Origin of the sequence: Bacillus sp. MZGC1 (assembly GCF_002998605.1) — a bacterium.
Classification (GTDB): Bacteria; Bacillota; Bacilli; order Bacillales; family Bacillaceae; genus Bacillus.
The window spans coordinates 171766-228125 of sequence record NZ_PVRE01000006.1 but is presented as its reverse complement, the minus strand read 5'-3'; the positions used below and the strand labels follow the sequence as shown (position 1 = coordinate 228125).

At 41.2% G+C, this 56360-nt stretch carries 63 protein-coding genes and 1 other RNA gene (2 of these 64 only partly in view); 45 read left to right on the top strand and 19 right to left on the bottom strand.

Annotated features, from left to right (window positions below):
• The 3 genes from C6Y06_RS17635 to C6Y06_RS17625 form a co-directional block, all read left to right on the top strand.
• A protein-coding gene (locus C6Y06_RS17635) for a YokU family protein (protein WP_080869528.1) crosses the window boundary here: on the top strand, nt 1-198 show its 3' portion. The gene continues 84 nt to the left of window position 1, outside the view; only the last 198 of its 282 coding nucleotides appear in the window; the start codon falls outside the window, past its left edge; it ends in the stop codon at nt 196-198.
• A gap of 79 nt (nt 199-277) precedes the next feature.
• Nucleotides 278-502 carry a YozE family protein gene (locus tag C6Y06_RS17630; RefSeq protein WP_034660951.1) on the top strand — a complete coding sequence of 75 codons (225 nt, stop codon included), beginning with the start codon at nt 278-280 and terminating at the stop codon, nt 500-502.
• Nucleotides 503-646: 144 nt separating this feature from the next.
• Nucleotides 647-1327: a hypothetical protein gene (locus C6Y06_RS17625; protein WP_012010279.1), complete on the top strand. Its 681-nt coding sequence runs from the start codon at nt 647-649 to the stop codon at nt 1325-1327.
• Here C6Y06_RS17625 and C6Y06_RS20470 read toward each other — a convergent pair.
• On the bottom strand, nt 1324-1458 hold the full coding sequence (locus C6Y06_RS20470; RefSeq protein ID WP_258182067.1) for a hypothetical protein: 135 nt from the start codon (nt 1456-1458) through the stop codon (nt 1324-1326). The two genes, C6Y06_RS17625 and C6Y06_RS20470, sit on opposite strands and share 4 nt — an antisense overlap.
• Nucleotides 1459-1577: 119 nt before the next feature.
• Here C6Y06_RS20470 and C6Y06_RS17620 point away from each other — a divergent pair, with 119 nt between their 5' ends.
• From C6Y06_RS17620 to C6Y06_RS17600, 5 genes are all read left to right on the top strand, one after another.
• Nucleotides 1578-1748, top strand: coding sequence for a YozD family protein (locus C6Y06_RS17620; RefSeq protein WP_066030762.1), 171 nt, complete (start codon nt 1578-1580; stop codon nt 1746-1748).
• Between the two features lie 50 nt (nt 1749-1798).
• Nucleotides 1799-2407: a phosphatase PAP2 family protein gene (locus C6Y06_RS17615; RefSeq protein WP_034660950.1), complete on the top strand. Its 609-nt coding sequence runs from the start codon at nt 1799-1801 to the stop codon at nt 2405-2407.
• A gap of 54 nt (nt 2408-2461) precedes the next feature.
• Complete coding sequence (locus C6Y06_RS17610) at nt 2462-2779, top strand: YodL domain-containing protein (RefSeq protein ID WP_034660949.1); 318 nt, start codon at nt 2462-2464, stop codon at nt 2777-2779.
• 112 nt (nt 2780-2891) lie between these two features.
• Nucleotides 2892-3587, top strand: a complete 696-nt coding sequence (gene deoD / locus C6Y06_RS17605) for a purine-nucleoside phosphorylase (RefSeq protein ID WP_060596559.1) — start codon at nt 2892-2894, stop codon at nt 3585-3587.
• Nucleotides 3588-3656: 69 nt separating this feature from the next.
• On the top strand, nt 3657-4487 hold the full coding sequence (locus C6Y06_RS17600; protein ID WP_060596558.1) for a M15 family metallopeptidase: 831 nt from the start codon (nt 3657-3659) through the stop codon (nt 4485-4487).
• Between the two features lie 50 nt (nt 4488-4537).
• Here C6Y06_RS17600 and C6Y06_RS17595 read toward each other — a convergent pair whose 3' ends face one another.
• Nucleotides 4538-4789 carry a hypothetical protein gene (locus C6Y06_RS17595; RefSeq protein ID WP_003216113.1) on the bottom strand — a complete coding sequence of 84 codons (252 nt, stop codon included), beginning with the start codon at nt 4787-4789 and terminating at the stop codon, nt 4538-4540.
• Between the two features lie 92 nt (nt 4790-4881).
• On the bottom strand, nt 4882-5580 hold the full coding sequence (locus C6Y06_RS17590; RefSeq protein ID WP_106037317.1) for a class I SAM-dependent methyltransferase: 699 nt from the start codon (nt 5578-5580) through the stop codon (nt 4882-4884).
• Nucleotides 5581-5731: 151 nt separating this feature from the next.
• Here C6Y06_RS17590 and C6Y06_RS17585 point away from each other — a divergent pair, with 151 nt between their 5' ends.
• Complete coding sequence (locus tag C6Y06_RS17585; RefSeq protein WP_106037316.1) at nt 5732-7117, top strand: S41 family peptidase; 1386 nt, start codon at nt 5732-5734, stop codon at nt 7115-7117.
• A 41-nt stretch (nt 7118-7158) separates the two neighbouring features.
• On the opposite strand, the gene C6Y06_RS17580 is transcribed toward C6Y06_RS17585, so the two are convergent.
• The 3 genes from C6Y06_RS17580 to C6Y06_RS17570 all read right to left on the bottom strand — a co-directional run bounded on the left by C6Y06_RS17580 (nt 7159) and on the right by C6Y06_RS17570 (nt 9709).
• The gene (locus C6Y06_RS17580) at nt 7159-8652 is read right to left on the bottom strand and encodes a sodium:solute symporter family protein (RefSeq protein ID WP_034660944.1); all 1494 of its coding nucleotides are present in this window, start codon (nt 8650-8652) and stop codon (nt 7159-7161) included.
• Nucleotides 8652-8855 (bottom strand): DUF3311 domain-containing protein, encoded by a 204-nt coding sequence (locus C6Y06_RS17575; protein WP_034660942.1) that lies wholly within the window; start codon nt 8853-8855, stop codon nt 8652-8654. The genes C6Y06_RS17580 and C6Y06_RS17575 overlap by 1 nt, the downstream gene beginning before the upstream one ends.
• Before the next feature lie 236 nt (nt 8856-9091).
• Nucleotides 9092-9709, bottom strand: coding sequence for a nitroreductase family protein (locus C6Y06_RS17570; protein WP_106037315.1), 618 nt, complete (start codon nt 9707-9709; stop codon nt 9092-9094).
• A gap of 139 nt (nt 9710-9848) precedes the next feature.
• Between C6Y06_RS17570 and C6Y06_RS17565 the strand changes: the two genes are divergently transcribed.
• Nucleotides 9849-10181: a winged helix-turn-helix transcriptional regulator gene (locus C6Y06_RS17565; protein WP_034660940.1), complete on the top strand. Its 333-nt coding sequence runs from the start codon at nt 9849-9851 to the stop codon at nt 10179-10181.
• A gap of 75 nt (nt 10182-10256) precedes the next feature.
• Nucleotides 10257-10472 carry a hypothetical protein gene (locus C6Y06_RS17560; RefSeq protein ID WP_034660939.1) on the top strand — a complete coding sequence of 72 codons (216 nt, stop codon included), beginning with the start codon at nt 10257-10259 and terminating at the stop codon, nt 10470-10472.
• A gap of 40 nt (nt 10473-10512) precedes the next feature.
• Here C6Y06_RS17560 and C6Y06_RS17555 read toward each other — a convergent pair whose 3' ends face one another.
• The gene (locus C6Y06_RS17555; protein WP_060596556.1) at nt 10513-10986 is read right to left on the bottom strand and encodes an Hsp20/alpha crystallin family protein; all 474 of its coding nucleotides are present in this window, start codon (nt 10984-10986) and stop codon (nt 10513-10515) included.
• A gap of 95 nt (nt 10987-11081) precedes the next feature.
• Between C6Y06_RS17555 and rarD the strand changes: the two genes are divergently transcribed.
• The 4 genes from rarD to bshB2 all read left to right on the top strand — a co-directional run bounded on the left by rarD (nt 11082) and on the right by bshB2 (nt 13378).
• A complete protein-coding gene (gene rarD, locus C6Y06_RS17550; RefSeq protein WP_095285293.1) occupies nt 11082-11987 on the top strand; it encodes an EamA family transporter RarD in 906 nt (301 codons plus the stop codon).
• Between the two features lie 78 nt (nt 11988-12065).
• Entirely contained in the window at nt 12066-12347 is a 282-nt protein-coding gene (locus C6Y06_RS17545) for a hypothetical protein (RefSeq protein WP_034660935.1), read from the top strand.
• Nucleotides 12344-12694, top strand: coding sequence for a YojF family protein (locus C6Y06_RS17540; RefSeq protein WP_034660934.1), 351 nt, complete (start codon nt 12344-12346; stop codon nt 12692-12694). The genes C6Y06_RS17545 and C6Y06_RS17540 overlap by 4 nt, the downstream gene beginning before the upstream one ends.
• Nucleotides 12695-12712: 18 nt before the next feature.
• A complete protein-coding gene (gene bshB2, locus C6Y06_RS17535) occupies nt 12713-13378 on the top strand; it encodes a bacillithiol biosynthesis deacetylase BshB2 (protein ID WP_034660932.1) in 666 nt (221 codons plus the stop codon).
• Nucleotides 13379-13424: 46 nt separating this feature from the next.
• Here bshB2 and C6Y06_RS17530 read toward each other — a convergent pair whose 3' ends face one another.
• Nucleotides 13425-14786: an MATE family efflux transporter gene (locus C6Y06_RS17530; protein ID WP_106037314.1), complete on the bottom strand. Its 1362-nt coding sequence runs from the start codon at nt 14784-14786 to the stop codon at nt 13425-13427.
• Nucleotides 14787-14844: 58 nt separating this feature from the next.
• On the bottom strand, nt 14845-14970 hold the full coding sequence (locus C6Y06_RS20465) for a hypothetical protein (RefSeq protein WP_003215647.1): 126 nt from the start codon (nt 14968-14970) through the stop codon (nt 14845-14847).
• A 77-nt stretch (nt 14971-15047) separates the two neighbouring features.
• Between C6Y06_RS20465 and cdaS the strand changes: the two genes are divergently transcribed.
• From cdaS to odhB, 7 genes are all read left to right on the top strand, one after another.
• Entirely contained in the window at nt 15048-15674 is a 627-nt protein-coding gene (gene cdaS / locus C6Y06_RS17525) for a sporulation-specific diadenylate cyclase CdaS (RefSeq protein ID WP_106037313.1), read from the top strand.
• A 404-nt stretch (nt 15675-16078) separates the two neighbouring features.
• Nucleotides 16079-17386, top strand: a complete 1308-nt coding sequence (locus C6Y06_RS17520) for a C40 family peptidase (protein ID WP_066030765.1) — start codon at nt 16079-16081, stop codon at nt 17384-17386.
• A gap of 76 nt (nt 17387-17462) precedes the next feature.
• The gene (locus C6Y06_RS17515) at nt 17463-18041 is read left to right on the top strand and encodes a superoxide dismutase family protein (RefSeq protein WP_060596552.1); all 579 of its coding nucleotides are present in this window, start codon (nt 17463-17465) and stop codon (nt 18039-18041) included.
• 89 nt (nt 18042-18130) lie between these two features.
• Nucleotides 18131-19009: an ATP-binding protein gene (locus C6Y06_RS17510; RefSeq protein WP_060596551.1), complete on the top strand. Its 879-nt coding sequence runs from the start codon at nt 18131-18133 to the stop codon at nt 19007-19009.
• 11 nt (nt 19010-19020) lie between these two features.
• The gene (locus C6Y06_RS17505) at nt 19021-20937 is read left to right on the top strand and encodes a vWA domain-containing protein (protein ID WP_060596550.1); all 1917 of its coding nucleotides are present in this window, start codon (nt 19021-19023) and stop codon (nt 20935-20937) included.
• Nucleotides 20938-21161: 224 nt separating this feature from the next.
• Nucleotides 21162-23996 (top strand): 2-oxoglutarate dehydrogenase E1 component, encoded by a 2835-nt coding sequence (sucA, locus tag C6Y06_RS17500; RefSeq protein ID WP_106037312.1) that lies wholly within the window; start codon nt 21162-21164, stop codon nt 23994-23996.
• A 14-nt stretch (nt 23997-24010) separates the two neighbouring features.
• A complete protein-coding gene (odhB, locus tag C6Y06_RS17495; RefSeq protein WP_034660924.1) occupies nt 24011-25267 on the top strand; it encodes a 2-oxoglutarate dehydrogenase complex dihydrolipoyllysine-residue succinyltransferase in 1257 nt (418 codons plus the stop codon).
• A 26-nt stretch (nt 25268-25293) separates the two neighbouring features.
• Here odhB and C6Y06_RS17490 read toward each other — a convergent pair whose 3' ends face one another.
• The 4 genes from C6Y06_RS17490 to C6Y06_RS17475 form a co-directional block, all read right to left on the bottom strand.
• Complete coding sequence (locus C6Y06_RS17490; protein WP_106037311.1) at nt 25294-26253, bottom strand: bile acid:sodium symporter family protein; 960 nt, start codon at nt 26251-26253, stop codon at nt 25294-25296.
• A 158-nt stretch (nt 26254-26411) separates the two neighbouring features.
• Nucleotides 26412-27233, bottom strand: coding sequence for a superoxide dismutase (locus C6Y06_RS17485; RefSeq protein WP_060596547.1), 822 nt, complete (start codon nt 27231-27233; stop codon nt 26412-26414).
• Nucleotides 27226-29100, bottom strand: coding sequence for a terpene cyclase/mutase family protein (locus C6Y06_RS17480; RefSeq protein WP_106037310.1), 1875 nt, complete (start codon nt 29098-29100; stop codon nt 27226-27228). Before C6Y06_RS17480 ends, C6Y06_RS17485 begins: the two co-directional genes overlap by 8 nt.
• Nucleotides 29101-29204: 104 nt before the next feature.
• On the bottom strand, nt 29205-30689 hold the full coding sequence (locus C6Y06_RS17475) for an aldehyde dehydrogenase family protein (protein WP_060596545.1): 1485 nt from the start codon (nt 30687-30689) through the stop codon (nt 29205-29207).
• 217 nt (nt 30690-30906) lie between these two features.
• Here C6Y06_RS17475 and C6Y06_RS17470 point away from each other — a divergent pair, with 217 nt between their 5' ends.
• The 8 genes from C6Y06_RS17470 to C6Y06_RS17435 all read left to right on the top strand — a co-directional run bounded on the left by C6Y06_RS17470 (nt 30907) and on the right by C6Y06_RS17435 (nt 36788).
• Nucleotides 30907-31119 (top strand): DUF6501 family protein, encoded by a 213-nt coding sequence (locus tag C6Y06_RS17470; RefSeq protein WP_066030769.1) that lies wholly within the window; start codon nt 30907-30909, stop codon nt 31117-31119.
• Nucleotides 31120-31168: 49 nt separating this feature from the next.
• Complete coding sequence (locus C6Y06_RS17465; RefSeq protein ID WP_223249850.1) at nt 31169-31306, top strand: DUF4025 domain-containing protein; 138 nt, start codon at nt 31169-31171, stop codon at nt 31304-31306.
• A 450-nt stretch (nt 31307-31756) separates the two neighbouring features.
• Nucleotides 31757-32095 (top strand): PH domain-containing protein, encoded by a 339-nt coding sequence (locus C6Y06_RS17460; RefSeq protein ID WP_024422682.1) that lies wholly within the window; start codon nt 31757-31759, stop codon nt 32093-32095.
• Between the two features lie 172 nt (nt 32096-32267).
• Complete coding sequence (locus tag C6Y06_RS17455; protein WP_106037309.1) at nt 32268-32915, top strand: SDR family oxidoreductase; 648 nt, start codon at nt 32268-32270, stop codon at nt 32913-32915.
• Nucleotides 32916-33006: 91 nt separating this feature from the next.
• A complete protein-coding gene (locus tag C6Y06_RS17450) occupies nt 33007-33507 on the top strand; it encodes a TraR/DksA family transcriptional regulator (protein ID WP_066030771.1) in 501 nt (166 codons plus the stop codon).
• A gap of 132 nt (nt 33508-33639) precedes the next feature.
• Nucleotides 33640-33825, top strand: a non-coding RNA gene (gene ssrS, locus C6Y06_RS17445) — 6S RNA.
• Between the two features lie 133 nt (nt 33826-33958).
• The gene (gene recQ, locus C6Y06_RS17440) at nt 33959-35740 is read left to right on the top strand and encodes a DNA helicase RecQ (protein WP_066030772.1); all 1782 of its coding nucleotides are present in this window, start codon (nt 33959-33961) and stop codon (nt 35738-35740) included.
• A gap of 256 nt (nt 35741-35996) precedes the next feature.
• A complete protein-coding gene (locus C6Y06_RS17435) occupies nt 35997-36788 on the top strand; it encodes a LysM peptidoglycan-binding and 3D domain-containing protein (RefSeq protein WP_060596542.1) in 792 nt (263 codons plus the stop codon).
• Nucleotides 36789-36941: 153 nt separating this feature from the next.
• Here C6Y06_RS17435 and C6Y06_RS17430 read toward each other — a convergent pair whose 3' ends face one another.
• Nucleotides 36942-37454, bottom strand: a complete 513-nt coding sequence (locus C6Y06_RS17430; RefSeq protein WP_060596695.1) for a GNAT family protein — start codon at nt 37452-37454, stop codon at nt 36942-36944.
• A 198-nt stretch (nt 37455-37652) separates the two neighbouring features.
• Between C6Y06_RS17430 and C6Y06_RS17425 the strand changes: the two genes are divergently transcribed.
• The 4 genes from C6Y06_RS17425 (at nt 37653) to prpB (ending at nt 41872) form a co-directional block, all read left to right on the top strand.
• Nucleotides 37653-38192 (top strand): DUF420 domain-containing protein, encoded by a 540-nt coding sequence (locus C6Y06_RS17425; protein ID WP_003215636.1) that lies wholly within the window; start codon nt 37653-37655, stop codon nt 38190-38192.
• Nucleotides 38193-38360: 168 nt separating this feature from the next.
• Entirely contained in the window at nt 38361-39503 is a 1143-nt protein-coding gene (gene mmgD / locus C6Y06_RS17420) for a citrate synthase (protein ID WP_060596541.1), read from the top strand.
• Nucleotides 39504-39505: 2 nt separating this feature from the next.
• Complete coding sequence (locus C6Y06_RS17415; protein WP_106037308.1) at nt 39506-40942, top strand: bifunctional 2-methylcitrate dehydratase/aconitate hydratase; 1437 nt, start codon at nt 39506-39508, stop codon at nt 40940-40942.
• A gap of 12 nt (nt 40943-40954) precedes the next feature.
• A complete protein-coding gene (gene prpB / locus C6Y06_RS17410) occupies nt 40955-41872 on the top strand; it encodes a methylisocitrate lyase (protein WP_060596539.1) in 918 nt (305 codons plus the stop codon).
• 33 nt (nt 41873-41905) lie between these two features.
• On the opposite strand, the gene C6Y06_RS17405 is transcribed toward prpB, so the two are convergent.
• Nucleotides 41906-42568 carry a lysozyme family protein gene (locus C6Y06_RS17405; protein ID WP_034660911.1) on the bottom strand — a complete coding sequence of 221 codons (663 nt, stop codon included), beginning with the start codon at nt 42566-42568 and terminating at the stop codon, nt 41906-41908.
• A gap of 97 nt (nt 42569-42665) precedes the next feature.
• The gene (locus C6Y06_RS17400) at nt 42666-43991 is read right to left on the bottom strand and encodes an APC family permease (RefSeq protein ID WP_060596538.1); all 1326 of its coding nucleotides are present in this window, start codon (nt 43989-43991) and stop codon (nt 42666-42668) included.
• A gap of 186 nt (nt 43992-44177) precedes the next feature.
• On the opposite strand from C6Y06_RS17400, the gene czrA reads away from it, so the two are divergent.
• Complete coding sequence (czrA, locus tag C6Y06_RS17395) at nt 44178-44507, top strand: Zn(II)-responsive metalloregulatory transcriptional repressor CzrA (protein ID WP_007500691.1); 330 nt, start codon at nt 44178-44180, stop codon at nt 44505-44507.
• Between the two features lie 32 nt (nt 44508-44539).
• Here the strand turns inward: czrA and C6Y06_RS17390 are convergent, their stop codons facing one another.
• Nucleotides 44540-45064, bottom strand: a complete 525-nt coding sequence (locus tag C6Y06_RS17390) for a CcdC protein domain-containing protein (protein ID WP_106037307.1) — start codon at nt 45062-45064, stop codon at nt 44540-44542.
• Between the two features lie 118 nt (nt 45065-45182).
• On the opposite strand from C6Y06_RS17390, the gene C6Y06_RS17385 reads away from it, so the two are divergent.
• From C6Y06_RS17385 to C6Y06_RS17355, 7 genes are all read left to right on the top strand, one after another.
• A complete protein-coding gene (locus C6Y06_RS17385) occupies nt 45183-46115 on the top strand; it encodes a helix-turn-helix transcriptional regulator (protein WP_106037306.1) in 933 nt (310 codons plus the stop codon).
• A gap of 54 nt (nt 46116-46169) precedes the next feature.
• Nucleotides 46170-46643 carry a GyrI-like domain-containing protein gene (locus C6Y06_RS17380; protein ID WP_034660907.1) on the top strand — a complete coding sequence of 158 codons (474 nt, stop codon included), beginning with the start codon at nt 46170-46172 and terminating at the stop codon, nt 46641-46643.
• Nucleotides 46644-46680: 37 nt separating this feature from the next.
• A complete protein-coding gene (locus C6Y06_RS17375) occupies nt 46681-47400 on the top strand; it encodes an MBL fold metallo-hydrolase (RefSeq protein WP_034660906.1) in 720 nt (239 codons plus the stop codon).
• A gap of 3 nt (nt 47401-47403) precedes the next feature.
• Nucleotides 47404-47976, top strand: a complete 573-nt coding sequence (locus C6Y06_RS17370; RefSeq protein ID WP_034660905.1) for a TetR/AcrR family transcriptional regulator — start codon at nt 47404-47406, stop codon at nt 47974-47976.
• A 148-nt stretch (nt 47977-48124) separates the two neighbouring features.
• Nucleotides 48125-49006 (top strand): hypothetical protein, encoded by an 882-nt coding sequence (locus C6Y06_RS17365; RefSeq protein ID WP_106037305.1) that lies wholly within the window; start codon nt 48125-48127, stop codon nt 49004-49006.
• The gene (locus tag C6Y06_RS17360; protein ID WP_060596533.1) at nt 48969-49574 is read left to right on the top strand and encodes a DUF4166 domain-containing protein; all 606 of its coding nucleotides are present in this window, start codon (nt 48969-48971) and stop codon (nt 49572-49574) included. The genes C6Y06_RS17365 and C6Y06_RS17360 overlap by 38 nt, the downstream gene beginning before the upstream one ends.
• Nucleotides 49567-51198, top strand: coding sequence for a YndJ family protein (locus tag C6Y06_RS17355; protein ID WP_106037304.1), 1632 nt, complete (start codon nt 49567-49569; stop codon nt 51196-51198). The genes C6Y06_RS17360 and C6Y06_RS17355 overlap by 8 nt, the downstream gene beginning before the upstream one ends.
• On the opposite strand, the gene C6Y06_RS17350 is transcribed toward C6Y06_RS17355, so the two are convergent.
• A complete protein-coding gene (locus C6Y06_RS17350) occupies nt 51188-51667 on the bottom strand; it encodes a site-2 protease family protein (RefSeq protein ID WP_034660901.1) in 480 nt (159 codons plus the stop codon). The genes C6Y06_RS17355 and C6Y06_RS17350 overlap by 11 nt on opposite strands.
• 231 nt (nt 51668-51898) lie before the next feature.
• On the opposite strand from C6Y06_RS17350, the gene csaA reads away from it, so the two are divergent.
• From csaA to C6Y06_RS17335, 3 genes are all read left to right on the top strand, one after another.
• Entirely contained in the window at nt 51899-52231 is a 333-nt protein-coding gene (gene csaA / locus C6Y06_RS17345) for a chaperone CsaA (protein WP_066030780.1), read from the top strand.
• A 513-nt stretch (nt 52232-52744) separates the two neighbouring features.
• Nucleotides 52745-54136 carry an MFS transporter gene (locus C6Y06_RS17340; RefSeq protein WP_106037303.1) on the top strand — a complete coding sequence of 464 codons (1392 nt, stop codon included), beginning with the start codon at nt 52745-52747 and terminating at the stop codon, nt 54134-54136.
• 22 nt (nt 54137-54158) lie between these two features.
• Nucleotides 54159-55766: a glycoside hydrolase family 43 protein gene (locus C6Y06_RS17335; protein WP_106031103.1), complete on the top strand. Its 1608-nt coding sequence runs from the start codon at nt 54159-54161 to the stop codon at nt 55764-55766.
• Nucleotides 55767-55810: 44 nt separating this feature from the next.
• Here the strand turns inward: C6Y06_RS17335 and xylR are convergent, their stop codons facing one another.
• On the bottom strand, nt 55811-56360 hold the 3' portion of the coding sequence (gene xylR, locus C6Y06_RS17330; protein ID WP_066030783.1) for a transcriptional repressor XylR. Its footprint extends 611 nt past the window's final position; 550 of the gene's 1161 nt are visible here — the last part of the coding sequence; its start codon lies off the right edge, out of view; it ends in the stop codon at nt 55811-55813.

Here is a 56360-nt window from a genome sequence, read left to right as displayed (position 1 = left end):
TCAATTGAAATCATCGAAACACCGTCCATTTCCTGCACGCACTGCGGCATGTTATATCAAAAGGATGAGACGGTCAAAGAGATAGAAGATCAATTAATTTTAGTGGATCAGACAAAACTTCCAGAAAAAATTTCATACGAAGAATTAATGAGCATGGAGCGGTTATTAAAGCGAAATTACTTTGACTTTTCATCATAAGTTGTACCTCCGCCTATACAAGTCATCAAATTGCTGTATAATATAACAACAAAATAGAGTGTCGCGGAGGGAAAAACAGGTGAAGTCGTTTTACCATTATTTAATGAAGTACAGACATCCAAAACCGAAAGATGAAATCAGCCATTTTGCAAATGCTGCTTATGAGGATCACAGCTTCCCGAAAGCGTCCATTGATTATCATGAGCTGTGTGCCTATTTAGAATTAAATGGCGATTATTTGAGCTCAATGACAACATTTGACGAAGCGTTTGAGCAATATGAAGTAGAAGTCAAAAAAAAATAACAAACAACCGCTTGTTCCAGATGGGAGGAGCGGTTTTTTTATGAGAAATAAAATGGCGTTTTGCATGGTGTGGTTGCCCATGCAGAATTCCTTGCGCCGGCATACGATACGTTAAGACCAAAAGTCGGGCAAGGGGGAGACAGAATGAAGGCGAAAGCACCAAAATATCAAGTAGGGGATATTGTCGTCGTTGTCATGTACGGCACAGTCGGAACGATTACAAAAGTCCATCAAATTGACCAGCACTATTTGTATGAGGTCAATCATAATGAGGTGCTTTATTTTGAAACATCACTTCAGCTTTACGATGAGTACGACGGGGTGATTGTGGATACAGAAAAGCTGGACATTGAATATGAGTTCCTCATTGGCGATGTTGTATATGTAAAAGATTACGGAAAAGAGCTATTTAAAATTATTGGCCATCGGACTGAAATATGGCGATACCTTGATGACGGCTGGGAAGATGTCATTTACGAACTCACGAGGCTAAAGGACGGAGAGTGGCTGGAAACAGAAGAGGAAGACTTAACGCTTGTCCTGAGGAAGTATGAGATGGACCAGTTCGTTCATCAGCTTCTTTTTGTGCATTACGTCGGTGAAACCTCAAAAGAAATGGAAGAAGATATGGTTCAAACGGCTCTATTACAACTAGAAGAGAAACAAGAAAGCGAAGCATCACTAGAATTCCTCGCTGTATCTATAGTGGATGAGCTTCTTGATATATATAATGACTATAAAATTCTCTACGAATTTTTCGAAGATCCAGAATACAAGGATATGATGGATTTTATATTGGAAAGTTTACACGAACATTTTGGTTAAAGAAAGACTTGTCCTAACACGAATAAAAAATAAGGCACGCAGAAAAAAACAATCACATAAAACCATCCCCTCAAGATACGGCCCATCACCTGATCAAACGTTTCTCCATCTAATATGCTTAACCATTTCATTGCCTCAAACCCCTTTTCTTTTTGTTTACTGCATTTATATGTATGGAATGAGCCATTATGACAAACTGTAATAAAAAACAGGCGTCGTTCATACATCATAAAAAAGGAGGCGGAATGTAATGAAAGAAGCAGATTTGGTGATTGATACAGAGGAAATTGCGGAATTCTTCTACATGGAGCTGGTCAAAAGAGGGTACATACCTGCTGAGCTGGAAACGTTTGAGCTGGCTGACATTACGTTTGAATATATGCTGAAAAAAGCAATGATAGTTGAAGAAGAGGCGTGGTAGGCACTATACTTTGAAGAGATTCTGAAGAGAGAGGGAGGAGAATCTTTCGCGTGTATATCCTATTTCTTTTGATTTTATTTGGCGCCATTGCTGCGCTCATGGTATCTGGTGCGGGTCAAGAATTGGACAACCAGATCATCTTATGGTTTGAGAGCATCAGACTCCCTTTTTTAAATGATGTCATGCTGACTTTGACGGACTTTGGCATTAGTGCGCTGCTCGTCCCAATCATGCTCATTTTTAGTGTCGTACTATTCATGTATAAGCGCTATTACTCTATCATGATGCTTTTTCTATTATATCTCACAGAAAAAACCATCAATCATGAACTAAAGGGACTGTTTGCTAGAGAGCGACCGGCCTTTGATCATCTTGTCAATGAAACGTATTACAGCTTTCCGAGCGGACATTCGATGAATGCAGCCACAATCTATCCTTTTATAGCTTATCTATTAGTTGAAATGATTCCATGGCTGAAAGAAAGACAAAAAATCGTCTACTTGATCACGGGGTTCTGTGTTCTTTTGATTGGGATCAGCCGAATGTATATCGGTGTTCATTATTTGACAGATGTTGCAGGCGGTTTTGCGATAGGACTTGCTTTATTTCTCATTTGTAAAAAGATTGACGAAAAATTGTCTGTCATTCGACAAAAATAGAAGAAGGAAATTGACAGACCCCAGCCAATTTTATATAAAAGGGGAGGGATTTGAATGCAATTGACGTTGAGATTTTTTCAAAAGAAACCTTCAGCATTTCACTTAACCATTTATCAGACACCTGAATATGGCGCTGCAAGCGGGCATCAGCCTGTGTACCGGACAAAGATTGGCGGCAGAACACACCTGGATGTTCTGGAAAAAGCATTCTCGACATTTAATGTACATGATACAGTCCCTAATGATTACAATGCACGGTTTATGACAACAGGTGATATTGTTGTGATTGATGATAAGAAGAAAGGAAAGTGCTATTATCAGCTTTTTCCGGCAGGATGGAAACGCAGTGAACGACTGATAACGATGAGTTAAATAGATGATTGACGATGCCAGCTTGAGCTTCAGCTGGTATTTTCTTTTTTAGGCTCAATCGTTTATACTAAATAGGATAAATCACATAGTAAACGTAAGTGGAGGCTAAAAAATGAGTGTACATATTGGAGCAGAAAAAGGACAAATTGCAGAAACGGTATTGCTGCCAGGCGACCCGCTTCGTGCGAAATATATTGCAGATACATATTTAGAAGATGTCGAATGCTATAACGAAGTGCGCGGAATGTATGGTTATACTGGAACCTACAAAGGAAAGCGCGTTTCTGTACAAGGTACCGGAATGGGCGTACCTTCTATTTCGATTTATGTGAATGAACTCATTCAAAGCTATGATGTTCAAAACTTAATCCGCGTCGGATCTTGCGGGGCTATCAAAAGGGATGTTAACGTGCGTGATGTCATTTTAGCTCAAACATCTTCAACAGACTCACAAATGAATCGTGTGGCGTTTGGACCGATTGATTACGCACCTTGCGCTGATTTTGGACTGCTTAAGAAAGCCTACGATACAGCAGAAGCAAAAAATGTCGCTGTACGTGTCGGTAATGTATTTACAGCAGACCAATTTTACAATGAAAAACCACTTGAACTCATGGCTCAATACGGTATCCTAGCGATTGAAATGGAGACAACAGCTCTTTATTCGCTTGCAGCAAAATTTGATCGAAAAGCGTTATCCATTCTGACAGTGAGTGATCATGTTCTCACAGGAGAAGAAACGACGGCTGAAGAGCGTCAAACGACATTTGACGAAATGATCTTAATTGCACTAGACTCTCTTTTATAATAGTATAAAGGGTGTGCTACGATGTAGCGCATCTTTATTTTTTTTAGAAGAGCAAAAGGAAGGTATGTCATGAAGAAAAGCTATAAAATACTCTCAATCGCATCGATTCTTGGTTTGACAGCCGCACTATCGGGCTGCCAGTTGCTGGATCAAAAAAGCGGTACATCTGAATCGAACAAAACAAACGAACAAAAGAGCGCAGCAAATTCATCTACCCAGCAAAACTCAAACAATACAGCAGATTCATCGGATCAAGAGCTGACATTAAAGAGTGAATATTTCAATGACATCAAGGTGGTAAGTGGGTTGAAAACCATTCAAAATCCTGCAAACGTGCTAGCTCTTGTCAACAAAGAATACGCATTACCAGGAACCTATAAACCTTCTGATCTCGTTGTACCAAAAGTAGAATTCTCTTTTTCAGAGGATATTGAAAAACGATATATTCGTAAAGAAGCAGCGGAAGCACTTGAGAAGTTATTCAAAGATGCGAAAAAGAAAAACTTCGAGCTGGCTGCAGTATCTGGCTATCGCTCCTATGACCGTCAAAAAGTCATTTTTGATAGTGAAGTCAAATTAAAAGGCAAAGACAAAGCGCAGGAAGCAGTAGCTTTACCAGGCGAAAGTGAACATCAAACAGGCCTTGCCATGGACATTTCCTCAAAAAGTGCCGGCTTTGACATCTCTGAAAAGTTTGGTGAAACACCTGATGGCAAATGGGTGGCTAAAAACGCCTATAAATATGGTTTTATCATTCGTTATCCAAAAGGAAAAGAAGATATTACAAAATATGAATATGAGCCGTGGCATCTGCGCTATGTTGGAAAAGAAGCAGCAAAAGCGATGCATGATCACGATTTAACATTTGAAGAGTACATGAACAAAGTGAAGAAAATCTAATCAAATAAAAAGGCCTCCCAGCTATTCGGGGGGCCTTCTTTATTGTTCTTTTAAAAAAAGAACAATCCTGCTAATGCGAAACCTGTAATGAAACCAAGCCCGATGCCATAAGCGGCACCCCAGCCGTAATACCCTCCGTAATAACCAAAGCCAAAGCCGCCGCGAGAACCGCCGACTGGACGAATATACACTTTACGGTTTGTCACCCGCTCAATGCGTCCGACATGCACTCTGCCATTACGATCTGTGATTCTAGCGACTTTTCCCATGTGCTGCTGACAAAGCTTTTGATAGCGCTCCATATTTTTCCTCCTTATGACAAACTCTTTTCACTCTTATCCTATGCGAGAGACCTCATAGAGTTTGGACAAAACATATAGGAGATTCGCTCATTTTATACGGTACATTCAAATAGAATGTGGCTTAGCTGCTTCCGATGCGCTTGAATCAGATCGTAGTGTGTTTGCAGCGTTTCGTAATGAGAAGGCGGGATGTGTTCAGATAATTCCATTTCTGTCGGCTCCTCCTGTACCATGTGTTCATCAAATGAGAGAATGCGAAAGTCATGGAATCCTGCTGCTTTTAGCTGTTCCTTCCATTCTTCAAGTGAAAAGAGTGAGTGAAACCCGTAAAAATCTCGTACGGTGGCGAGCTCCTCTGGTGTAAGGGGTGCTTTTAACACAGCTTCATTTGCGATCATTTGACTTCCAGGGGCAAGCACTCGTTTGATCTCAGCAAGTGCAGCAGGAAGGTTTGTGAAGCTTAAAACAGATTCACTGATGAGAAGAGTGAACGCTTCATCTGGAAATGGCAGCTGTTCAATCGATGCTTGCAATGCGCAGATCGGCAGTTCTTCTCGCTCAAATCGCAGGTTGGCCTTTTCAATCATCAAAGGGTGTGTATCAATCGCCTCTACATGATAACCAATATTTCCTAAATATGCCGCCGTTTGTCCTGTCCCGCATCCCGCATCCAGTATAGGTGCATCCGGCGTCAATTTTATATGCTGAAGCATCGTTTTTGTTAACTCAATTCCGCCAGGATGGGCACTGGATACGCCAAAATAGGCAAGCATTTCTACATAATCACTCATAAAATCCCTTCTTTCCTTATCAAGTTCCTCTTTAAAGATTATGCAATGCAAGGTCAAATGGCTTATCTTTTCAAAGAGAACTTCGATCCTTTGGTTGACGGATGAAGCATCGTCCTTGATAATAATGAAAGGAGATAAAGGTGGTGTTTTTTTGAAAAAACAATTTAAGTTCGTGATCGCCATTCTGGTGACAGCGGTCCTGTCCTCTGCGATTACATTTGTGATCACAAAACAAGGGGCTGTCAGTGTCTCAGGAGACGAGAAGTTTAGTAAACTCATGGCGGCGTATACGAAGGTAAAAGATGAGTATTACGAAAAAACGGATGATCAAAAACTAGTAGATGGTGCGATTCAAGGAATGATTGCATCACTTGATGATCCATACTCTACATATATGGATCAGGAGGAAGCCGAAGGATTTAACAACACCATTTCATCATCATTTGAAGGAATTGGTGCACAAGTAGAAGAGAAGGATGGGCAAATTTTAATTGTCGCACCGATTAAAGGCTCTCCTGCTGAAAAAGCCGGGTTGAAACCTCATGATCGTATTTTAAAGGTGGATGGGAAAAGCACAAAAGGCATGTCGGTCAATAAAGCAGTTTCTCTTATTAGAGGGAAAAAAGGAACGGATGTCAAGCTGCACCTTAACCGCCAAGGAGTGGGCAATGTTGATGTGACGATCACAAGAGACACCATTCCGCTTGAAACGGTGTATGCAAAACTCACAAAAGACAAAATAGGAGAAATCCAAATTACGTCCTTTGCTGAAACAACATCGAAAGAGCTAGATAAAGCCATTGATGACCTCGAGAAAAAAGGGGCAAAAGGCTTTGTCATCGACCTGAGAGATAATCCAGGCGGCATTATGACAGAAGCGATTGAAATGAGTAATGACTTTATCGATAAAGGGAAAGTCATCATGCAAGTTGAAGAAAAAGGGAAGAAAGAAGAGTACAAGGCTGAAAAAGAACGTAAAGTTCATCAGCCGGCAGTTGTTCTTGTAAATGGCGGCTCAGCAAGCGCTGCTGAAATCATGGCGGCGGCTCTGCACCAATCTTCAGGTATCAAAATTATTGGTGAAAAGACATTTGGTAAAGGAACTGTTCAAAATGCACAAAGCTATAATGATGGTTCTAGCGTCAAGTTAACCATTGCCAAGTGGCTGACGCCGGATGGTTCTTGGATTCACAAAAAAGGAATTGAACCACAGGTCAAAGCATCGCTCCCAAGTTATGCAAAGCTGCCATACTTAAGTCCGAAAAAATCGTATCAGCTGAATGACAATGGAGATGAAGTCAAAGCGGCTCAAAAAATGTTCCAAGCGCTTGGCTACAAAGCAAAAGCAAATGGTGAGTACGATCAAGCTTTCCAGTCTATCGTCAAACGCTTCCAAACAGACAACGATCTGAAAACAGACGGTATTCTGACAGGAGATACAACGACAGTACTGATGACAAAGATCCAAGATAAGCTAAAGAACAATGATACACAAATGAAAAAAGCCATTGAAGTTTTGAAAAAAGAAATGAAATAAAGAAAGAGCAGTCCTCATAAGGGGGACTGCTCTTTTTATGTTTACGCGTTGTTTACAGTCGCTTCTGTTTTTTCGTTATCTTTTTCAAAAAGATCATTTATGACAGAATTGTCTGTGACATGCTTTTGGAAGAATGGATTCAAGATCAAGATGACCACAACGTTTGCTAGTAAACCGAGAAAACCTTCATAAAGACCGAACGTGACTTGTGAGATATTGGCTGTAAAGGTGACGATGATGCCAACAACTAACCCCGCAATCGTTGCTTCTCTCGATTGTTTTTTCCAGAACAAGCTGATCGCAATGGCTGGGAAAATTTGAACCATTCCTGAAACGCCAATGAGCTGAAGCGTCACAAGTGCTGTTGGGAAGAGCATCCCGAATAAAAGGGCCAGTCCGATGACGATAAACACCATTGAACGTGTAATGATGGTCAATCTTTTTGGTGATACATTCGGATGAATTAAGTCACGGTATAAATTATTGGCAAATAAATTCGATGCGCCAATGGCCATGATCGAGCATGGAATGAGGGAAGCCAGTGCAATTGTTGAATAAGCGAGGCCCTGCATCACACCACCATATGACGTTTGAATTAAATGAAGAAGAGCAAATCTTGGATTTGTATCTTCAGGTAAGACTAAAAAGGCAATAAATCCAAGGAAGATGACCAAAATCAATACGATGTTATAAAGAGGCAAAAACATACTGTTTTTACGGATGGCATCTGCACTTTTGGCTGTAAAAACCCCAGTTGCCGCATGTGCCCACATAAACAAAGCAAGGGCAGAAACGCCTGAAGCGGTAATGAACCATAAAATGCCTTTAGGACCGCCGTCAGGAATTGTCAGAAGCTGTGGCGCTTCCTTAGCTAACGTATTCATCATCGGGGTCCAGCCGTTAAAATGAATGATTGGCAGTGAAACCACCATAAACAGCATGATGACCCAAACGAGAATATCCTTAATAATGGCTGTATATGTAGGACCTTTAATACCACTGAAAAATGTATAAAGTGCGACTAAAATAAATGAAATAATAACAACTGCATTCACATTAATATAACTAGTACCAGCGACAGTTAACGTATCTTGAATCCCGCTCAGCTGAAGACAAATATAAGGAATCAGCATAAGTACTCCAATAATCGCAATCAAACTGGATAACAGCTTGCTGTCAAACCGCTCACGTGCATAATCAGCGAGCGTTGTGAGGTTGTGATTTTTCGCAACCGTCCATAGCTTTGGTAAGAAGAAATAAGCAATAAAATACGCTAGAACTGAATAGGGGATAGCGAAAAAAGCGACACTTCCAGCTGTATAGGCTGTACTAGTGAGCCCTAAAAAGGTATAAGCGGTATATAAATCTGCGCCTACGAGGAACCAGACGAGCAGACCGCCAAATTTTCTCCCGCCGACAGACCATTCCTCTACTGACTGTCTCGATGATTTATCCCGGCCAGCGGCAAATCCGATGACCACGACGATGAAAATAATACTTGCAGTAATCAATAAAGCTGTTAAATTTCCTTGCATTAGTCAGTTCCTCCATTTGAATGTTGCATCCGGTAAATGATGAATGTGCAGATTGGTGTGAGAACAATCCATAGTAAGAGCCAGAAGTGGAAAAAGGGCAGCCCTATCACAAATGGATGAATACGATTTGCAAAGGGCAGCAGTGCGAGCTGTCCGATGAATGGAATCGCTATAAGTAGTGCCAGTATCAATTTTTTATTCATGATTCCCTCCTGAATTTTTTGTAATTTCATAATAATAGCAGTTGTCAGATTAGATCACAAGACCATTTTCAGAAAAAACAATCATTTTGGCGAATATCATACTAATATAACGCTTTCATTCTTAAAAAGGAGAAAGGGTGAAGGTGAAAAGGGGTAAAGTGAAAAGAAAGTATGTAGGAATAATATTTAAACCAAATAAAAAAAGCCTCAGCATGAAAGCTGAGGCCTTGCCAATTTTAAAGGAAATTAGATACTTGTTCGATGTCGAAACGATTGCTTTTATGAGCTTCTTTCGCTGCTTTACCAACTGAAATCAACATGACTGGCTCATAACGTCCGCTTACATTGAATTCTTTGATGAAGGCGTCTTTACTGAAACCACCCATTGCGCATGTATCATAGCCCATTGCTTTTGCAGCAATCATTAATTGCATAGCAGCTAATGAAGCATTTGAATACGCAGCTTCACGTGCATACTGCTCGCTTTGGTATGCGCCATTGATTTGAGTCATCAATGTTTCTTTGATGTCTTCAGTAATGAAGCCTTGTTCTGCCAGCTCACTGTAGATTTTTTCACCATTTTGATTGGCTTCAAGATCACCTAGTACAGCAATAACAGCTGATGCTTGTGAGATTTGCTTTTGGTTGTAAGCGATTGGAAGTAACTTCGCTTTAGATTCAGCACTATGGAAAACAGTGAAATGCCAATGCTGAAGGTTCCACGCAGATGGTGCTTTAGTTGTGATATCAAGAAGCTCTGTTAACTCTTCTTTTGTCATTTCATGAGTTGTATCATACTCTTTTACTGAAGCTCTTTGTTTTAAAATGTCAATTGTTTTTTGATCAGTCGCCATATGGATATTTCCTCCCGTTTTTGCAAATAGTATGGTACAATAACTAAAAAAGTGAGAAACTTACTTATTGTAACTAGAGCTATTTTAAATTGTATACCGTTAGTTTGTCAAACAATCATGAAAAGAAAGGCTGAAATTTATGGAATTTCAATTATGTCCACACATTCAGCAAGCTTTTTTACTGCTAGGCAAAAGGTGGAATGGTCTCATTATTCATGTATTGCTTGATGGTCCAAAGCGCTTTAAAGACATGACGGACATTATCCCATCTATCAGTCAAAAAATGCTCGCAGAGCGTTTAAAAGAACTTGAGCAAGAAAGGATTATAGAGCGAACTGTTCTGCCTGAGACGCCTGTTAAAGTCATTTATTGTTTAACTGAAAAAGGAAATGCGCTAAATAATGTGTTTCATGAGGTATCTAGGTGGGCAGGGGAGTATACAGAATCTCATGAAAAAAAGGAGCAAGCCTAGTTTCAGGTTTGCCCAAACGTTTTGACTCCTGATGAATATGCTGATGTTAGGCACATGACAAAGGAGGAGAAATGCATGTACCCTCATACTCCGTATTTCCGAGGCGGCGCCCCTGGCATTCCGCCATATGAATCCAGAGTCCCTTTGTTTTTTGGTTTTGGCGCTCCTTTAGTCGGCGGACTGCTTGGCGGATTTTTAGGAAGTGCGATTTTTAATTATCCCCGTCCATATTACCCGCCACCACCGCCTGCTCCACCACCTTATGGCGGCGGATATCCACCATACTATTAAGAAAAAAGAGTAAGCCTGCTTCTATATGAAAGCAGGCTTTTTATAATGGAATATCGATTTCAGAGATCCCCGGATCATCATGCTTTAAAAACATAATCTCCAAAATACCGTCCTGATACGAAGCCTTCGTTCCTTTTCTTTTTACAGCAGCAGGAAGGACAACTTTCTTCTGCGTGCCTTCCTCAGGAAAATGATCAATAAACAGCAGGTTGGCTGTATGTTTGATTTTTACTTTTTCTGTGTTCGGCCGAGCAAGCTCAATTTTAACGAACACGTGATCAGTGGTTTCGAATACTTCCACTTCGGGTTCTTTTTCTTTTTTGACGTCTGTTTCTTTCGTTTTTTGATGTTGAGAGAGTGGGTCCTGAAAAGGGAATTGAGCAGGATAATTGGAGCCGAATACACTTTCCATCACTTGATTGACGTACTGCTCAACGTCTTTAGGGTCTGAATTCTTTAAGGCTTCTTTTGAAAATTGCTTTTGAAAAGGGAATAATCGGTTCCAGTCAAACATGCAAATCATCCTTTCTAAATGCCCTGAATTAGTATATGCCCATTCACCTGAGTGCGTGCTATAATATACGATAGGTTTAGAAAGGAATGGTTAGATTGAACGATCAGCAACAATCAAAAGGTGTTCTCTATACGGCAGCATCTTTTACATTATGGGGACTATTCCCTTTATATTGGAAACTGATGGAGCATATTTCGTCAGGCGAAATTTTAGCGCACAGAATTTTATGGTCATTTGTTTTTATGTGCGGTATTCTTCTGTATTTAAAACAAGTCCGGCCGGCGATGCAGACAGTGAAGGGTCTCATGCTGGATGGTAAAGCACTTTTTTCACTACTTTTATCTGCTATTTTAATTTCGGTTAACTGGTATGTGTACATTTGGGCAGTCAATCACCATCTCATGCTAGAAGCTAGTTTAGGGTATTATATTAATCCGCTTGTCTCTGTTTTACTAGGCATCATTTTCTTGAAAGAGCGGCTCAATAAATTACAAACCATTGCGATACTAATTGCCGCCACTGGGGTGATTCTTTCCACGATTCAGTACGGTTCATTTCCTGTCGTTGCGATATTACTTGCCTTTAGCTTCGGTTTTTATGGATTGATTAAAAAAAGAATGAGCTTCACGAGTGCAATTGGATTGACAATTGAAACGCTGCTTTTAGCCCCGGCGGCCCTTGTGTACTTATTGTTCTTCTTAAAAGAACCTGTGGTGACAATGAACCCTAACAGCTTCGGATCGCTTGGTCTCTTATTCTTTGCAGGGGTCTTTACAGCGGTGCCACTTCTTTTATTCTCTGAAGGCGCAAAAAGAATTCCTCTTTATCAAGTGGGCATTTTACAATACATTGCACCGACGATTACGCTGTTTTTGGGGTTATTTGTGTATCACGAGCATTTATCTTCAGCTAAAATCGTGACGTTTCTTTGTATCTGGGTGGCGATTTTATTATTTACTACCTCTCAATTACGCATGAAAAAAACAGCGAATTCTCATTAAGTGGAACAAGCAGTTTGCTTTTTTTTGAATGCGGATCATGTCATAATAAGTTGTTACCAAAACTGTAGAGGTGATTACATGTCATCTGCCAATGAGCTTGCAGCCGCTTATCAATCTTTATGGAAAAATCGTCAGCTTGATGTCGATGATATGTCTTCTTTACTCGAGGCGATATGTGATGATTTAAGCGATGCGCGCACTCATCCGCGGGCGAGAAAATCATTCCATCAAAAATATGTGCTCGCTGTAGAGAGAATATTAGAAAGTGAGCTTGAGCATGATCATCAGCTGCAGCTGATCAGCTTACATACAAAAAAGCTGCGAGAATTAATTCAAAATGAAGGAAGGAACCACTCATGAAACCAATTCAAACGGAAGATGTCACAACACATCTTGAATCGTTTTTAAATCGTCCAGTTTTCGTTCATCTTGAAACGACAACTGGTTCTTATTCAGCTCATGTAAATGAACAAAATATGACGGTCGTGGCATATATCCGAAATGCGAAAGTCGTCTATTCACAGGCGAAAATAAAAGGACAAGGTCCGTACCGTGTTGGAATGAAAACAGAAGATGGCTGGATTTACGCAGAAGGATTAACGGATTATGTGTTTGATGACCATGGCCGCCTGCTGTTAGCAGGGCACTTGCCAGACGGAAAACTAGCGATCTCATTACAAATTAGTGAAACACCATTTCAGGTGTAGAAGAAAGGGTGACGAGTCATGAACGAACATGTACTAGTGATGTTGCCTCACCCAGATGATGAATCCTTTGGGGTTGCAGGTCTCATTGCACAAAGCAGAAAACGCGGAATCCCAGTCACGTATGCATGCGGGACACTTGGGGAAATGGGCAGAAATATGGGCAGCCCAACATATGCCAATCGTGAAACACTTCCTGAATTAAGAAAACAGGAATTAATCAATGCCTGCAAAGAAATGGATATCACAGACTTACGTATGCTTGGACTTCGTGATAAAACATTGGAATTTGAAGACGACGAGTATTTAGCTGATGTGATGGAAAACATCATTGATGAAGTCAAACCTACACTGATTGTCACGTTTTATCCAGGACACGGTGTACACCCTGATCATGATGCGACAGGCGAAGCGGTTATTCGTGCTCTTTACCGTAAGAAAAAAGAAGACCGTCCTGTCACATACTGCATGGCCATTACGAGAAATAGAGAAGAAGTGCTGGGAAATGCAGATATTATGATCGACATTACAGATGTAGCAGATATCAAATTAAATGCACTGAGAGCGCATAGAACGCAAACAGAAGGCATGCTGAGAGAGCTTGAACAGAAGCTGAAAAACAAAGAACCTGTCGTCCAAAAATGGTTCGATGAAGAAATTTTCTGGACGTACCAATGGAATGACTAAATAAAAAAGCAGCTGACATCGATCAGCTGCTTTTTTTGTGTCGTCTTTAGTGATTGGGCGCTTGCTGAAGCAAGCGTTTTTCAATCAACCTGAGGCGGATAAAGAGGACGACGGCACCAGCGGCAAGTCCTGCAATGAGACCAATCCAATAGCCAAATGCCCCAAATGAGGTATAGGTGCCAATCAAATAGCCGGAAGGAAGGCCGATCACCCAGTAAGAAACAAATGCGGCAATGAGCGTATAGTTCACATCTTTATAGCCGCGCAGAGCCCCTTGAATGGGTGCAGCAATTGCATCTGACAGCTGGAAAAAGATCGCATAAATCAAAAAGTGCTGTGTCAACTGTAAAACAGCCGATTCAGCTGTGTATAAACCAGCAATCTCTGGTCTAAATAACAAAATGAGTGCCGCCGTACACAATGAGAATAATACCGCCGTTCCAATTCCGATATAGCTGTAGTTTTGCGCGTCTTTATACCGCTTGGCACCGGATTCAAACCCAACGACAATTGTTAAAGCCATTGAGATACTGAGCGGTAAAATATATAAGATAGAAGCAAAGTTCATCGCAGCCTGGTGACTTGCAATCGTCACAGTATCAAAGTGACCCATTAACAGCGTGACAGCTGCAAAGATACTCGTTTCAAAAAAGATCGCAAACCCAATAGGAAGACCGATTTTTAGTATTTGCCCCATACGGGAGATATTGATTCGAGGCAGTTTTTGAAACAAACGAAATGAGGCAAATGGTTCTGCTTTCATGACAATACAAATACTCATGATGAAAATGGCCCAATACGTCATCGCAGATGCAAGGCCAGCTCCCGCACCGCCAAGCCTTGGAAAGCCAAAATTCCCAAAAATAAATACATAGTTTAAAGCAAAGTTAATAGGAAGTGCTGTTAACGTGATGAACATCGTCACACGTGTTTTCCCTAATGCATCAATAAATGACCTGAGTACCGAATAACCAAACAGCGGGATGATCCCAAAAGCAAGAAAACTGAGAAAATGCCGCGCAATATCCTCTACGGATTGCTCAAGTCCAAGTCCACCTAATACGTAAGGGATGCTGATTGTACCAATCGCAATCACACCGATACTTAAAAGAAAGGATAAATAAATCGCCTGAAAGACAGCCTTGGGAACATCTTTTTTATGCCCAGCGCCCATCAGCTGAGCGACAATCGGCGTAACGGCCATTAATATACCGGCAAGTCCTGTATAAACGGGTGTCCAAATACTAGAACCGATCGCAACACCCGCAAGGTCTTCTGCACTCACTTTTCCAGACATTACGGTGTCTAAAAACGTAATAAGCGAAAGACCCGCTTGAGTGATTAAAATCGGAATCAAAATGGTTAAAAATAGTGTCACCTTAGCTCGAATGCTATTTGTTTCTCTCATCATAAGTTCCTCTCTGAACAGAAATAACGAGAGGATTATATCATGCTATGTAAAAAAATCAATTCTCCGTCGGATTATTTTTCTTAGATGGCTTCGTTTTTTTAAACATTTGGGCATAAATAAAGGAAAGACTGACAACACCTAAAATGCTGCAAGCATATTGAATCACTTTCTGAATGGTCATATTAAGTCACCTCCATATCAATAGAATGCGCATAATTTGTTATTTTATGACAACAAAAGGAGGAGGGAAAAGGTCAAATGATCAATCGTACGAATGAAGAAGCGCTATTTAAAGTGGACATGAGAACACACTTGATGAAAATCATGAAGGATGCAAGTGACATTATCGATTCTCTTGATGAGAGCGAGCAATGTCTACTTTGTGATCTCGAGTCATTACATGATGAGTTTAATGAAATGCACGCAGAGGCTTCCTCGTTTTATTTGCAATCGTATATGGAAGAATTCACACCTGGATTTGCTCAATTTTCGTTAGCCATTGAGAACTTATCAAAACAAAAACACGGGGCACTTATTGTGATTCAAAGGCGTGATGAGGTTGAGGATTTTATTCAAAAAGGGACAAATCTTCATGCGAAAATTAGTGCTTCATTAATAGAAAGCATTTTCTACCCAGGAAATCCACTTCATGATGGTGCTCTTTTAGTCAAAGAGAATACACTCGTATCTGCTGCAAATGTGCTCCCGCTTACTTCAAAAAAAGTTAATCCTTCTCTCGGGACAAGACACAGGGCTGCGATCGGACTCTCTGGTATGACCGATGCACTTGTTCTCGTCGTATCAGAAGAAACGGGAAAAATGTCGTTTGCGAAAGAAGGAGTCCTTTATCCGCTCACTGTAAAAGAACCTGAAATAAGGAAATAAAAATGAATCGCTGCATTCTTCATTCGGAAGGATGCTTTTTTTCATTTGAGGAGAAAAAACAGCCAATTGAGTAAAAAGTCATTTGATACAGAAAAATTTGTCATGTAGAATAGAACTATGAAACTAGCACCGTGCTTGTTTTGACAAATTTCTAAACGTCAACTTAAAAATTCCTTAAAAAATGTTTATAAATACAGCAAACTGCCGATAGAAACGATATGGCTTTGTTTTAGCATTTTGAGTTGGCTGCTTTAGCCTATTTGTTATTGCCCAAAGTCTACATGTCGAGTAATATAATAGAAATAAAGATAAAATAGTGCAAGAGAAGCAGAACCATTAAATGCTAAACTCAAAACTAGTGCATAAGTCTTATTGAATGAAATATGAAAGGCGGAGATTCATCTATGAAGAAAAAAGTAGTAACCGGCCTCACAGTTTCAGCGATCGCTGGCTCAGCTGTGTTTGCTGCACCGGCAGAAGCACAGACGATCAAAGTGAAAAGCGGTGACTCACTTTGGAAGATTGCCGAACAGTACAATACAAGTATTTCGGAACTTCAATCTCTTAATCAACTAAAAACGACGATGATTTTTGCAGGGCAAAGCTTGAAAATTCCTGGCGCAAAAAGCAAAAAATCCAGCTCGTCAACTGGATCAAAAGCAACGAAATCAAATGCTTCAACGACATCAAGCTACACTGTAAAGCTTGGAGATTCTTTATGGCTCATTGCAAAAAATCATAAAATGTCAGTCGCAAGCTTAAAAAGTCTAAACAGCTTAAACAGTGACTTAATTCGTCCTGGACAAAAGCTAAAGGTATCTGGAAGTACGAAGACAAGCGGGGGCCAGTCATCAAACTCCTCTTCAAATTCCAGCTCAAACAATAAGACAACGAACTCAAATAGTTCATCCTCATCAAGTACATACAAGGTTAAATTAGGAGATTCTCTCTGGAAAATTGCGAATTCGCTCAATATGTCGATTGGTGAAATCAAAACATTGAATGGGATAAAATCTGATATGATTTATCCGAATCAAGTATTGAAAGTAAAAGGGACGGCTGCATCAAAACCAAGTCAGCCGAAAGCACCTGCTAAACCAAGCAACCCGCCTTCAAGCGGGAAAGCGACATCTTATACTGTAAAATCAGGCGATTCCTTATGGAAAATTGCGAATCAATTTAAAGTGCAGGTTCAATCCATCCGCACAGCCAACAGCTTAAAAAGCGATGTGCTTAGAATTGGACAAGTTCTAAAAATTAATGGTGCAGCTTCAGGCTCAACTGGGTCGAATGGTTCTACGTCTAACGGTTCAACAACTCCGGTCAATAATAACAAAAATGATGTGCCGATGAATGCAAAAATCACGACGATGATCCAAGAAGGGAAAAAGCTGACAGGTATTCCTTACAGATGGGGCGGCAATACACCATCTGGTTTTGACTGCAGCGGCTTTGTTTATTACCTCATTAATAAAGTTTCGTCTGTATCCAGATTAAGCACAGCAGGCTACTGGAGTATGATGAAACCTGTGAGCACACCTCAGGTTGGCGATTTTGTTTATTTCACAACATACAAAGCGGGTCCATCTCATATGGGACTATACCTTGGCGGAGGAGATTTCCTTCATGCAAGTGACAGCGGAGTTGGGATCTCGAACTTAAGCAACCCATATTGGAAAAAAGCCTATTTAGGTGCAAAACGTTTCTTCTAAAAAAAGCCGATTTTCGGCTTTTTTTGTTTGCCTATTGATCAGATTGTCCATACTGATATCAAAAGGGGGCAGTCATATGAAAAAGTCAGTGTGGATGATCATGATGTGTCTGGTCTTTGTCGCAACAGCATGTCATGCACCGCCGAAAAAAGAAACGACAGAAGAAACCAGTGAGGTTGCAGCACCTAAACAAGCACCGGTTATCACGACACTCATCAATGAAAACGGGCAAAAAATAGGCAGCATCGAAGTAAGAGATTCCTCGGAAAATGGGCTGGATTTACATGTGAAAGCGAAAGATCTGCCGCCAGGTCCTCATGGCTTCCATATTCACGAAACAGGAGTATGTGAAGCGCCAGATTTTGAAACGGCAGGGGCTCACTTTAATCCAACACACCGGGAGCATGGATTTGATAACCCAAAAGGCCACCACGCTGGAGATATGCCTAATTTAGAAGTTGGGGCAGATGGAAAAATTGATGTTGTCGTGAATGTACCAGATGTGACGTTAAAGGGAGGTCCAAACCAATTAATCGATCATAATGGGCGGAGCTTTATCATTCATGCAGAAGCAGATGATTACTTAAGCAACCCTTCTGGAAACTCAGGGAAACGCATCGCTTGCGGAGCGATTACAAAAGAAATGGTAAAATAACAGATGTCTAGCCTTTATGTATTGAGTGCATAAAGGTTTTTTTAGTATACTTGGTGAGGAAAATGATCGAAGAGAGGAATTAATCATAAATGTTTAACGAACAATCACTCCCAGAAGAAATTCAAGCAATGATTGAAGCAAAAGCAAAAGGACTAGAAGAAGAATTCCGTCCGCTTATTGGAACAGGCGGCTATGAATCACAGGATACGTTTATCATACAAGATGCTATGATTGCACTAGCACTCGGCAAAAACGTTCTTTTAAAGGGGCCCACTGGGTCAGGTAAAACAAAACTAGCAGAAACTTTATCTGCTTTCTTTCAGCAGCCGATGCATAGTGTGAACTGCTCGGTTGATCTTGATGCAGAAAGTTTGATTGGCTATAAAACCATTCACAATGATGGTCAAGTTGCTTCTATTGAATTTATTGAAGGACCCGTAACGAAAGCGATGAAAAAAGGCCATCTTTTATATATTGATGAAATCAACATGGCGAAGCCGGAAACACTGCCTATTTTAAACGGCGTACTCGACTACAGAAAAATGATGACAAACCCATTTACAGGCGAGGTCGTTAGAGCAGATGAAGGCTTTGGCGTGATTGCGGCAATCAATGAAGGCTATGTCGGCACAGTGCCTCTAAATGAAGCGTTAAAAAACCGTTTTGTTGTGATTGACGTTCCATATATTGGCGGCGGTATCCTAAAGGATGTACTGCAATCTCAATCTGTATTAAAGGATGAACGGTTAATCGATCAATTCGTGCAGCTCTCATCAGACCTCATTACACAGGCGCACAACGGGCAGGTAAGTGAAGAAGCTGCATCTATTCGCGCACTCCTAGACACATGTGATCTTGCGCAATACATCCCGCCGCTTCGTGCAGTTGAACGAGGGATTGTTGAAAAGCTAGAAGATGACCGGGAAAAAGCAGCGGTAAGAAATATTGCCCAAACATTATTCGAGTGAGGTTCTGACTTTTGAAATTCATCAAATTTAATGACAGCAGAATCGATTCATTTTTATTTATGGAATTAACGGATTTAGCTAAAACGTTAGCAAAAAGTGATGATGTCGAGCTTGAATACGGAGTGCATTCTTACTATGAGCCTTTTGAAAAGAAAATTTTCATCAGCCATTTTTGGGATGATCGTAAACAAGAAGACATGACAGCCGGGCTAAAAAGTGATGTGTTCCTCCGTGCAGTAGGAACCGTTTATAGTGATCTGACTGTCTTTCAGGAAATTATTCGCTATGCCCATACAATTTCCATTCCTGATCTATGTAAACAATTGTTTATGCTGTTTGAAGATATCCGGATTGAAGAGCGAATTAAACGCGATCGCCCAGGAACAAAAAAGGTATTTAAACGAAGAAGAGAGCTGTACCGGCGACACTTTAAGACGCAATTAACAATTAACCAAGAGCGAAGCATTCTAACGGATGCACTCTATTGTGCAATGTATGTGAAGCTGACAGCTGATTCGCCGCTGGAAGAGATTCCGCCTCTACACGAGCGGATCAACCCAATGATTCCGTTTGTTGAATCAAGTCTTGAGCGTGTATATGAAGCGGGTTCAACCGGAGATATCGCAGTCATTGTCAAAGAATTAATGGAAGGCTTTGATGAGCTTCTTGATAAGGATATGCTGAATACGTACTTTTTCTTCCCGGAATTGGACTATGAAAAAGCGGCAAAAGAACCGCTGTTTCATGACTTGAAAAGAAAACCTAAATTAAGTGAGGACATCAAAGTCGACCGGGAAAAAGAGGGCGATGAAGATATCCACCAGGAGTATATGGAAGTGTGGCATCGAGAAACAGAAGCGCCGTCAAAAAGCTTCCTTCAATTTGATTTAGAGCACGGCGGTAAAAGTGATCTCGGGAAGGATGCAGCAAGAGAAGGCGATGACGGAGATCAAGCACTCGGCACTGTCCAAGGCTCTGCCAAGCAAACATACCGAAAAGATTATTCAAAGCTTGAGGCGCTGGAAGAGGCTGAAGGGGAAGAAAGCGGGGCGGATGCTCATGAGAATGGAAAAGAGAACAAATATGCGTTTCCAGTCATGATTTCACCTGATCCTCCCGCGCCAGAACAAATCGATGTATACAAGCAGCACGCTAAGGAGATTGAGCCTTATCAGAAACGCTTAAAACAGATGATTCAAAAAACGCTCGAACACAAAAAATCATGGCCAAAAACGGACCTTCATGCAGGGCGTCTGAGTAAAAAGCTGATTCGTTATTTTACAGAGTCTAACCCGCGTCTTTTCTATAAAAAACAGGCACCTTCTTCGGAGATTGATGCTGTTTTCACTTTATTAGTAGACTGTTCTGCCAGCATGTTTGACAAGATGGACGAGACGAAAAAAGGAATTGTTCTATTTCATGAAGCGTTAAAATCCGTTCAAGTCCCACATCAAATTGTAGGATTTTGGGAAGATACAAACGACGCAACCGAAACCAGTCAGCCGAACTATTTCAACACGGTCGTGTCGTTCAAAGATTCTTTATTTGATGCAGGTCCTTCCATTATGTCCCTTGAACCAGAAGAGGATAACCGGGATGGCTATGCGATTCGCCAAATGACAAAAATGATTTTAAAACGAAGAGAAGAGCAAAAGTTTCTCATTGTCTTTTCAGACGGAGAGCCAGCTGCCTTCAGCTACGAACAAAATGGGATCGTCGATACACATGAAGCAGTTCTTGAGGCGAGGAAAAAGGGCATTGAGGTGATCAATGTGTTTTTATCCAATTCGCCGATCGAAGAAGCACAGATAAAAACCATTCAAGATATGTATGGCAAGTTCAGCATTTTTGTACCAGATGTCGATACATTGCCGGATGTTTTATATCCATTACTGAAAAAATTACTGCATAAAAGCATTGGGGCATAAGGTTTTGCCCCTTTCTTCAAAATATTTTTCGGAATGATTTAAATTTTTTGTTTTTCTGTGAATTTTTTATCTTTAATTGAACAAAGAATGTAGAAAGTAATCCGAAACAGTGGTAGAATATTATTGGAAGCGTTTTATTACATAAATTTGGTCATTGTGTTCTGGAAGTTATATCGAGATAGTGTTCAATCACTTGATGATCAAAGTTGGGGGTAGTGTTCAAAATGTTTCAAAATGATGTGAAACAACCGTTGAGTTGGGAAGAATTTCATGGTCCGAACCTCGGCTATGTGCTCGAGCTCTACGATCAGTATGTCCAGGATCCTACTAGTGTTGATGAAGATCTAAGAGGCATATTTGATGAACTTGGTGCACCACCGAGTGAAATGAAGGAGGAAATTGGGAAAAAAGAAAATAGCGTAGTTACTTCTGAACAAATCCAAAAGATAGCATCAGTCGTTAAACTGGCAGAAGACATCAGAACGTATGGCCATTTAAATGCTTCCGTCAATCCTCTTCGCAAAGAAAAGGAATTACAAGAGCTGTTTCCTTTAAAGGAGTACGGTTTAACAGAAGAAGACGTCAAGAATATTCCAATATCTATTATTAGTCCTGACGCACCAAAACACATTTCAAACGGCATAGAAGCCATTAACCATTTGAGAAATACGTATAAGCGTACCATTTCATTTGAGTTTGATCACGTGCATGATTTCGAAGAACGAAACTGGCTCTCAAAATCGATTGAGTCTGGTGAACTATTTAAGAAAAAGCCAGCGGATAAACTAGTTTCTGTTTTCAAGAGATTAACAGAAGTTGAGCAGTTCGAACAGTTTCTTCATAAAACATTTGTTGGGCAAAAGCGCTTCTCAATAGAAGGATTAGACGCACTTGTCCCAGTACTTGATGAAATTATTTCAGAGTCTGTTACACAAGGGACTTCAAATATTAACATTGGAATGGCACACAGAGGCCGTTTAAATGTATTAGCACATGTGTTAGGAAAACCATATGAGATTATTTTCTCAGAATTCCAGCATGCGCCAAATAAAGAGCTTGTTCCATCAGAAGGCTCTATCGGCATCAGCTACGGGTGGACAGGTGATGTAAAGTACCATCTTGGAGCAGATCGCCAAATTAAAGACGAAGATACAAAGAGTGCAAGAGTTACGCTTGCCAATAACCCAAGTCACTTGGAATTCATTGATCCAATCATTGAAGGAAGCACACGTGCCGCTCAGGAAACACGTACTCAAAAAGGTTATCCAGCCCAAGACGTTGAAAAGGCATTAGCCATCTTAATTCATGGTGATGCGGCATTTCCTGGAGAAGGAATTGTGGCAGAAACATTAAATTTAAGTCAACTTGTAGGCTATCAGGTGGGCGGAACAATCCATATCATTGCAAACAATATGATCGGATTTACAACAGAAAGCAATGAATCTCGCTCAACAAAATATGCAAGTGACCTTGCAAAAGGATTTGAGATTCCAATTGTTCACGTCAATGCAGATGATCCAGAAGCATGTTTAGCGGCTGTTCAGCTAGCTGTAGAATACCGCAAACGCTTTAAGAAGGATTTCTTAATTGACTTGATCGGTTACCGCAGATTCGGTCATAACGAAATGGATGAGCCTTCTACGACTCAGCCGATGCTGTACGATGCAGTCAGAAAGCACAAAACGGTCAAGAATATCTTTGCAGATAAACTTGTTACAGAAGGTCTTCTAACGAAAGAGCAGCGTGAAGAAATCGAGCAGGCTGTAGCGACGAAAATAGAAGAAGCCTATCAAAAGGTGCCTTCAAAGAAAGAGCATACGATTCAAGAAATTGAACTGCCAGAACCAGTATCAAATGGCTTCCCAGCAGTAGATACATCAGTAGAATTTGATGTATTACGAAAGCTGAATGAAGAATTGATCAGCTGGCCGGAGGATTTCCAAGTATTTGGTAAGCTCAAGCGGATCCTTGAAAAACGTGCAAAAGTGTTTACAGATGACCGCAAAGTAGAATGGTCGCTTGGGGAAGCACTTGCATTTGCATCTATATTAAAAGACGGTACGCCAATTCGAATGACCGGACAGGATTCAGAGCGCGGTACTTTTGCTCAAAGAAACCTTGTTCTTCACGACAGTCAAACTGGAGATGAATTTATTGCTCTTCATGAGCTGAGTGATGCAAACGCATCATTTACTGTTCATAATAGTCCACTGTCAGAGGGCTCAGTGATCGGATTTGAATATGGTTATAATGTCTATTCTCCTGAAACGTTAGTCATTTGGGAGGCTCAATTTGGAGACTTCGCAAATGCGGCTCAAGTGTATTTCGATCAATTTATTTCAGCTGGCCGCGCAAAATGGGGGCAAAAATCAGGTCTAGTGATGCTCTTGCCGCATGGATATGAAGGACAAGGACCTGAACATTCAAGTGGTAGAACAGAGCGTTTCCTGCAATCAGCTGCTGAGAATAACTGGACAGTGGCGAACTTGACAAGTGCAGCACAATACTTCCATATCCTTAGAAGACAGGCGAAAATGCTGCTTCGTGAAGAGATTCGTCCGCTTGTCATCATGACACCGAAGAGTCTGCTTCGTAACCCGAACACATTGTCTGAAGTCCAGGAATTAACGGATGGGCAGTTCCGTCCAGTTCTTGAACAGCCAGGCCTTGTGCATGATCACGAAAAAGTATCGCGCCTCGTGCTATCTAGCGGGAAGGTATCAATCGATATTAGTGATCGTTTTACCCAAATGGAAGAGCCGAAAGATTGGCTTCACATTGCGAGAGTGGAACAACTATATCCATTCCCAGCCAAAGATATTAAAGCGATTTTATCGAAACTAAAAAACTTAGAAGAAATCGTATGGGTGCAAGAAGAGCCACAAAATATGGGGGCTTGGGGATACATTGAGCCATATTTACGTGAAATTGCGCCTGAAAAAGTAAAAGTACGTTATATCGGCCGAAGAAGACGTTCAAGTACGGCTGAGGGTGATCCAACTGTGCATAAAAAAGAACAAGAACGAATTGTATCTGATAGCTTGACTCGCAAAAACTAAGGGGGAAATGAAAAATGGCGGAAATTAAAGTACCTGAATTAGCGGAATCGATCTCGGAAGGAACGATTGCCCAATGGCTAAAGCAGCCGGGCGATTATGTGGAGCAGGGAGAATACCTGTTAGAACTTGAAACAGATAAAGTCAATGTCGAACTGACAGCCGAAGAATCTGGTGTACTGAAAGAAGTGCTGAAGGATTCTGGTGACACTGTACAAGTTGGAGAAGTCATCGGAACAATTGCAGCAGGTGAAGCTGGCGGAAGCGAGTCCGCAGCTCCAGCACCTGAGCAAGAGTCTGCACCAGCTTCGAAAGAAGAACCGGCAGCTGCTCAAAAAGAAGAAGCAGTGAAAGAAGAGCCGAAATCTGGTAATGGCAGAACCATCGCTTCTCCTGCAGCTAGAAAACTAGCGAGAGAGAAGGGACTAGACTTATCTGAGATTCCAACCGTAGATCCGCTGGGCAGGGTACGAAAGCAGGATGTCGCTTCTTATCAAAAGAATGAAGCACCTGCAAGTGCACCGAAAGCCGCGCCAAAAGCAAATGCTGCGGTGCAAAATGAGCAACCAGGAAAGCCTGTTGAACGTGAGAGAATGTCACGCCGCAGACAAACGATTGCAAAACGTTTAGTTGAGGTTCAGCAAACGGCTGCGATGCTGACGACATTTAATGAAGTAGATATGACGGCTGTGATGGACTTAAGAAAGCGCCGTAAAGATGCGTTCCTTGAACAAAATGATGTAAAGCTTGGCTTCATGTCCTTCTTCACAAAAGCAGTTGTAGCAGCACTGAAGAAATATCCGCTACTTAACGCAGAAATTCAAGGTGATGAGCTTGTCTTGAAGAAATTCTATGACATCGGCATCGCTGTTGCTGCAAACGAAGGACTTGTCGTACCGGTTGTCCGTGATGCAGACAGATTGTCGTTTGCAGGGATTGAAAAGGAAATTGGTCATCTTGCGAAAAAAGCAAGAGATAACAAATTGTCTCTGAATGAGCTACAAGGTGGATCATTCACGATCACTAACGGTGGAACATTCGGTTCACTGCTTTCAACACCAATTTTAAACAGCCCTCAAGTTGGAATTTTAGGTATGCATAAAATTCAGCTTCGTCCTGTGGCAATTGATGAAGAACGTTTTGAAAACCGTCCGATGATGTATTTAGCTCTTTCTTACGACCACCGAATTGTCGATGGTAAAGAAGCAGTTGGATTCCTTGTCACGATTAAAAACTTGCTTGAAGATCCGGAGCAGCTATTGCTTGAAGGATAATCTCCAATTTGAAAAGCTAGCACCCGTTAAGGTGCTAGCTTTTTTTCTTTTTCATTTTCAGGATTTCCTTTTTTTGACCAATATGTTGCAAGCCAGGAACCAGATAAATTATGCCACACACTAAAAATGGCACTTGGAACGGCTGCAAGTGGCGAGAAGTGCGCTGTTGCTAGAGCTGCACCGAGTCCAGAGTTTTGCATGCCAACTTCGATCGAGATCGCTCTACGAGAAGGGATATCCATTTTGCACCACTTTGCGATCAGGTAACCAAATAAAAGACCAAGTCCATTATGTAATATAACAACGGCCAATATCAGCAGTCCAGATTGAAGAATCTGCTCTTTATTTGCACTGACAACCGCAGCAATGATCACCACAATTCCGGCAACAGATACAAGCGGCAGTGCTTGAACCGCATACGATACTTGTTTTTTAAAAAACAATTTCACAAGAATACCTAAAATAATAGGGATTAAGACAACTTGTACAATGGATAAAAACAAAGCCTCTGGTGATACAGGTAACCAAGATCTTGCAAAAATTAAAATGAAAACAGGGGTTAAAAACGGCGCAAGCAATGTTGATATGGTGGTTACAGCTACAGATAAAGCTGTATTTCCTTTCGCCAAAAAGGTCATGACGTTCGATGCTGTACCGCCTGGGCAGCAGCCTACGAGAACAACTCCTACTGCGATTTCAGACGGAAGCCGCAGTCCGTAAGCTAACAAAAAGGCAAGAAGCGGCATGAGTGTGTACTGCGTCAGCACCCCGATCAGAACATAAAGAGGTTTTCGAAACAGTTCTTTAAAATCTTCAGCGGACAAGGTAAGCCCCATTCCAAACATAATAATACCGAGTAAAAAAGGAATATACGGTCCAATCTTAGAGAATTCGGCAGGAAAGGCAAATCCAAAAAGTGCAAAGACAATGACCCAAATCGCAAAGGTCCTTCCTGCAAAGTGACTAATAGTTAAAAGAATCTTCATTTATTGTTTCAACTCTCTTTCCTTACATATCTTTTTTATTTTAAACGAATTTTCTGAAAAAACAACCCATTCTTTATAGTGATGATCATAATAAAATTATGTAAACTAAATTGAATTAAAAACCCCCATATAAGCATTTGCCTATATGGAGTATCGTCTTAAAAAGGGGTCCATTTCACTTGCTGAGCTTGCTTTAGTCGTGCTTCTGGCTCACGCCAGTCAACGACATTCCACCAACGGTCTACATATTGTGCTTTTTCATTCAGATATTGCAGATAGTAGGCATGTTCCCATACGTCAAGAGCTAGAAGAGGGATCACATCCCATTGTGATAGAAATTGATGGCGTTCGGCTTGTAAAATCTCTAATCGTTGAGATCTTGGTGCCCATACAAGAATGGCCCAGCCAACACCTTCTACTTGTTTGGCTGCAGCTGAAAATTGGGATTTGAATGCATCATAGCTTTCAAACGATTGTTCAATGAGACGCAGCATTTGTCCAGTGGGCTTTCGTTTTCCTGAAGGACTCATAGAAAACCAAAAAATGCAATGTAAATAGTGTCCCGCACCATTGAAGGCAAGCTCCCGTTCCCAATGTTTGATCATTTTAAAATCATTGGTTCTTCTCGCTCTTTTTAAGGCAAGCTCAGCTTGGTTCAGACCATCAACATATGATTGATGATGTTTCTGGTGATGCAAATACATAATCTCTTTTGAAATAAACGGTTCTAGTGCATCATACCGGTAAGGGAGCGGAGGTAATTTATGGTCGCCAGCTGCCACATCTCGCATTGCTTCTAGTGGTTTCATATCCTCTGCAATACTTTCAGCCAATTCGTACCACTCTTCTTCACTGGAATATTCATCATTCATGATGAACGATAAATGTTCTGTTTTCTGACGGATGTTGTCATCTTGAACTGCACCTTGAATGGAGCTAAGCCAATCTTTAAGCTGCATGCGATATTCTTCCTTATTCATTTTTACGCCTCATTTCTTCTAAAAATGTGGAACAAGCCATCATTGGAAAGACAAATGGATAGCTATGATAGGTGATGTAAAATTGCTTTGGAAGACCAATGCCTACTGGATAGTGCAAGGCTTCACTCGAGTGCTGATGATGAATCAAAAATGAGATGGCTTTTAAAATTGTTGTGTGATCCGGCTTCTCATATTGTAAAAGTGCCTCAGCAGCCCAAGCCGTTTGAACCACTGTTCCAAATGGGAGCGGGACATATCTTTTTACCTCTGCACTTTTACACGATTCTCCGAAGCTGCCATCTTCCAATTGAATTGTTTTTAAAAATCGACACGCTTTTTGAACAGCAGGATGCGATGAGGGGATGCCAGCAGCCTTTAGTCCTGTTAATGCAGCCCAGGTTCCATAAATATAGCAAACGCCCCATCTGCCAAACCATGATCCGTTGTTCTCTTGATGATCAAGAAGCCATTTTACGCAATGATCTTTTTGCCTTTGCATGAGTGGTGACATGTTGTTCTCTTCAAGACCGATGAGATGAAGCACACGACCTGTAATATCAGGAGTAGATGGGTCAATGGCCGCATCCTCAGCAGATTCGAGCGGAAGATGACGAAGCAAGAAGTGATCTTGATTTTTTTCAAAAGCAGAAAAGCCGCCATCACGGTTTTGCATGGAAAGAAGCCAATCAAACCCTCGTTTCCACTGAACCGGTGCGTAGGTGTGAGGAATGGCTTTTAACACAATTTGCGTATCATCACAATCAGGGTTATTTGTGTTCAAATCTGAAAAACCAAAGCCTCCCGGAGCCGCATGCCGGTTATGAATCGCCCAATCTGCTTTCTTCATTTGCTGCCGGTTCAATAAGTACGTAAAAGACTTTTCGATAACTGGATCTTCTTGTGTTCTGCCTGCTCGCTGAGAAGCATAACTGACAAGCGCTGTATCCCAAACTGTGGATGTAGAATTCTCAGCATATTTCCTGCCCCCACAGTCAGTGACTATCTTTTTCATCCCTTTAACTGCTTTTAAAATGAGATGATGTCCTGGAGAGTATCCAAGACTCATGAGTGCATAGACCATAAAAATACTGGCACTTAAATAGCTGTACAGCGTGCCATCTTTTTCAAGGCGGTCAAACATATACCGCTTCGCTGCCTCATACCCGAAAAAGTCGAGGCGGCTGTCGAGTGCTGTATACGACCGCATGTACGCTAGAAAGTGGTGAGTGGAACGTTCTTCTCTTGCCATAAACCAGTCAAAAGGATTTTTAGACATGTTCGCATCAAGATGTGCTAAGCTTGGAAACTGTTCATGAGAGGTATATCGTTTGTTGAGTGCAATCATCATTGGGACAAAATGAATTCTTGCATATGCACTAAGATGATAGAAGTGCAGCGGAAAGTATGTAGGGATGAGTAAAAATGAAAGTGGCGCATAGAAGTATGGCCAAGGGTGCATGCCATTGACGGCAAGCATCCACTTTGTCATAAAATGAACGTCTTTTAATCCGCCTTTTGATCGAATAAAGTGTGCTGCTTTTTCCATATGCGGCTCATCTTGTTGAAACTTCCCTGAAACGAGCATTCCACAATAGCCTTGCACAGTCGCTGTTACATGTCCCGATTGATCATGATACAAAGAAAAAGAACCATCTTCATTTTGCTTTTCGCGAATTGCTTCTGCCAATTGATGAACGAGTGCCTGGTCCGAATCACCGACAGCCTTTAACAGCATAATCAAAAAAGCATTTGTCATCATTGGGCCTTCAAAGCAGAAGACAAAAGCGCCATCTTCTCGTTGTCTGCGTAGCATTTGCATGTGCAATTCATCAATAAATTCGTTTACTTTCGTTTTGAAATCTTGCATATGCGGCCATGCTCCTTTCCTTTATTACTATATTCAGGAGACTGCCTGTCACATGCAATCACAAAAAAAAGCCGATGACATGGTCACCGGCTTTATAGGCGTCATTAGTCTTGGAGATTAATCCACACACTTTTGACTTCTGTATAGTTGTTAAGGGCGTATGATCCCATTTCTCTGCCAAGACCTGATTGCTTGTATCCTCCAAACGGGGCTGCAGCATCAAAGACATTATAGCAGTTGACCCAAATCGTGCCTGCTTCAAGACGTGCAGCAATGTCATGGGCATGTTTTAAGTTTTCTGTCCAAAGTCCTGCTGCTAATCCATAGTCAGACTGGTTGGCTCTTTCGACCACTTCATCAATGGAATCGTATGGAATCGCAGATAGGACAGGCCCGAAGATTTCTTCTTTTGCGATGGTCATGTCATCTTCTACATCTTTAAAAACAGTAGGGGAGACAAAATAGCCAGCCTCATAAGGGCAATCGCCACCGACAACGGCTGTTGCACCTTCAGATTTACCTTTTTCAATATATCCTAACACGCGCTCATGCTGTTCTTTACTTACGAGAGGTCCGATTTGCGTATCTTGATGAAGACCGGCGCCTTGCTTGAGGGATGTCGCATACTTAGCCATTTGATCGACAACCTCATCATATTGACTCCGGTGAACAAAGACTCTAGAACCTGCAGAGCACACTTGGCCTTGGTTAAACATGACCCCATTTAAAGCACCTGGAATGGCTTTCTTTAAATCGGCATCTGGCAATATAATATTTGGTGATTTTCCGCCAAGTTCTAATGTGACCCTCTTAATGGATTTGGCTGCTTTCTCCATGATGAGTTTCCCAACGCTTGTTGACCCCGTGAAGGCAAGCTTATTTACATCAGGGTGATCGGTTAATGCGTTTCCAGCTGTTTCACCAAATCCAGGAACGATGTTAATCACACCTTCTGGGAAGCCGGCTTTATCCACTAATTCAGCTAAATAAAGAGCAGAGAGGGGTGTTTGTTCTGCTGGCTTTAAAACGATGGTGCAGCCAGTTGCAAGTGCAGCACCCATTTTCCACATGGCCATGAGCAGCGGGAAGTTCCAAGGAATGATTTGTCCTACAACACCAACAGGCTCATGACGGGTATAATTAAAATAACCTTGACTGACAGGAATGGTTTGTCCGCTTATTTTGGTCGTCCAGCCCGCATAATAGCGCATATGCTCAATGGCGAGAGGGATATCTGCATTTGTTGTTTCATTAATTGGTTTTCCGTTATCTAAAGTTTCAAGCTGCGCGAGCTCTTCTTGGTTTTCTTCCATTAAATCAGCAAGCTTGAACATGAGGCGGGCGCGTTCAGCGGCAGACATTGAGCGCCATGGGCCTTGAAAGGCTTTTTTGGCAGCCTTTACTGCTTCATCAATGTCTTTTGCACCTGCTTCATATACATCAATAAGGGTTTCACCTGTGGCTGGGTTAGGAGTCGAAAAGGTTTTGTTATCGTGACTTGTGACAAACTGACCGTTAATGTAGAGTTTTTTCGTCCCTTGGAGAAAAGAATCGAGTTTTGAACTAATTTGAAGTGTTGTAGAGCTCATAAATAAACAAACCTCCTTAATTAAAGATATGGGTTGTTCTGCGAGTTCTAGGTGGAAAAGCGGACCTGAAGCAAATGAACCAGTATACGCACATGTGTGTAAACGTATACATTCATCATATTACACGACATGTTTAAAAGCAATCCATAACACTCATTGCATTTCACGAAAAATTGGCTACAATAAATGTATAGATGAAAAAAGGAGTTTTTAAATCATGATCCATCAAAACTGGCAAACGGTTCAAACGTTAAAACAAGTAAAATGTATACATACGAATGCGAAAAAATATATGGTCGACCGTGCACTAACGGTTGGAAGCACATATGAAGTGAAAAATGAGACAGAAGAATTCCTCTTTGTCGTTGATAATACAGGTAAAGTAGGCGGGTATTATAAAGAGTATTTCGAAGACATTTCTGCTGAATGATTTTAGTGATCATCACTCATACTAAGAAAAACAGTAAAGGGTGATGATGATGAAAAAGAAGCAAACAGACGAGCAGAATAATCAAAATGCTTGGCATGATCACGAAGATGCTGATATGGCGATTACGCTTGAGCAGATTTCCGATGTATATGCCGAGGGAACCATTGATACACCAAAAGACGAATAGTCCAGATTGTTGACAAAGTGCTAAAATGATCTTTATTTTAGCACTTTGTCTTCTTTTTCAGCAGCGTGACATGAAAACCTTTGCGGTCTAGGAAGGACGAGTACCGGAGCTGAGCGAATTTGACATTCGTGAGCACCGGCGCGCAGGACTGACAAAGAATGCGAGGGTTTTTATACACGCTGACAGTGATTTGAAAAAATCACTGTTTTTTTATTGGTAACATTCAGCAATTTTTCTCAAAAAGAACTGAAACTTTTTTCCTGCTTTAACTGTCTAAATAAGTAGAGGAAAGAGCATCGAATCAAAAAGAAAAAGTTAAATGAAATTTAATCTATTCGTAATGGAATAACGACCATTTATAGCGTATTCTATAAGTGAGAATAAAACGTACCCACAGAGCGTGCGTCCGTTTTTTCATAAAGGAATTTGATGGAGGAAGAGGGGGTTTACGTGGGTATTTTTTCTGTCAGTAAACAAAATGATAAGAAATTCGAATCCTTACTAATTGAAGGGGAAAGAATTGAGGCTGTTTACAGACTGCGTCACGACCAAATTTGTTTCACCAATAAACGACTGATCTTTGGCGATAACCGCGTATTTTCTAAGAAGAAAGTCAGGGTCTCCTTGCCGTATCGATCAATTGAAAGTTTTGCCATTCAAGAAGCTGGCGTGTTTGATCAGGACACAGGTATGCTGCTTGTCACAAGCTCAAAAGTATTTGAACTCGATTTTTCGAAAGAGACGGATTTGAGTGATGTGCAAGCCATTTTGACAAAACATCTTTGCTGATCAACCTTGCGATTACATAGATCATGCACTTTTCTCATTCTACTTATTTTAATAGATCGCACATTTCCTGAGCCCTTACCCATATTTTCTGGGAAGGGCTTTTTTTGTTTAGGTGTTTGAATGATAGCAAAAAAGGATAAAGATGAAACAGATACAGAAAGGAGAATGAACAATGAAAGTATTAGTTGCTGGAGCAAATGGACATACAGGCAGGCTCGTCATTCGTTATTTAAAAGAAAAAGGACATGAGCCGCTTGCTCTCATTCGAGATGAAAAACAAGCGGATGCGCTAAAGGAACTTGGTGCAGCGCCTGTCATCGGTGATCTTGAAAAGGATGTGACAGATGCTGTGAAACAAGCAGATGCTGTCATCTTTGCAGCTGGTTCAGGCTCAAAAACAGGTGCAGATAAGACGATTGCAGTGGATCAAGAAGGTGCAAAACACCTTGTCGACACAGCGAAAAAAGAAAACATTCAGCATTTTGTTATGCTGAGTTCCTATAATGCCGATGACCCAAACCAGGGAAAAGGGCAAGGAAGTATGGAAATTTATTATGAGGCGAAAAGAAAAGCAGATGAACACTTAAAACAGTCTGGGCTTTCCTATACCATCGTCCGTCCAGGCGCCTTGCTGCATGATGAAAAGACAGGAAAGATTGAAGCTGCGGAGCATATTCCAGATGATCAAAACATTGAGATTTCAAGAGAGGACGTAGCCGCTGTACTTGTGGAAAGCTTAACGGAATCCAATGTGAAAAATAAATCTTTTGACTTGATTAAAGGGGATAAACCAGTAGAAGAAGCACTTCGCACCATGTAAGAGAAGAAAGCTGCTGCCAAAAAGGCGGCGGCTTTTTTGATGTTTTCAATTCCCTTGCAGCGGGAAGTTAATGAGAAAGGAGTGATTGACCGTGGGCTTAACGAAAGAACAAAAAGCTGATTTATACGAAAGATTGAATCAATTAAAAGAAGATGTGAAAGGGTCAAAAAAGAAAGAAGAATCTATGCTAAGTGAATCCAGCGAGATTTCAAATGGTGTTGGGAACCATATCGCTGATCATGGGAGCATCTATTTAGACCGCATGACAGAACAAACGCTGGATCAAGTTGATGGCCAGCTTGAAGACGAAATTGATGCAGCACTAAAACGAATGGAAGACGGAACATATGGGATATGTGAGAAAACAGGGAAAGACATTCCATATGAACGTTTAAAAGCAGTCCCCTATACACGTTATTCAATCGATGCGAAGAAAAACGAAGAAACGACTCAAGACCCAAACGAGTTTGACCGTAATTTCTCTGATCAAATGCGTGATTTAACAAATAGAGAAACAATGGATCAGATGCATTCAGATACGTATGAACGATTAGAGGAAGAGCAGGATGTTGACATAGACGAAGAAAAATAGGATAATAAGTGGAAGTTACATTTTTTCAGAATAATGTTTTCTTATGTGTGCAAGGACAAATATCTTGTATACATAAGTATTTCTTAGAAAAAAGATCTCTTGAAATTTAATAAACTTTCGTGTAATATAGTTTAAAGGCTGCGATGCGCGTAATGTTAATTAAGTTTTAACCTTTAAGCTGTAATAGGGAGTTTTATATTGAAGCCGGAATGTCATGCCTCCTTAGAGAGGAAGACAGGAACGTTTCTGCAAACACCCACTTTGAGGAGTGGTGGTTTAAAACTTTCTTACTTAGATTACGGCATCCGCAGCTTTTCCTAGGATGATTCAAGCCATTTTCCATTTTGGAAAATGGCTTTTTATTTTGTGAAAATGCGAAATTGGATAGATCGCCTGTAGAGGCAAGAATGTATGTTAAAATGGACAAAACTAATGACGGAGAGGGAATTGGATGTTAGAACAAGCAGAAGCACTCCTGAAACAATACTATGGCTTTGATGTCTTTAGAAAAGGACAGAAACAAGCCATTGAAGCGATTGTAAATAAACAAAAGGATACTGTCTGCATTATGCCGACAGGCGGTGGGAAGTCAGTTTGCTATCAGATCCCTGCCCTCATGATGGAAGGTACAACGATCGTTGTATCTCCGCTTATTTCTTTAATGAAGGATCAGGTCGATGCGTTAAATGAGATGGGAATACGTTCTTCCTTTTTAAACAGCACACTTTCCGCAGCTGAAATGAATGAAAGGCTGAAAAAATGCGAAAATGGGGAATATGAGCTGCTTTATATCACACCTGAACGCTTACAAAATGAACGTTTTTTTCAGCTGCTGGATCGGTTAACGATCCCTTTAATCGCGATTGATGAAGCGCACTGTATATCTGAGTGGGGGCATGATTTTAGGCCAAGTTATCGCTTCATTCAAGAATGCTTGAACAAGCTGTCAAAAAGGCCGGTGATTGTCGCATTAACAGCTACAGCGACGAAAAAGGTCCACCAAGATATATGTGAACAGCTTGGCATGAACGCAGAAGAAACCATCTTTACTGGGTTTGCTAGAGAAAATTTGTCCTTTCAAGTGATCAAAGGGGAAAATAGTGACCGTTTTATCACACAATATATGAAGAAAAACAGTCTTGAGTCTGGCATTATTTATACAGCAACTCGTAAAGAAGCGGATAACATTTATAATCGACTAAAAAAACAAAAGATCAAAGCTGGCGTTTATCATGGCGGATTGGATGACCATACGAGAGAAGAGCAGCAAAACCTGTTTTTAAATGATGACATCCAGGTTATGGTCGCTACATCAGCATTTGGCATGGGAATCAATAAGTCGAATGTACGTTTTGTGATCCATCATCAAATTCCAAGGGATATTGAAAGCTACTATCAAGAAGCTGGGCGTGCCGGCAGAGACGGGCTTGAAAGTGAATGCATTTTACTGTTTTCACCACAAGGCGTAAGAGTGCAGCGCTTTCTCATTGAGCAGTCAACAGAAGATGAGGTGCGCTATCAGCATGAACTGCTTAAATTAAGGCAAATGGTGGATTACTGTCATACTGAGCAATGTCTGCAGCAATTTGTGATGGACTATTTTGATCAAACAGCTAGTTCGCCTTGCGGTAAATGCAGCAACTGCCTTGATGAAAGAGAGCGTGAAGAGGTCACAAGAGAAGCACAGATGGTGTTATCTTGTACAGTGAGGATGAATGAGCGATTCGGTAAAATGATGATAGCCCAAGTACTGGCAGGCTCTAAAAACAAAAAAGTGCTTGAGCTAGGTTTCGACCGTCTCCCTACATATGCTTTAATGAAACAACATTCGGCTCAGCAAATCAGTGACTTCATTGAATTTTTAATTACAGAAGAGTATTTGCACATGTCTGAAGGTGCTTACCCAACACTTAAGGTGACCCATAAAGGGAAGAAAGTGTTAGTTGGACAAGAGACAGTGTATAAAAAGCAGGCGATCAAAGCAGAGGCCATTCAAGAAAATGATGCATTATTTGAGCGATTGAGATTGCTGAGAATGAAGCTAGCTAGAGAGCAAGGCGTCCCGCCATTTGTTGTATTTTCTGATCAAACATTGAAGGAAATGTCAGCTGTAGAGCCTAAAACAGATGATGAATTACTCCAAATTAAGGGGATTGGCGCTCAAAAAAGAGAGAAATACGGAGATGTTTTTTTAGAAGAAATTCGTTTATTTATAGAAAAAGAGAAAAAATAAAGTGTTTAAAGAAGAAAAATAAATTTTTTTCGCTGCACTTGGACACGTTTTCATCAGGTCGTTTTCGATCCTTTTAAAACCTTGATATGGCGGGGAATCAAGCCGTTTTGTGGTCTGATTTACCAATGGAGAGAGATGTTTCATGTAAAGGAACTGTAATCTAAAACATATCGTTTTGTTATTGAAATGACATTTACATATGTTACGATAGCACTCGTTAGCCGCCATAAAAAGCTAACAAGGGAGGATTTACTTTATGAAGAAGACTATTATGTCCTTGGTTGCTGTTGCAGCAATCTCAACAACAGCATTTGGAGCGCAGCAAGCTTCTGCAAAGGAAATCACTGTACAGAAAGGTGATACACTTTGGGGAATCTCACAAAAAAATGATGTGTCTCTAAAGGACCTAAAGGGTTGGAACAATTTATCTACTGATATGATCTATGTAGGTGATAAATTGACAATCTCTTCAAAAGAGAAAACTCAGGAGCAGTATAAAGTCCAGAAGGGGGACAGCCTCTGGAAAATCGCTCAAAAATTTAATGTGTCAATTAGCGATATTAAGTCTTGGAATAACTTAAACTCAGATATAATTATGATTGGTTCAACACTAAGTGTTGCTGGTCAAAGCTCGGCTCCGGTAAGCTCAGAACCTGTTCAAAAACAGGAACCTGTCCAAAAAGAGCAAACAACGAAAAAAGCTGCTCCTAAAAAGGAAACAGCTAAAGCAGAATCATCTTCTGCTAGTCAAAGTGTACAAAAAGAAATGACTGTTACGGCTACGGCTTATACAGCAAATGATGGTGGCATCTCAGGTATCACTGCAACAGGGGTAAACTTAAACAAAAACCCAAACGCAAAAGTTATTGCAGTAGATCCTAGTGTCATTCCATTAGGAAGTAAGGTTTATGTTGAAGGCTACGGTGAAGCCATCGCAGCAGATACTGGCGGCGCAATTAAAGGTAACAAAATTGATGTACATGTACCAAGCAAATCCCAAGCGCAAAATTGGGGCGTAAAATCAGTCAAAGTAAAAGTACTTAACTAGTAAACAATTGTTTTTTTGGAAGAAAGCATCAGGTGGCGGCCTGATGCTTTTATTATACCCTTTTTTTGGTCAAAAATACACATATTTTTCTGAAAAGTTTGCATTTTCGACAAAAAGCAGCGCATATCTTATGATACACGCTGGTTTTTGTCGTTAGCTGTCCACCCAATAAATTTCTCCGCTTTGTTCTTTCCAATTGATTTGGACATCAAATTGATGCTTTTCATAAAAATGAATCAAGCGATCCACGTGATTCCAGTCCCTTTTGACGAGGTCGCCAGTAATCACTGGTATGTTCTGCTCTCTTGCGATTTCTTTTAAATGCTTCATACAGATGGAGCCGTACCCATTATCTGGCGGGCCTTTAATATCGGCAATATGAATCTTTCCTTCTTCAGGATATTCCGCAATTAAGGAAAAATCAGATTGTCCGCGAAAAGCTTTTTCACAATCGCTCAACATAATTTTACATGTATCTGCACTTTCAATGGCAGAGACGATCATCCACTCATCTTCTTTCGCTTGATCGATGCCAATGATTTTTGCTTTTTTCGAAATATCTTTCATATTTTCTTGCATTCGATACATTTGGAACTGCAATTGCTGTAATTCTTGCTCTAACGTCTTCACATCTTTGGCTGTTTCCTGTAAGATTGACAAGTCCATTACTCCTTTCATATCAGAAATGATAAAAATCACATAAATTCCAATTCTAAAGGAAGTGGATGGATCTTTCAAGCCGTTAGAACGTCTGCAACCCTTAAGTTTGTCTAAAATTCGACGAAGACAGCGAATTCATTGACTTTATAGAGAAAGTTAAATAACATACTCTTAGTCGGAACTAATAAAGAGAGGTTTTCAAACATGAACGAACAGAATCAAAAACCGAAAAATTTCACTGGTATTGTGATCATTTTAACAATTGCCATAAACGGATTAATCGCTTTATTATTTTTAATGCCAAAATCAGATAAATTTAGCCATCTGGATATTACATTTTTGCCGTTACTTAATGCCGTGATGAACAGCTTTACGTTTATCTTTTTACTTTCAGCACTCATCATGATTAAACAAAAGAACATTAAAGCGCATAGACGATTTATCTTTGCTGCATTTTCAACGACACTTGTCTTTTTAATTTCGTATGTGACATATCATTCAATGGCAGCTGATACCCATTTCGGAGGAGAAGGGATCATCCGTCCAATTTACTTCTTTATTTTAATCACACATATCGTCTTATCAGCTGTAATTGTACCGCTTGCCCTGATTACTCTGTTTAGAGGTGCACAGATGCAAGTCGAGCGTCACCGTAAAATTGCCCGCTGGACAATGCCGCTATGGCTTTATGTCAGTCTCACTGGCGTCATTGTGTATATGATGATTTCTCCATATTACAGCTAACGTATGCCCAACTGGACATACGTTCTTTTATTTACAAGAGGCAGTGCTTTGGATAAAATGGGAATTGGGTATCCGACTTGCACGGTATCTTCCCATCTATAGACTCACATCATTTCTGGCCGTTTGCTCGTTTGGAGAACAACAATTGAACGAAACGGGGGTTGTATGATGACTGAACAACTGCAGTATAAACCGGGGCTTGAAGACATTGTGGCAAGCGAAACGTCTATCTCATACTTAGATGTGCAGCAAGAAGAAATTGTAATTCGCGGGTATGACCTCATCGAGTTGGCACAAAAAAAGACCTATTTAGAAACAGCCTATCTGCTTATTTATGGAAGATTACCAGATACCATGGAATATCACCAATTTCAGCAAGACATTTCCTCACAAACCAACTTACATCCAACCATTCAAACCATTTTAACAAAGCTGCCAAAAACCACTCATCCTATGGATGCCATGAGAACGTGCATATCTGCTCTTAGTGGGTACGATGATGCATTACATGATCGATCAGAAGCGTGCCAGCAAAGGCGTGCTGTTCGATTACTCGGCCAGCTGCCGGCCATTGTTGCTGGAAGCTATCATATTCTCACAAAAGACGCCGCTATTTCTCCAGATCAGACCAAATCCTACACTGAAACCTTTTTAGCCATGCTAACAGGACGTACTCCAACACAAGACGAAATCACCGCTTTTGACCAAACACTCACATTATATAGTGAACATGAACTGCCTAATTCAACGTTTGCCGCTAGAGTCATCGCATCCACACATTCTGACATGTATGGTGCTTTTACTGGAGCGATTTCTTCATTAAAAGGTGACTTGCACGGGGGAGCGAATGAAGCTGTCATGCACATGCTTCTCGAAGGAAAAACAACGGAAGGATTCCTTGCGCTGATTGAACGAAAATTAGCCGCAAAAGAAAAAATGATGGGCTTTGGCCATAGGGTATACATGAGAAAAATGGACCCAAGAGCCGCTCTTTTAAAACGATCATTGAAAACGCTTACGGAATCAAAGGGAGATACAACGCTTTATGACATGTGTGTAGCAGGAGAGGCATACATGAAAGAGAAGAAAAACCTCTATCCGAATCTTGATTATTACGCTGCACCTATTTATTACGTGCTCGGGATTCCGATTTCACTTTATACACCGATTTTCTTTGCTGCGAGAGCTAGCGGATTAGCTGCCCATGTCATTGAACAGCATTTGCATAATCGCATTTTTAGACCGAGAGTCCGGTATTTAGGGCCAAGAGGATTAAAAGTCTCAGATGATGATAGAAAAACGGGGGAATGAACATGAATAAAACAGCAGTCGCCAATCAAACGGATCAGCTATTGGAAGAAATCGCAGCCTATGCAGTAGACGGGGAGATTACGAGCAAAGAAGCCATTGAAACAGCGCGGTATGTACTGATAGACACACTCGGCTGCGGAATGCTGGCGCTCAATTTTCCGGAATGTACGAAGCATCTTGGCCCCATCGTACCTGGTACCGTTGTGCCTAACGGAGCAAGAGTTCCAGGCACTTCGTTTGTGCTAGATCCTGTTCAAGCGGCTTTTGATATAGGCTGTATGATTCGCTGGTTAGATTATAATGACACGTGGCTTGCAGAGGAGTGGGGACATCCGTCAGATAACTTAGGCGGAATATTAGCTGTAAGTGATTACATCAGCAGAACGCGGCTTGCAAACGGTGAAGAGCCGCTTTCGATGAATGACGTACTGCATGCGATCGTCAAGGCACATGAAATTCAAGGTGTGCTCGCTTTAGAAAATTGTCTGAATCGAAATGGCTTGGATCATGTGTTATTTGTCAAAGTGGCAACAAGTGCTGTTGTGTGTGCATTGCTTGGCGGAACAAAGGAAGACGTGCAGCATGTTTTATCGCAAGCGTTTGTTGATAATTCTCCGCTTAGGACGTATCGCCACGCCCCAAACACAGGATCAAGGAAATCGTGGGCAGCGGGTGATGCAACAAGCCGCGGGGTAAGACTGGCAATGATGACACTAAAAGGGGAAATGGGCTATCAAACACCGCTTAGTGCTGAGAAGTGGGGCTTTGAAGATGTTCTTATGCAAGGAAAATCTCTCACACTCGCTCAGCCGCTAGGATCATACGTCATAGAAAATGTGCTTTTCAAAATTGCTTATCCTGCTGAGTTTCATGCCCAGACGGCTGCAGAGGCCGCTATGATGCTGCATGATGCTGTAAAAGATCGATTAGATGACATTGACCGGGTAGAGATTACAACACATGAATCAGCGATTCGGATTATTGATAAGAAGGGGCCGCTGTATAACCCAGCAGACCGCGATCATTGCTTGCAGTATATTACCGCGATTGGATTGATCTATGGTGAGCTAACAGCTGACCATTATGAAGAAGAAACGGCGCGAAATCCGGCCATTGATCGTCTCCGGGACCAAATGGTTGTCAAAGAAGATAAACGTTATACAGCAGATTATTTAGATCCGAAAAAGAGATCAATAGCAAACTGTGTGCAAATCTTCTTTAAAGACGGGACGATGACAGATCGAATTGAAATTGAATACCCGCTTGGTCATCGCAGAAGAAGACAGGAAGGCATTCCGCTGCTTGAAAAGAAATGGGTCTATCATTTGAAGACAAGATTTCCACAAAAACAAGTGGATCAAATTGTGTCACTCTGTCAAAATCCAAATCAATTAAAAACAACAACCGTACCAGCATTTATGGACCTATTCGTCATATAAGGGGGAACTAGTGTGTGGATCGTGAATGATGAATCAAGTCAAGCAGATTTAGCCGCAGCCTTTAAAGAACAAATGCACAAATCAGCTTTATTTCAAATCCCAGGCGTTCACGATGGAATGTCTGCGCTTTATGCAAAAAAAATGGGCTTCCAAGGGCTCTATTTATCTGGCGCCGCTTTTTGTGCCAGCAAAGGACTGCCTGATCTCGGCATGATCCATTCAACGGAAATGGCTGAAAAAGCGAAGGAAATCATTCGAGCTTCTCAGCTGCCGCTTTTGGTCGATATGGATACTGGCTATGGCGGCGTATTGAATGCTGCAAGGGCGGCAAAAGAAATGGTAGAGAGCAAGGTGGCAGCTGTTCAAATTGAAGATCAGCAAATGCCAAAAAAATGCGGACATTTAAACGGAAAGTCGCTCGTTCCAGTAGAAGAGATGATCGCGAAAATCAAAGCCATCAAACAAGCGGCACCAACGCTTTTAGTGATTGCAAGAACCGATGCAAAGTCTGTAAACGGGATGGAGGATGTCATCCGCAGAGGCAATCTTTATCTCGAAGCAGGAGCTGATGCTATTTTTCCTGAGGCGCTCATTACAGCTGAAGACTTCACGCATGCGTCAAGCAGCATAAAAGGACCGCTTCTTGCAAATATGACGGAGTTTGGTAAGACTCCTTATTATCATGCAGATGAATTTTCGATGTTTGGATTTCAGATGGTCATCTACCCTGTGTCATCACTTAGAGTCGCTGCAAAAGCGTATGAGCGTTTATTTACAGAAATCATGGAGAAGGGGACGCAGCAAGGAATTTTGAAGGACATGCAAACGAGAAAAGAGCTGTATGAAACGATTCAATATGATGACTATGAGGAAATGGATCAGCATTTAGCGAAAACGATCCTGCCGGAAATCGGGAAAGAACAGCGATAAAATGAAAAGCACTTCCTAAACGGAAGTGCTTTTTTACGATGATGGTGTGGATGATGAAGCCAATTTCATCTTTTCTTCAACTGTTTTCGTTTTTTCTTTTACTTTTTCAGCATAAGTGAAATCACCGTAGCAATACGGATAGCGGAAGTTATCTTTGTTGCCTCCGCACGTATAGACTTCGGGGTTTTGTTTCACTTGCTTTTTGGAGTATTGCTTTGCCAATTTCTCGGAATGTTTTCCCCCGTTTTTTGCAACAAAATCAATATAGCCGATTCCCATATTATAGCTTTGAATAATGGTTTCCAAATCAACGCCTTTTTTCTTCCCATGCTTGTACATAGTAGAAAAATGATGGACTCCTTGTCTAATGCTTTTCTGAGGGTCATTGATTTCATTTCGTTTCAAACCAAGAGATTCAGAGGACTGCATTGGATCTCCGCCTCTGCCTTTTGATTCTTGATACATCATACCGAGGATTAACGCGGTATATTGATCTAAATCTTGATCTCTTAGCTCTGTTTCTACAAGCGGCTTGTAATCATCCAATCTCGACAAAACAATTGATTCCGTATCAATCGGCAGCTTTTTTAATTCCTTTTGATTAAAGGACATGACAATGGCTGCTAATACGAAAACAAACAGAAAAATCGTGAAGCAGCCTGAAATGGCAAAACATCCTGTTTTTTTCTTTTTCAAGGTCAGTTCACCCCTGTTTTGCCCCGCTTTTAAAAGGGAAGTACAGCCTTTTTATTATGCCATATCCTGCACAGGATACCAAGTGAAAACCTTATAATCAATCATACCCAAATGTAAATTCGGGTCTTGTTTTCAATCTGTAGCAGAAATAAACAAAACCGATAATCAGCCAAAGCATACCAATGATTAATGCATTTGTACTGATGCTCGTTAACAGCCAAATACAAAAGGCCGTCCCGCACAGAGGGATCAATGCGTATCTCAATATATTGAGTACACCTCTTTGTTTTTGTCTGACGAAATAGTACGCAAAAACAGACAAGTTCACAAAAGTGAATCCAATCAACGCGCCGAAGCTGATAAAGGAATAAATGACTTCAAGTTCGCCAACGACTGCGGTTAAGGAGAAAGCACCAATTAATAAAATATTAAAAACAGGGGTTTTTAATCTCGGATGAATATATCCGAAGAAACGCTTCGGTAACGACTCATCTCTACCCATTGCATATAACAGCCTTGCTGCACTTGCATGTGACGATAAGGAAGAAGAGATGACAGCGACCATTGTGCCAGCTAAAAAGAACGAGTGGAGAAATGCGCCCCCCACAAATTCCGCAATTTCAAGTGAGGCAGCATCGGGATGCTTGAACTGTTGAAAATTTGGAAATACCTGCTGCAAAAAATAAGACGTCAAGGTAAACAGTACGCCTCCAATGGCGACGGTTAAGAAGATGGCAAGTGGGATCGTCTTTTTTGGCTTAATGGTTTCCTCAGACATGGTCGAAATTGCATCAAATCCTAGAAACGAAAAACATAAAATGGTCGCTCCTGAAAAAATAAGCGCTGGTTCTAAGCTCGCTGAATAAAATGGCCGGGCGGACAATAATTCTCCACTTCCAGCGTTTTGTGTGAGCCCATAAATAACAAACCCAACAAAAGTGACGGCGACAATGACCTGGAAGGTCACAAATAGTGCCGTGATGTTGGCTGTAAGCCGAATACCGATTACATTGACAGTCGTTATGGCGATAGCAAGTATGATGATCCAAATGTAATGAGGTACATCAGGAAAGGCTGCGGTTAAATAAGCACTTCCGATCGCAAAATTCACCATAGGCAAAAATAAATAATCCAGTAAAAGTGTCCAGCCCACAAGGAAGCCGACATGAGGATGAATACTTTTTTGCGCATATGTATAAGCAGATCCTGCTTTTGGAAAAGCCTTCACCATATTCCCATAGCTAAGCGCTGTCAATAGTAATGCAAGTAACGTAAATATATAAGCTGCAGCGACGTGTCCTTTCGTCAGCTGAGCAACAATGCCGTATGAATCAAATACGACAAGTGGATCCATATAAGCAAGCCCGATCACAACAAGTGGAAAGACAGTCAGGCTGCGTTTTAGTCTTGGCTCTTCAGTCAATTTGCCTATCAGCTCCTCTAAAAAAATGAATAAATAATGCTCATTTTAAAAAGAATGCTACCAAGTGTCAATGCTATTTGAGTAAATCCTTTTTCTAAAGTGTGCCCGCTTTGCATGCCGGACGTTTTGGTATATGATGATACAGAGAATAAGTCGTGATTTGACGGACAAGAAAGGTGAAGCAAAATGAAGGAAGAACTGAATACAAATCAAGAACAGGAACGGATGGAGCTGGATGAAGAAAGTCTATTTCTTGTCTCCCAAACCTTTAAAGCTTTATCTGATCCGACTCGTATTCGAATTCTGCACCTGCTGTCTCAAGGTGAACACTCGGTAAATGATATAGCAGAAACACTGAATCTCATGCAATCAACCGTTTCTCATCAGCTGCGCTTTTTAAAAAACCTTCGTCTCGTGAAATCTAGACGAGCAGGGACCTCGATTTTTTACAGCCCTGAAGATCAGCATGTGATGGAAGTGCTTGAACAGATGATTCACCATGCACAGCACGATTGATAAAAAACCTTCCTACGCCTATAGGAAGGTTTTTATGCATGATGCACATGTGTCGATCGTTTACTTGCTTTCATCATGTGATAAGAAAAAACAACATAGTAAGCAGCTAAAAGAAAAAAGCTGAGCATGGTCATCGCATCATCGCTCACGATATGCTGATATAGTTCAACGACACTGATCTTGGTCATCGAATGGTTTGTCAGCTCAACCAGCTTAAAACTAAGCCTGGATAAAAACAAACATAAAATGAAGCTTTCAATCCATTTACTCGTTTTCATATACAGCCGGCCATTTTCTTCTTTCATTCGAATCGTCTGATAGGCATGAACAGCCAGACTGCTTCCAAAAAGCATGCCAATAGCGGCATAGATGAAGATACTGTGATTTTGCCATCCTTCTGATAGGAGAATAAGGGCAGAGAGACCAAAGATATACATTCTCATCAAAAGACTGATGGGGCGTACAAGCTGATAGCGTCTCATTCGATTCATTCGAATCATGATGCAGATCAACATAATGCTCCCAATCATGAACAACTGCCACACGTTATGTGTCATGATGCAACCTCCTCCTGCACGTGCAGGGATGTAAACGAATGCTGGCTGTTACTTATCTTTACCATTCTTTCTTTTTTTATCAAAACAAAACCTACATTTATGAAAAAGAGGAAAAGTCATGAAAATCGACCGCATTTTATCTATTGTGATGCTGCTCATTAGCAAGAAGCAAGTACAGGCGAAAGATCTTGCTGAACTCCACGAAGTGAGCGTGAGGACCATTTATCGTGATATTGATACCATCAATCAAGCGGGAATCCCTATTGTGACAACCCAAGGAGCAGGTGGAGGCATTTCACTTGTTGAGGACTATCGTTTAGAGAAAAAATTATTTACCGATGATGACATCGAGGTCATTTTAACAGCCCTCGAAAGCATGACGAGTGCGTACTCCTTTAAAGAAAGTGAGCATGTACTGAAAAAAATCAAATCGCTCATTCCCACGCATACGGATGAAAGCGAAAAACAGCATCATGTCTTCATTGATTTAAGCTCCTGGGGAAAAGACAGCCAGGCTGAGCAGAAGCTCCAGCTCATCCATACAGCTGCCTCAGCGCACCAATATATTCAGTTCACCTATCGCAATGCGAAAGGCGAAACACTTCCACGCAAAGTGGAGCCTTATACGCTTGTTTTAAAAGGAAGGCATTGGTATTTGTATGCGTTTTGTTGTGTGAAAAAAGCTTTTCGTCTGTTCAAGCTGACCAGAATGACGGGTCTTGTCACCATTTCAGGATATTTCCAACCGAAAAGAATCAAAAACGAAGAGAAGCCTTGGAATGACTCTTGGCAAGAACAACCATCGGTCAGCTCTGTCACGCTCAGGTTAACGGAAGCATCAGTGGGCAAAGTGAAGGAATGGGTGGATGAGAACGAATTGAACGTATGTTTAGACGGAAGCTATCTTGCCACCATCACTGTACCTCAAGATGATTGGTTAAATAGTTTCCTATTCCATTTAGGTCCAGATGTCGACATTCTTTCCCCAAAGCATGTCAAAGAAGCGTTTGATCTCCAGTTGAAACAATTTCTCAAACGAATGGAAACTTGACACAATGTTGTCAGGTTTCTTTTTATATGATAGAAAAAAAGGAGATGAGAATGTATGTACGATATCGTGACATTAGAGAAACAATGGATGAAAGGGTTGTCTGTTCGAACAACAAACGAAATGGAGCTGACAAAAGAGCGGAAGATTGCACCTCTTTGGCAGCAATTTTTTGCGCAGCAGCTTCACGGGGGACAAGCGCCCGTCATAGGGCTGTATTCAGATTATGAAAAAGATGAGCATGGCTCTTATTTATTCACAGCGGGACACTTTGTGGATCAGCACTTAGAACATGTAAAAGAGATTCCCTCGTCCACGTACGCAAGATTTCGAACGAGAAAGGGGCCGATTGAAGAAGTTGTGCTTGAAACATGGCAGCAGATTTGGAATTGGGATCAGCGTTATTTTCGCACATATACAGGGGATTTTGAATGGTACGATGAAAGGTCTATTGATCCAAAAGAAGCGCAAATTGATATTTATATTGCGGTCGATGAAAAAATAGTTGCTAAAACTAATAGTATTAGTTAATATAAAACTAACAACATTAGTTTTAGGGGGACACTTGATGAGATTGACAACTTTTGACCGTCTGCACCAGCTCACATTGATGCCGCGATTATTTCCGGTAAATTGTTATGTATTTGAGGAAGAGAATGGGCTCATTTTAATTGATGCTGCTTTAAAAATGGCAGCAAAGCCGATTATCGAATTTGCCCGTCAAAAGAACAAACCCATACACAAAATTATTCTCACCCATAGTCATATGGATCATATAGGCGCATTAGATGAAGTGAAAAAAGTTTTTCCAGAGGCAGTCGTCTATTTATCAAAACGCGATGCCCGCCTATTTGAGGGTGACTTATCCTTGCTTCCTGGCGAACCCCAGCAAAAAATCAAAGGCAGTTTTTCGAGAAATATTCACACAAAACCGGATGTGCTTGTCGAAGAAGGAGATGAGATTGGGCCGCTGAAAGTCATTGCGACACCAGGGCACACACCTGGCAGCATTTCCTTATACGATGGAAGGTCAGGAGTTGTGATTGCTGGGGATGCCCTTGTAACAAAAGGCGGCTTATCAGTAACGGGTGAATTTCGCTGGACCTTTCCGTTCCCGGCCTTTGCTACATGGGATGCAGAAACCGCACTCAATAGCGCCGAAAAATTACTGGCACTTCGCTTATCCTGTCTTGCTGCAGGACATGGCGATCTCATCATAAAACCTCATGAAAAGCTGCAAGCTGCCGTTCGTAAAAGGCAGCAGCAGCTGAAGAAAGGGGAGCAGTAAACCGTGTCTCCAAGAATGGGTATCACGCAAGAAAAAATTATGGATACAGCAGCTGCATTTGTTGATGAAGAGGGGTTTTCTGCATTGACCATTGCTACATTGTCTAAAAGGCTGAACATCAGACCGCCTTCCCTTTATAATCACGTATCCGGTCTTCATGAGATTCAGGCGGCACTCGCAGTAAAAGGGCTGTCCATGCTTTGTGAAGAAGGCATACACGTAACAGAGGGGCTGGATAAAGAAGAAGCTGTTTTAGCCTTCGCCAGGCAGTATGTTGAATTTGTCCGGGAACATCCAGGTCTCTATGAAGCTGCCTTTTCACATATGGATGAGAAAAAAGTAAGAAGCGAGGCAGAGCGCCTTGCTGAATTTGTCCAATCCATCATGTCCCGCTTTGGTGTAAAAGAAGAAGAGATGACACATGTGGTAAGAGGACTAAGAAGCTTATTGCACGGCTTCGGTGATATTTCAAATAAAAAGGGATTTCAACGAAAAGAACAGCTTGAAGACAGTGTGAGCTATGCGGTCAGGCTTTATATCTCAGGTGTGTTGCAAAAAGAAGATCTGTCTCATTGACAGGTCTTTTTTTTGCAGTGAATAGATATCTTAAAAGGGCGGCCGTCTTGAAGAATTTTTTTAACAGAAAACGAATAAAGATTTGACAGTTTTGTGAAACATGGTATGCTTATTATGTGAAATAATTCACATAGAGGAGTAGAGGCAGATGAAAAGAAAGCCTGTTTATGTGGAAACAACCATTCATGCACCTATAGAGAAAGTCTGGGAATATACGCAAAATCCAAAGCTTCATGAACAGTGGGATTTGCGTTTTTCAACCATTTCATTAAATGAACCCCAAAATGAACAGCCCCAATCCTTTTTGTATGAAAAGCATCTTGGGTTTGGTTTAAGTGTCACAGGGACAGGAGCGTATCGAACAAGAATGATGGATGAACGGAATGAGCGGGCATCCTCACTTAATTTCAAATCGTCACACCCATTGTCTTTTATCAAAGAAGGCAGCGGCTACTGGAAGTATATGAAAACAAGCGATCACATTGTATTTCAAACTCAATTTGATTACGAAACGAAAGAAGGAAAAGGTTGGACATGGGCAGACCGGATTCTTTTTCGCCCGATGATAGGATTTATGACGGCCTTTAGTTTTGGCGCTTTAAAGACGTGGCTTGAAAAGGGAACGCATCCTCGGTTATTACTAGAGAGAACACTTGCTCATTACGGGATTTGTTTGCTGTTTGCCATCGTCTGGCTATGCCAAGCGGTCATCCCTTTTTCACATTCTGCTTTTGATCATAGCATGGGATTTCGATTGTTTTATGCGCTTTTAGGTGTATCATGGCTGATTCCTAAGCTGTCAAAGAAATATCTCTTCATTCTACAAAGCATGTTTCTTCTGATCATGCTTTGTATAGGGATCCTATCCCCGCAAACGACGCTTCATGAGCCGCTTGTGATGAGTGCATTTTTCACCTTGTCGATTGCAGGTATGATAAATCTAAAAGATTGTGTAGATGTATTTTCCATCAAACGAAAAAGGGGAGGTAGACATGGTCGTTCATCGTCATCAAGTAAAGGATTACGATAAACTGCATCCAAAACTAAAAGAGAGATACAACCGCGCGTTTTCTGCTGAAGGCACCATGGAGGAGATAGGCGGCGGGTCAAGACTCATTCAATTGATCTTCAGAATTGGTCCATTGTTTCGCTGTTTTTTCCCTGAGAGAGGAAAAGATATTCCTTTCCAAATTGTCAATGAGCCCTTTGTGACAAATAAGGGGGAGGAAGGGATGCACTGGTATCGAACGTTTTATTTCCCAAAGCAGGAGCGGCACTTTGATGCAGATATGATCATTGATCAGAAGAGTCATACAGTCCTAGACTACTTTGGAAAGCCTAGACTTCTTGTGTCAGAGCTTCATTTTACAGTAACAAAGCATGGTTTCTTGCATATTCAATCCGGCCGGCAGAAGTTTTTGATGTTCGGCAGGGAATGGCCGCTGCCTTCATGGCTTTATGGTGTGTCAGATGTAACGGAAGGCTACGATGAGCATGCAGGTGAATATACCATTGATGTCCACGTGAAAAATCGCCTGTTTGGTACTCTTTTTACATATAAAGGCCGTTTTACAGAAAGGGTGTCTCATGATGAATAAGTGGCATTTGACATCCAGTCTGATCTTTATGTCTTTTTTTATCGCCACCCGTTTGATGACAGGTCCGATAGCAGAATTTTTTGTTCTCATGGCAATTCTATTTTTTCTTCCCGCTGCCTTACACTTTTTTGAGAAAGAAGGGAAGAAACAAAAGCCAGGGATGCTGATCGGCTTTTTAATGAAAGCCTTTCCACTAGCCGCTCTTTGTGCAACCGCTGCTTTTATCTATCATTCCGCCTGGTTTGCATCGGGATGGCTTTTATATACATTCCTGTTGGCGTTATTTGGCTTTTCTCGTTTGCTGAAAAGAGGCATCTTTCCGCTTCATGAACTGATGATTGATGGTGCATGGATGTATATCGCTTTAGGCGGGCTTTGGTCTTGGCTGTACACAACAGATATACAGGTGATGACATTTTCGCCGATCATTGTTCTTTTGACCGCTATTCATTTTCATTACTCGGCTTTTTTTATCCCGCTTTTTTATGGATTATTAGGGAGACAGCGAACAAAGGAGACAGCTTTATACAAAGCGGCGGGCTGGGTGATTTTGCTGTCGCCTGTGATGATTGCTGTTGGGATTAGCTTCTCCCGTCTATTTGATACGTTCAGCGTCGTTCTTTATGTGGTTGCCCTCTACATATATGGAATCCTTTGTGTGAAAACAAAATTTCGGTCAACTTTCGCAAAAGGTCTTGTTGTGTTTTCTAGCTTTGTTTTAATGGGGACGATCGTGTTATCTCTTCTTTATTCAGCGGGTATGCTTATGCGAGTGACCTACATCAGCATTGATCAGATGATTTGGTTTCATGGCAGTATCAATGCTTTTTTTGTGATTTTGCCAGGTTTAATTGGCTGGTTGATCGAAGGACCGAAGGATCAATTGAAGCAGAAGGATTTTCCGATTTCGAAAGTGCATGGTCGCTTTCATTTGATCTCTTTTCAAGAGGAAAGAGTGCACGATCGAGAGAAGCTCGGTTTAGTCGATTCACTTGATGAATTAAATGGAACGACATTTTCAGCTGATCGGGTTTCACCTGTGATTCGCAGATTTTATGAGAACCCTATGGCTTTTACGTTAAAAGCAGCCGTCAGTTTCCATTGGTGGGTGAGGCCTTTTGTATTTTTACTTCAGCCAGTGTTTAAGAAAATAGGTCAGCTTTATTTGGGGTCATCTCGTATTCCTTATGAAATGCCGGGAAGTCTTTGTAGATTTCAACACCCTAAGGAAGAAAGAGAGAATGTGCGTGCGTGGATTCGTCATAACGCAAAAGGGGAGCAAGTCTTTTTTGCACTTTATGCTCTTCATCACGATGCAGCTGCGGGTTATATGAATATTGCGCTGCCGCTTCCGTATTCTCAGCTGACTGCCATTTTAAAGCCTTTTAATGAAAAGGAAGACTTTCTATTAAAAAGCACATGTCCAAAAGGCAGTACCGGTGACGAAGGATTGTATTTACATACGCCTTTTATCACCATGAAACTGCCAATGGAAGAAAGCTTTCATATGAAGCCGGAGACAGATCAAAGTCTCACAGCGGTCCACCAAATGAAGCTGTTCGGTATTCCTTTTTTAACGATTCATTATCATATTGACAGCGAAAGTCATCATGTTAGTCAATGATGTCACATGGTTCACCGTGCCGAATGATGTTCACAATTGCTTGCCCATCACTCGGATGATGATCTGCATACTGGACTGGCAGCAGTGCAAAAAATACATAGTAGACTGAGAAGTAAGCAAATTGATAGAAAAATTGGTGCTCTGGCAGGAAATCATTGGCGATCATTGTATTCAGTATGAGAACACTGAGCAGGTTGCATAATGAACCGCCTAAGTAGACAAGAATGTGCGAAAATCGGTTATTTTTCCTCATTTCTTCATAGTGGCAAAATGCATCTAGAAAATAGATTCGTCTAATTTCAACGACGCCTACTTTCAACACTTTTTTGCCTCTGCCAAGAGCAAAGGAAACCTTTGCCCCAAACATCCACGCAACCACAATATGGCCAAGCTGATGAAGGATGGCAACGATAGGAAGAATGACGAAAAACGACCAGCAAAACGTCCACATATCCGATAATGTAAACAAGTGTGAACCCTCCCCAATATATTCGGGAGGAAGCAGTAGGATTATTTGCCATTTTACTGAATTCATTTTCAGGATGCAAACATTTAATACACGACTATAAATTTATTATGTAAACTAAAAGGGTGATTTTAGCGCTGAATAGGCTTTTTGAACCTCCTTTTTGACGAAATGAATGTGCTACAATGGATAATCAATAGATTACGTTACCTTTCGTGAAGGGGAGAGAGTCATATGGCAGATATTGAACAGTTCTTGGCGTTAGATATTCGTGTTGGGACAATCATAGAAGCAGAATTATTTGCAGAGGCAAGAGTGCCAGCGTTGAAACTCAAGATTGATTTTGGTGAAGAAATTGGTGTAAAGCAATCTAGTGCTCAGCTGACAAAGCGTTATACAGCGGAGAAACTTACCGGCAAACAAATTGTAGCAGTCGTTAATTTCCCGCCAAGAAGAATTGCAGGGTTCAAATCAGAAGTGCTTGTCTTAGGAGGCATGCCATCAAAAGAAGACGTGGTTTTGCTAGCCACAGATGAACCGGTTGAGAATGGAACAAAAATAGGGTAAGAAAAAAGACATCTTCCTCAGAAGATGTCTTTTGCGTATTGAGGCGGAATAACCACACGCCACATTCGTGTGTGTCTCAAAGAGACATGTTACCCGACTTACACAATTCAGCTCATCGCTTGATTAATATAGCATGGGATGAGCTTGAATGCAACCATTAAATGAATTCTTTCAGATTTTCATGTCATTTTACAAGATGAATGACAAAAAATCGATTATTTGGATTATTTTTTCAAAAAATATTGAAAAGTCAGATCAGATTTTATAAAATGAATTCATCTTAGTTTGTTTGGTCAATAAACTAAGATGGATTTCAAGCATTGATTCCTACATTGAAGGAGATGATTCCGTCATTCAACTGATTTGCTGCTTAAATGGGCTAAGCTGAAAGGATGAGATGTTCAGCTACATTTTTACAACAAATTGAAAGCGCTTTATATTTCCCGCATTGATTGCTGCTGCCCTCCATCATCTGTTCGTTAGAAGAGGCTAAGTGAAGAAGGGAGAAAGCTCATGGTTAGTGAGAATTTAAAGAAGATTCGTATGTCTGAAAAAGTGGGATATGCTTCAGGGGATTTCGCATGTAATTTGATTTATGCAACTGTCTCTACGTATCTATTATTTTTTTATACAGATGTGTACGGTTTATCAGCGGCAGCAGCAGGGACGATGTTTTTGGTTGTTCGCGCCATCGATGCGCTTGCAGATCCATTTATTGGTGCATTGGTGGACCGGACGAACAGCCGTTTTGGCAGGTTCAGACCTTACTTGTTATTCGGTGCGTTTCCTTTCGTCGTACTTGCCATCCTTTGCTTTACAACACCTGATTTTTCCGAAATGGGTAAACTCATTTATGCCTACATCACGTATGTTGGTTTATCGCTTACATACACATTCATCAACGTTCCTTATGGTGCTTTAACTTCCGCAATGACAAGAAATAACCAAGAGGTTGTCAGTATTACGTCCGTTCGTATGGTTTTTGCCAATCTAGGCGGTCTAGTTGTGGCTTTTTTTGTTCCTTTTCTTGCGACCTTTTTAAGTGATACGACAGGTAATACAGCACTCGGCTGGCAGATGACGATGGCTTTTCTCGGCGTTCTTGGCGGTGCATTACTGATTTTCTGTTTTAAAAGCACGAATGAACGTGTCACGCTTCAAAAGCCAGAGGAAAAGATTAAATTCAGTGATATCTTTGTCCAGTTGCGAGTGAATCGTCCGCTTGTTGTATTAAGCATTTTCTTTATTATTATTTTTGGTGTGAACTCGATCAGCAACTCTGTTGGGATCTATTATGTGACGTATAACCTTGGCAGAGAAGATTTAGTGAAATGGTACGGACTCATTGGCAGTCTGCCAGCTTTAATGGTGCTGCCGTTTATTCCTAAGCTGCACAAGGTGTTAGGAAAGAAAAAGCTGCTGAATTATTCTTTATTGCTGAATATCGTAGGTCTTCTTGCATTACTTGTGATACCGCCGAGTCAAATCACTTTAATACTGATTTTCAGGCTCGTTGCTGCTGCGGGGAGTATTACAGCCGGTGCTTACATGTGGGCACTTATTCCAGAGACTGTTGAATATGGCGAATATAAAACAGGGAAAAGGATGGGCGGGCTCATCTACGCGGTCATTGGGTTCTTCTTTAAATTTGGTATGGCGTTAGGCGGGATTGTTCCGGGGCTTGTACTCGATCGATTTGGCTATGTCGCGAACCAAATGCAGACACCAGAAGCATTACTTGGCATTTTAATTACGGTAACGGTGATTCCTGTATGCTTACTGATTTTAGCGATGATTGATATTAATTTTTACAACCTAGATGAAGAAAAACACAAAAAAGTTGTAAGGGAGCTTGAGAATAGGGATCAAGTATATATCGATCATATGGATGATTTTAAAATGTAGGTCGTGAAGAGGAGGAAGTTGAATGAAAATTACCAATCCAGTGCTCAAAGGGTTTAACCCGGACCCAAGTATTTGCCGTGTAGGAGAAGATTATTACATGGCGGTCTCTACATTTGAATGGTTTCCAGGGGTGCAAATTTATCATTCGAGGGATTTAGTCCATTGGCGGCTTGCTGCGCGTCCTTTGCAAAAAACGTCGCAGCTGGATATGAAGGGGAATCCTGATTCTGGCGGAGTATGGGCACCGTGCCTAAGCTATGCAGATGGTCAGTTTTGGCTCATTTATTCAGATATCAAAGTAGTGGATGGTCCATTTAAAGATGGTCATAATTATTTGGTCACGGCAAGTGAAGTGGATGGTGATTGGAGTGAGCCGGTCCGTCTCAATAGCTCTGGCTTTGATCCCTCTTTATTTCATGATCAAAGCGGCAAGAAATACGTCTTAAATATGCTGTGGGATCATAGGGAAAAGCACCATTCATTTGCGGGTATTGCCCTGCAGGAATATAGCGTGACGGAAAAGAAACTCATTGGTCAGCGGAAGGTCATTTTTAAAGGCACGCCGATAAAATTGACAGAAGCGCCGCATCTTTATCACATTGGTGATTACTATTATTTATTAACAGCAGAAGGAGGTACCCGGTACGAGCATGCGGCAACAATTGCCCGTTCCTCGCAGATTGAAGGGCCTTATGAGGTTCATCCTGATAACCCCATTTTAAGTGCTTTTCACGCACCTGAACATCCGCTTCAAAAATGCGGGCATGCTTCCATCGTTCAAACGCATACAAATGAATGGTATTTGGCTCATCTCACTGGCCGCCCCATTCAATCAAGCAAGGAATCTATTTTTCAACAGAGAGGGTGGTGTCCTTTAGGAAGAGAAACAGCGATTCAAAAGCTCGAATGGAAGGATGGCTGGCCGTATGTTGTGGGCGGAAAAGAGGGGGCGCTGGAGGTTGAAGCGCCAGCGATAAACGAAAAGGTTTTTGCTCCTACACACCATACAGTCGATGAATTTAAAGAATCAACGTTAAATAGACACTTCCAAACATTAAGAATCCCTTTTACTGATCAGATCGGTTCATTAACGGAAAAACCTCAGCATTTAAGGTTATACGGTCAGGAATCTCTAACATCTAAGTTTACCCAAGCTTTCGTTGCAAGGCGCTGGCAAAGCTTTTATTTTGAAGCAGAGACAGCTGTGTCGTTCTTTCCAGAGAATTTCCAGCAAGCCGCTGGTCTTGTGAATTATTATAATACGGAAAATTGGACAGCGCTTCAGGTGACATATGACGAGGAACTTGGCCGCATTCTTGAACTATCTGTCTGTCAAAACCTTTCCTTTTCTCAGCCGTTGACACAAAAAATCGTCATTCCAGAGGAGGTCACGTATGTGTATTTAAAAGTGACCGTTCAGAAAGAGACATATACCTATTCTTATTCTTTTGATCAAAGAGAATGGAAGGAAATTGATGTGTCATTTGAATCAAGCCATTTATCCGATGACTTCATTCGAGGAGGGGGATTTTTTACAGGGGCATTTGTCGGCATGCAGTGCCAGGATACAAGCGGCGAGCGTCTTCCTGCTGATTTCAACTATTTCCGTTATGAAGAAACAGATAAATAAAAAAGACAACACGCTGAGAGCTGTCTTTTTTATCTATGAACCTGTCATGGTGAGAGGGTGGCATCTTGCAGGAAAGCTTCAATGACTAGAGATGTCATCCCTAATACCGGTGCGTTGTGTCCTAATGACGAAGGAAGCAGCTCTACATGTGAACTGAATTGAGTATCTATCCTTGAGGATACCTCCTCTTGAATCACACGTAAAACCGTTGGCTGTGCTTCAATCACCTTGTTTCGTAAAATAATCGCTTGCGGGTTAAAGGTATGCAGGACGTTTGTGAGACCGACGCCAAGGTAAAAACCAAAGTTGCGCAGGGCATTGAGCGTTTTCATATCATTTAACGTCGCCAGCTGTTCCAAGTCTGGATGGGAGATGGGCTGATCATTTGTTTGAAGAGACTGAAACAAGGCTTTCTCAGATGCATACAGCTCCCAGCATCCACGGTTTCCGCAGCTGCATGTTGGTCCATTAAAGTCGATGGTCATATGTCCCATTTCACCAGAAAAGCCGTATGCGCCTCTGTATAAATGATGATTGATAATGATCCCGATCCCAATGCCAGTGCCGATGCTGGCATAGATCAAATGATCATAG

Coding starts and splice junctions, on each gene's coding strand:
- C6Y06_RS17625 (WP_012010279.1), top strand. CDS start 647: ATGAAGGCGAAAGCACCAAAATATCAAGTAGGGGATATTGTCGTCGTT.
- C6Y06_RS20470 (WP_258182067.1), bottom strand. CDS start 1,458: ATGAAATGGTTAAGCATATTAGATGGAGAAACGTTTGATCAGGTGATG.
- C6Y06_RS17620 (WP_066030762.1), top strand. CDS start 1,578: ATGAAAGAAGCAGATTTGGTGATTGATACAGAGGAAATTGCGGAATTC.
- C6Y06_RS17610 (WP_034660949.1), top strand. CDS start 2,462: ATGCAATTGACGTTGAGATTTTTTCAAAAGAAACCTTCAGCATTTCAC.
- deoD (WP_060596559.1), top strand. CDS start 2,892: ATGAGTGTACATATTGGAGCAGAAAAAGGACAAATTGCAGAAACGGTA.
- C6Y06_RS17600 (WP_060596558.1), top strand. CDS start 3,657: ATGAAGAAAAGCTATAAAATACTCTCAATCGCATCGATTCTTGGTTTG.
- C6Y06_RS17595 (WP_003216113.1), bottom strand. CDS start 4,789: ATGGAGCGCTATCAAAAGCTTTGTCAGCAGCACATGGGAAAAGTCGCT.
- C6Y06_RS17590 (WP_106037317.1), bottom strand. CDS start 5,580: ATGAGTGATTATGTAGAAATGCTTGCCTATTTTGGCGTATCCAGTGCC.
- C6Y06_RS17580 (WP_034660944.1), bottom strand. CDS start 8,652: ATGCAAGGAAATTTAACAGCTTTATTGATTACTGCAAGTATTATTTTC.
- C6Y06_RS17575 (WP_034660942.1), bottom strand. CDS start 8,855: ATGAATAAAAAATTGATACTGGCACTACTTATAGCGATTCCATTCATC.
- C6Y06_RS17570 (WP_106037315.1), bottom strand. CDS start 9,709: ATGGCGACTGATCAAAAAACAATTGACATTTTAAAACAAAGAGCTTCA.
- C6Y06_RS17565 (WP_034660940.1), top strand. CDS start 9,849: ATGGAATTTCAATTATGTCCACACATTCAGCAAGCTTTTTTACTGCTA.
- C6Y06_RS17560 (WP_034660939.1), top strand. CDS start 10,257: ATGTACCCTCATACTCCGTATTTCCGAGGCGGCGCCCCTGGCATTCCG.
- C6Y06_RS17555 (WP_060596556.1), bottom strand. CDS start 10,986: ATGTTTGACTGGAACCGATTATTCCCTTTTCAAAAGCAATTTTCAAAA.
- C6Y06_RS17545 (WP_034660935.1), top strand. CDS start 12,066: ATGTCATCTGCCAATGAGCTTGCAGCCGCTTATCAATCTTTATGGAAA.
- C6Y06_RS17540 (WP_034660934.1), top strand. CDS start 12,344: ATGAAACCAATTCAAACGGAAGATGTCACAACACATCTTGAATCGTTT.
- bshB2 (WP_034660932.1), top strand. CDS start 12,713: ATGAACGAACATGTACTAGTGATGTTGCCTCACCCAGATGATGAATCC.
- C6Y06_RS17530 (WP_106037314.1), bottom strand. CDS start 14,786: ATGAGAGAAACAAATAGCATTCGAGCTAAGGTGACACTATTTTTAACC.
- C6Y06_RS20465 (WP_003215647.1), bottom strand. CDS start 14,970: ATGACCATTCAGAAAGTGATTCAATATGCTTGCAGCATTTTAGGTGTT.
- cdaS (WP_106037313.1), top strand. CDS start 15,048: ATGATCAATCGTACGAATGAAGAAGCGCTATTTAAAGTGGACATGAGA.
- C6Y06_RS17520 (WP_066030765.1), top strand. CDS start 16,079: ATGAAGAAAAAAGTAGTAACCGGCCTCACAGTTTCAGCGATCGCTGGC.
- C6Y06_RS17515 (WP_060596552.1), top strand. CDS start 17,463: ATGAAAAAGTCAGTGTGGATGATCATGATGTGTCTGGTCTTTGTCGCA.
- C6Y06_RS17510 (WP_060596551.1), top strand. CDS start 18,131: ATGTTTAACGAACAATCACTCCCAGAAGAAATTCAAGCAATGATTGAA.
- sucA (WP_106037312.1), top strand. CDS start 21,162: ATGTTTCAAAATGATGTGAAACAACCGTTGAGTTGGGAAGAATTTCAT.
- odhB (WP_034660924.1), top strand. CDS start 24,011: ATGGCGGAAATTAAAGTACCTGAATTAGCGGAATCGATCTCGGAAGGA.
- C6Y06_RS17490 (WP_106037311.1), bottom strand. CDS start 26,253: ATGAAGATTCTTTTAACTATTAGTCACTTTGCAGGAAGGACCTTTGCG.
- C6Y06_RS17485 (WP_060596547.1), bottom strand. CDS start 27,233: ATGAATAAGGAAGAATATCGCATGCAGCTTAAAGATTGGCTTAGCTCC.
- C6Y06_RS17480 (WP_106037310.1), bottom strand. CDS start 29,100: ATGCAAGATTTCAAAACGAAAGTAAACGAATTTATTGATGAATTGCAC.
- C6Y06_RS17475 (WP_060596545.1), bottom strand. CDS start 30,689: ATGAGCTCTACAACACTTCAAATTAGTTCAAAACTCGATTCTTTTCTC.
- C6Y06_RS17470 (WP_066030769.1), top strand. CDS start 30,907: ATGATCCATCAAAACTGGCAAACGGTTCAAACGTTAAAACAAGTAAAA.
- C6Y06_RS17465 (WP_223249850.1), top strand. CDS start 31,169: ATGAAAAAGAAGCAAACAGACGAGCAGAATAATCAAAATGCTTGGCAT.
- C6Y06_RS17455 (WP_106037309.1), top strand. CDS start 32,268: ATGAAAGTATTAGTTGCTGGAGCAAATGGACATACAGGCAGGCTCGTC.
- recQ (WP_066030772.1), top strand. CDS start 33,959: ATGTTAGAACAAGCAGAAGCACTCCTGAAACAATACTATGGCTTTGAT.
- C6Y06_RS17435 (WP_060596542.1), top strand. CDS start 35,997: ATGAAGAAGACTATTATGTCCTTGGTTGCTGTTGCAGCAATCTCAACA.
- C6Y06_RS17430 (WP_060596695.1), bottom strand. CDS start 37,454: ATGGACTTGTCAATCTTACAGGAAACAGCCAAAGATGTGAAGACGTTA.
- C6Y06_RS17425 (WP_003215636.1), top strand. CDS start 37,653: ATGAACGAACAGAATCAAAAACCGAAAAATTTCACTGGTATTGTGATC.
- mmgD (WP_060596541.1), top strand. CDS start 38,361: ATGACTGAACAACTGCAGTATAAACCGGGGCTTGAAGACATTGTGGCA.
- C6Y06_RS17415 (WP_106037308.1), top strand. CDS start 39,506: ATGAATAAAACAGCAGTCGCCAATCAAACGGATCAGCTATTGGAAGAA.
- czrA (WP_007500691.1), top strand. CDS start 44,178: ATGAAGGAAGAACTGAATACAAATCAAGAACAGGAACGGATGGAGCTG.
- C6Y06_RS17390 (WP_106037307.1), bottom strand. CDS start 45,064: ATGACACATAACGTGTGGCAGTTGTTCATGATTGGGAGCATTATGTTG.
- C6Y06_RS17385 (WP_106037306.1), top strand. CDS start 45,183: ATGAAAATCGACCGCATTTTATCTATTGTGATGCTGCTCATTAGCAAG.
- C6Y06_RS17380 (WP_034660907.1), top strand. CDS start 46,170: ATGTACGATATCGTGACATTAGAGAAACAATGGATGAAAGGGTTGTCT.
- C6Y06_RS17375 (WP_034660906.1), top strand. CDS start 46,681: ATGAGATTGACAACTTTTGACCGTCTGCACCAGCTCACATTGATGCCG.
- C6Y06_RS17365 (WP_106037305.1), top strand. CDS start 48,125: ATGAAAAGAAAGCCTGTTTATGTGGAAACAACCATTCATGCACCTATA.
- C6Y06_RS17360 (WP_060596533.1), top strand. CDS start 48,969: ATGGTCGTTCATCGTCATCAAGTAAAGGATTACGATAAACTGCATCCA.
- C6Y06_RS17355 (WP_106037304.1), top strand. CDS start 49,567: ATGAATAAGTGGCATTTGACATCCAGTCTGATCTTTATGTCTTTTTTT.
- csaA (WP_066030780.1), top strand. CDS start 51,899: ATGGCAGATATTGAACAGTTCTTGGCGTTAGATATTCGTGTTGGGACA.
- C6Y06_RS17340 (WP_106037303.1), top strand. CDS start 52,745: ATGGTTAGTGAGAATTTAAAGAAGATTCGTATGTCTGAAAAAGTGGGA.
- C6Y06_RS17335 (WP_106031103.1), top strand. CDS start 54,159: ATGAAAATTACCAATCCAGTGCTCAAAGGGTTTAACCCGGACCCAAGT.